48 protein-coding genes (1 of these 48 cut by a window edge) are annotated in these 57538 nt (G+C 59.9%); 21 read left to right on the forward strand and 27 right to left on the reverse strand.

Translation table 11 applies throughout. The annotated features are described in order from the left end of the window. The 3 genes from CORTU0001_RS11745 to CORTU0001_RS09280 all read right to left on the reverse strand — a co-directional run. The coding region (locus CORTU0001_RS11745; protein WP_005329310.1) for a VaFE repeat-containing surface-anchored protein at window positions 1–4530 on the reverse strand (4530 nt) is incomplete at its 3' end. 771 nt (window positions 4531–5301) lie between these two features. Next, entirely contained in the window at window positions 5302–5625 is a 324-nt protein-coding gene (locus CORTU0001_RS09275) for a hypothetical protein (protein WP_005329313.1), read from the reverse strand. Between the two features lie 374 nt (window positions 5626–5999). Next, window positions 6000–7292, reverse strand: coding sequence for an adenylosuccinate synthase (locus tag CORTU0001_RS09280; RefSeq protein ID WP_005325555.1), 1293 nt, complete (start codon window positions 7290–7292; stop codon window positions 6000–6002). A gap of 87 nt (window positions 7293–7379) precedes the next feature. Between CORTU0001_RS09280 and CORTU0001_RS09285 the strand changes: the two genes are divergently transcribed. Beyond that, entirely contained in the window at window positions 7380–8213 is an 834-nt protein-coding gene (locus CORTU0001_RS09285) for a hypothetical protein (protein WP_034668645.1), read from the forward strand. Between the two features lie 34 nt (window positions 8214–8247). On the opposite strand, the gene CORTU0001_RS09290 is transcribed toward CORTU0001_RS09285, so the two are convergent. After that, on the reverse strand, window positions 8248–9447 hold the full coding sequence (locus CORTU0001_RS09290) for an FUSC family protein (protein ID WP_005329316.1): 1200 nt from the start codon (window positions 9445–9447) through the stop codon (window positions 8248–8250). Window positions 9448–9612: 165 nt separating this feature from the next. Between CORTU0001_RS09290 and CORTU0001_RS09295 the strand changes: the two genes are divergently transcribed. Further along, window positions 9613–10698 (forward strand): HNH endonuclease signature motif containing protein, encoded by a 1086-nt coding sequence (locus tag CORTU0001_RS09295; RefSeq protein WP_005329319.1) that lies wholly within the window; start codon window positions 9613–9615, stop codon window positions 10696–10698. A gap of 157 nt (window positions 10699–10855) precedes the next feature. On the opposite strand, the gene fbaA is transcribed toward CORTU0001_RS09295, so the two are convergent. The 9 genes from fbaA to CORTU0001_RS09340 all read right to left on the reverse strand — a co-directional run bounded on the left by fbaA (window position 10856) and on the right by CORTU0001_RS09340 (window position 22801). Further along, on the reverse strand, window positions 10856–11890 hold the full coding sequence (fbaA, locus tag CORTU0001_RS09300) for a class II fructose-bisphosphate aldolase (RefSeq protein ID WP_005329326.1): 1035 nt from the start codon (window positions 11888–11890) through the stop codon (window positions 10856–10858). Between the two features lie 145 nt (window positions 11891–12035). Continuing rightward, the gene (locus CORTU0001_RS09305; protein ID WP_005329327.1) at window positions 12036–13226 is read right to left on the reverse strand and encodes a glycoside hydrolase family 76 protein; all 1191 of its coding nucleotides are present in this window, start codon (window positions 13224–13226) and stop codon (window positions 12036–12038) included. Window positions 13227–13280: 54 nt separating this feature from the next. Then, a complete protein-coding gene (locus CORTU0001_RS09310; RefSeq protein WP_005329328.1) occupies window positions 13281–13979 on the reverse strand; it encodes a TrmH family RNA methyltransferase in 699 nt (232 codons plus the stop codon). After that, window positions 13966–14556, reverse strand: coding sequence for an orotate phosphoribosyltransferase (gene pyrE, locus CORTU0001_RS09315; protein ID WP_050776604.1), 591 nt, complete (start codon window positions 14554–14556; stop codon window positions 13966–13968). Before pyrE ends, CORTU0001_RS09310 begins: the two co-directional genes overlap by 14 nt. Before the next feature lie 55 nt (window positions 14557–14611). Continuing rightward, the gene (locus CORTU0001_RS12020) at window positions 14612–16063 is read right to left on the reverse strand and encodes a type III secretion system chaperone family protein (protein WP_279625307.1); all 1452 of its coding nucleotides are present in this window, start codon (window positions 16061–16063) and stop codon (window positions 14612–14614) included. 95 nt (window positions 16064–16158) lie between these two features. Next, window positions 16159–17016, reverse strand: a complete 858-nt coding sequence (locus CORTU0001_RS09325; RefSeq protein ID WP_005329334.1) for a sulfurtransferase — start codon at window positions 17014–17016, stop codon at window positions 16159–16161. 56 nt (window positions 17017–17072) lie between these two features. After that, entirely contained in the window at window positions 17073–19628 is a 2556-nt protein-coding gene (gene clpB, locus CORTU0001_RS09330) for an ATP-dependent chaperone ClpB (RefSeq protein ID WP_005329335.1), read from the reverse strand. A gap of 132 nt (window positions 19629–19760) precedes the next feature. Further along, a complete protein-coding gene (locus CORTU0001_RS09335; RefSeq protein ID WP_005329336.1) occupies window positions 19761–21173 on the reverse strand; it encodes a TetR/AcrR family transcriptional regulator in 1413 nt (470 codons plus the stop codon). A 254-nt stretch (window positions 21174–21427) separates the two neighbouring features. After that, window positions 21428–22801 (reverse strand): sodium/glutamate symporter, encoded by a 1374-nt coding sequence (locus CORTU0001_RS09340; RefSeq protein WP_005329337.1) that lies wholly within the window; start codon window positions 22799–22801, stop codon window positions 21428–21430. Window positions 22802–22980: 179 nt separating this feature from the next. On the opposite strand from CORTU0001_RS09340, the gene CORTU0001_RS09345 reads away from it, so the two are divergent. Then, window positions 22981–24153 carry a flavohemoprotein gene (locus CORTU0001_RS09345; RefSeq protein ID WP_005329338.1) on the forward strand — a complete coding sequence of 391 codons (1173 nt, stop codon included), beginning with the start codon at window positions 22981–22983 and terminating at the stop codon, window positions 24151–24153. Here CORTU0001_RS09345 and CORTU0001_RS09350 read toward each other — a convergent pair. Beyond that, complete coding sequence (locus CORTU0001_RS09350) at window positions 24150–24965, reverse strand: carbon-nitrogen hydrolase family protein (protein ID WP_005329339.1); 816 nt, start codon at window positions 24963–24965, stop codon at window positions 24150–24152. The two genes, CORTU0001_RS09345 and CORTU0001_RS09350, sit on opposite strands and share 4 nt — an antisense overlap. A gap of 91 nt (window positions 24966–25056) precedes the next feature. Between CORTU0001_RS09350 and CORTU0001_RS09355 the strand changes: the two genes are divergently transcribed. Together CORTU0001_RS09355 and CORTU0001_RS09360 are read left to right on the forward strand one after the other, a co-directional pair. Continuing rightward, window positions 25057–25320 (forward strand): hypothetical protein, encoded by a 264-nt coding sequence (locus CORTU0001_RS09355; protein ID WP_005325530.1) that lies wholly within the window; start codon window positions 25057–25059, stop codon window positions 25318–25320. Continuing rightward, a complete protein-coding gene (locus tag CORTU0001_RS09360) occupies window positions 25317–26483 on the forward strand; it encodes an alpha/beta hydrolase (protein WP_005329340.1) in 1167 nt (388 codons plus the stop codon). The genes CORTU0001_RS09355 and CORTU0001_RS09360 overlap by 4 nt, the downstream gene beginning before the upstream one ends. A 17-nt stretch (window positions 26484–26500) precedes the next feature. Here the strand turns inward: CORTU0001_RS09360 and exaC are convergent, their stop codons facing one another. From exaC to dnaK, 5 genes are all read right to left on the reverse strand, one after another. Beyond that, window positions 26501–28021: an acetaldehyde dehydrogenase ExaC gene (gene exaC / locus CORTU0001_RS09365; protein WP_005329341.1), complete on the reverse strand. Its 1521-nt coding sequence runs from the start codon at window positions 28019–28021 to the stop codon at window positions 26501–26503. A gap of 244 nt (window positions 28022–28265) precedes the next feature. Further along, window positions 28266–28715 (reverse strand): heat shock protein transcriptional repressor HspR, encoded by a 450-nt coding sequence (locus tag CORTU0001_RS09370; RefSeq protein ID WP_005329342.1) that lies wholly within the window; start codon window positions 28713–28715, stop codon window positions 28266–28268. 20 nt (window positions 28716–28735) lie between these two features. Beyond that, on the reverse strand, window positions 28736–29941 hold the full coding sequence (gene dnaJ, locus CORTU0001_RS09375; protein WP_005329343.1) for a molecular chaperone DnaJ: 1206 nt from the start codon (window positions 29939–29941) through the stop codon (window positions 28736–28738). Between the two features lie 97 nt (window positions 29942–30038). After that, window positions 30039–30746 carry a nucleotide exchange factor GrpE gene (gene grpE / locus CORTU0001_RS09380; protein WP_005329345.1) on the reverse strand — a complete coding sequence of 236 codons (708 nt, stop codon included), beginning with the start codon at window positions 30744–30746 and terminating at the stop codon, window positions 30039–30041. Then, complete coding sequence (gene dnaK, locus CORTU0001_RS09385) at window positions 30746–32596, reverse strand: molecular chaperone DnaK (RefSeq protein WP_005325523.1); 1851 nt, start codon at window positions 32594–32596, stop codon at window positions 30746–30748. The genes grpE and dnaK overlap by 1 nt, the downstream gene beginning before the upstream one ends. A 454-nt stretch (window positions 32597–33050) precedes the next feature. Here dnaK and CORTU0001_RS11825 point away from each other — a divergent pair, with 454 nt between their 5' ends. The 6 genes from CORTU0001_RS11825 (at window position 33051) to CORTU0001_RS09410 (ending at window position 41776) form a co-directional block, all read left to right on the forward strand. Then, on the forward strand, window positions 33051–33227 hold the full coding sequence (locus CORTU0001_RS11825) for a hypothetical protein (protein ID WP_005329347.1): 177 nt from the start codon (window positions 33051–33053) through the stop codon (window positions 33225–33227). A gap of 183 nt (window positions 33228–33410) precedes the next feature. Continuing rightward, complete coding sequence (locus CORTU0001_RS09390; protein ID WP_005329348.1) at window positions 33411–34601, forward strand: histidine kinase; 1191 nt, start codon at window positions 33411–33413, stop codon at window positions 34599–34601. 254 nt (window positions 34602–34855) lie between these two features. Then, on the forward strand, window positions 34856–35515 hold the full coding sequence (locus CORTU0001_RS09395) for a response regulator transcription factor (RefSeq protein ID WP_244262111.1): 660 nt from the start codon (window positions 34856–34858) through the stop codon (window positions 35513–35515). A 579-nt stretch (window positions 35516–36094) separates the two neighbouring features. Continuing rightward, window positions 36095–39538, forward strand: coding sequence for a bifunctional proline dehydrogenase/L-glutamate gamma-semialdehyde dehydrogenase (locus CORTU0001_RS09400; protein ID WP_005329353.1), 3444 nt, complete (start codon window positions 36095–36097; stop codon window positions 39536–39538). 131 nt (window positions 39539–39669) lie between these two features. Next, entirely contained in the window at window positions 39670–41043 is a 1374-nt protein-coding gene (locus CORTU0001_RS09405; protein ID WP_005329355.1) for an AI-2E family transporter, read from the forward strand. Window positions 41044–41248: 205 nt separating this feature from the next. Further along, complete coding sequence (locus CORTU0001_RS09410) at window positions 41249–41776, forward strand: hypothetical protein (RefSeq protein WP_005329357.1); 528 nt, start codon at window positions 41249–41251, stop codon at window positions 41774–41776. On the opposite strand, the gene CORTU0001_RS09415 is transcribed toward CORTU0001_RS09410, so the two are convergent. Next, complete coding sequence (locus CORTU0001_RS09415) at window positions 41773–42363, reverse strand: nucleosidase (RefSeq protein WP_005329359.1); 591 nt, start codon at window positions 42361–42363, stop codon at window positions 41773–41775. The genes CORTU0001_RS09410 and CORTU0001_RS09415 overlap by 4 nt on opposite strands. Before the next feature lie 23 nt (window positions 42364–42386). Then, window positions 42387–43370, reverse strand: coding sequence for a hypothetical protein (locus tag CORTU0001_RS09420; RefSeq protein ID WP_005329360.1), 984 nt, complete (start codon window positions 43368–43370; stop codon window positions 42387–42389). A 372-nt stretch (window positions 43371–43742) separates the two neighbouring features. Here CORTU0001_RS09420 and CORTU0001_RS09425 point away from each other — a divergent pair, with 372 nt between their 5' ends. The 7 genes from CORTU0001_RS09425 to CORTU0001_RS09455 all read left to right on the forward strand — a co-directional run bounded on the left by CORTU0001_RS09425 (window position 43743) and on the right by CORTU0001_RS09455 (window position 48800). Next, entirely contained in the window at window positions 43743–44729 is a 987-nt protein-coding gene (locus CORTU0001_RS09425) for a flagellar basal body-associated FliL family protein (RefSeq protein ID WP_157749125.1), read from the forward strand. 267 nt (window positions 44730–44996) lie between these two features. Further along, window positions 44997–45542: an LppP/LprE family lipoprotein gene (locus tag CORTU0001_RS09430; protein WP_005329363.1), complete on the forward strand. Its 546-nt coding sequence runs from the start codon at window positions 44997–44999 to the stop codon at window positions 45540–45542. Between the two features lie 102 nt (window positions 45543–45644). Further along, the gene (locus CORTU0001_RS09435) at window positions 45645–46346 is read left to right on the forward strand and encodes an LppP/LprE family lipoprotein (RefSeq protein WP_005329364.1); all 702 of its coding nucleotides are present in this window, start codon (window positions 45645–45647) and stop codon (window positions 46344–46346) included. 107 nt (window positions 46347–46453) lie between these two features. After that, entirely contained in the window at window positions 46454–47608 is a 1155-nt protein-coding gene (locus CORTU0001_RS09440) for a TRAFAC clade GTPase domain-containing protein (RefSeq protein WP_005329366.1), read from the forward strand. After that, complete coding sequence (locus tag CORTU0001_RS09445) at window positions 47599–47925, forward strand: hypothetical protein (RefSeq protein WP_005329368.1); 327 nt, start codon at window positions 47599–47601, stop codon at window positions 47923–47925. Before CORTU0001_RS09440 ends, CORTU0001_RS09445 begins: the two co-directional genes overlap by 10 nt. Before the next feature lie 68 nt (window positions 47926–47993). Then, entirely contained in the window at window positions 47994–48398 is a 405-nt protein-coding gene (locus CORTU0001_RS09450; protein WP_005329370.1) for a hypothetical protein, read from the forward strand. Window positions 48399–48611: 213 nt separating this feature from the next. Next, entirely contained in the window at window positions 48612–48800 is a 189-nt protein-coding gene (locus CORTU0001_RS09455) for a hypothetical protein (RefSeq protein WP_005329372.1), read from the forward strand. Here CORTU0001_RS09455 and CORTU0001_RS09460 read toward each other — a convergent pair. From CORTU0001_RS09460 to CORTU0001_RS09470, 3 genes are read right to left on the reverse strand one after another with little or no spacing between them, the layout of a single operon-like run. Continuing rightward, window positions 48797–50080 carry a sulfate adenylyltransferase subunit 1 gene (locus tag CORTU0001_RS09460; RefSeq protein WP_005329374.1) on the reverse strand — a complete coding sequence of 428 codons (1284 nt, stop codon included), beginning with the start codon at window positions 50078–50080 and terminating at the stop codon, window positions 48797–48799. The two genes, CORTU0001_RS09455 and CORTU0001_RS09460, sit on opposite strands and share 4 nt — an antisense overlap. Further along, the gene (gene cysD, locus CORTU0001_RS09465; RefSeq protein WP_005329380.1) at window positions 50080–50979 is read right to left on the reverse strand and encodes a sulfate adenylyltransferase subunit CysD; all 900 of its coding nucleotides are present in this window, start codon (window positions 50977–50979) and stop codon (window positions 50080–50082) included. Before cysD ends, CORTU0001_RS09460 begins: the two co-directional genes overlap by 1 nt. Further along, window positions 50979–51764, reverse strand: coding sequence for a phosphoadenylyl-sulfate reductase (locus CORTU0001_RS09470; protein ID WP_034668651.1), 786 nt, complete (start codon window positions 51762–51764; stop codon window positions 50979–50981). Before CORTU0001_RS09470 ends, cysD begins: the two co-directional genes overlap by 1 nt. A 172-nt stretch (window positions 51765–51936) precedes the next feature. Here CORTU0001_RS09470 and CORTU0001_RS09475 point away from each other — a divergent pair, with 172 nt between their 5' ends. Next, window positions 51937–52356, forward strand: a complete 420-nt coding sequence (locus CORTU0001_RS09475; RefSeq protein ID WP_005329382.1) for a hypothetical protein — start codon at window positions 51937–51939, stop codon at window positions 52354–52356. Window positions 52357–52561: 205 nt separating this feature from the next. On the opposite strand, the gene CORTU0001_RS09480 is transcribed toward CORTU0001_RS09475, so the two are convergent. Genes CORTU0001_RS09480 through CORTU0001_RS09490 form a run of 3 tightly spaced genes read right to left on the reverse strand, consistent with a single transcriptional unit; the run spans window position 52562 to window position 54187 of the window. After that, entirely contained in the window at window positions 52562–53155 is a 594-nt protein-coding gene (locus tag CORTU0001_RS09480) for a hypothetical protein (protein ID WP_005329384.1), read from the reverse strand. Beyond that, entirely contained in the window at window positions 53155–53619 is a 465-nt protein-coding gene (locus tag CORTU0001_RS09485; protein WP_005329386.1) for a DUF6114 domain-containing protein, read from the reverse strand. Before CORTU0001_RS09485 ends, CORTU0001_RS09480 begins: the two co-directional genes overlap by 1 nt. Further along, window positions 53609–54187 carry a DUF6230 family protein gene (locus tag CORTU0001_RS09490; protein ID WP_005329387.1) on the reverse strand — a complete coding sequence of 193 codons (579 nt, stop codon included), beginning with the start codon at window positions 54185–54187 and terminating at the stop codon, window positions 53609–53611. Before CORTU0001_RS09490 ends, CORTU0001_RS09485 begins: the two co-directional genes overlap by 11 nt. A gap of 244 nt (window positions 54188–54431) precedes the next feature. Here CORTU0001_RS09490 and CORTU0001_RS09495 point away from each other — a divergent pair, with 244 nt between their 5' ends. Both CORTU0001_RS09495 and CORTU0001_RS09500 read left to right on the forward strand, forming a co-directional pair. Then, entirely contained in the window at window positions 54432–57095 is a 2664-nt protein-coding gene (locus CORTU0001_RS09495; protein WP_005329389.1) for a (Fe-S)-binding protein, read from the forward strand. Window positions 57096–57129: 34 nt separating this feature from the next. Continuing rightward, window positions 57130–57538 carry the start of a cation:proton antiporter gene (locus CORTU0001_RS09500; RefSeq protein WP_005329391.1) on the forward strand. It continues 869 nt past the right edge of the window, so 409 of the gene's 1278 nt are visible here — the first part of the coding sequence; it begins with the start codon at window positions 57130–57132; the stop codon falls past the right edge of the window.

Consider the following 57538-nt stretch of genomic DNA (forward strand, 5'->3'; position numbering starts at 1 on the left):
GTTGGTGGAAACCTTCGGGGTGTCCTTCTCGTCGTTACCACCAGGGGTGCCCGGCGTACCCGGCTCATTAGGCTCAGTCGACTCAGAAGGCTCGGTCGGCTTATCCGGAGTGGTCGAACCACAATCCGAAGGCTCATCAGACTCAGAAGTCTCGGAAGCCTCAGAAGACTCGGTCTCTACAGACTCAGACTCAGAAGGCTCACTGGACTCAGACTCAGACGGTTCCTCAGACTCGGAAGGCTGCTCGCTCTCAGAGTCACCCGGCTCCTCAGACTCACAAGTCTTGTCGCCATCATCAGGCGTACCCGGAACGTCGTCCTTCGGAGTGGTGGTGGTCTCCGGAGTAGAGGTCTCCGGCTCATCCTCGGAGGTTACGGTCTGATCCTCGTCTTCGATGTCCTTGTGCTCACCGATGTCGTTCGGCTTGTCATTGTCAGGGGTGTCCTCACCCTTGTCATTGACAACCTTGGAAGTCAGAGTCTCGAAGGCAACCGCAGCCTCAACCGGCTCAGTAACCTTATCGCTCACGGTGATGGTGACAGCCTCAGTACCGTCAGCCGCTTCCGGCTTGAAGGTATGACCCTTAGTCTCACCCAGAACGGTCTTGCCGTCATCCTTGGAAATCAGCTGGGCATCCAGGGAGTATTCCTTCCCCGGAACCAGACCCTCGTAGGAAACCTGGTCCACAATCTCGGCACCAGCAACAACCTCACGCAGATCGCCCTCGAAGTCCGCGTTGGTAGAAACAATCGCGTTCTTGTGGGAGGTTACGGTCTGGTTCTCGTCGTTGATGTCCTTGTGCTCAGCGATGTCATTCGGGTTCTCCGAGGTGGTATCCGGAGTGTCCTCACCCTTGTCATTGACGTCGGTAGAGGACAGTTCCTCAAACGCAACCGCAGCCTCAACCGGCTCCTTCACGTCGTCAGAAACAGTGATCTCAACCTTGGCCTGACCATTAGCGGACTCAGGCTTAACAGTAGCCTCGCCCTTGCCCAGAACGGTCTCGCCGTCCTTCTTGGAAATCAGCTCAGCATTGAGCTTGTATTCCTTACCCGGAATCAGGTTGAAGTAATCGACGGTGTCGATGACCGTAGCACCAGCAACAACTTCCTTGGAGCCGTCTGCAAAGTCCGCATTGGTGGAAATGCGCGGCTTGGAGGTTACGGTCTGGTCATCGTCGTTGATCTCCTTGTGATCAGCGATGTGGTTCGGCTTCTCTGGAGTGGTATCCGGAGTGTCCTCACCCTTGTCGTTGACCTCAGTGGAAGTGAGCTCCTCGAAGGCAACCGCAGCCTGGACAGGCTCCTTCACATCATCATTAACGGTGATCTCAACAACTACCTCGCCGTCAGCAGTCTCCGGAGTGAAAGTCTTTTCACCAGAGCCCAAGACGGACTTGCCATCCACCTTGGAGATGAGCTCAGCGTTCAGGGTGTATTCCTTACCCGGAACCAGGTTGTGGAACTCAACGGTGTCGTTGACCTTAGCGCCAGCGATTACCTCGTTGGAACCATTCTCAAAGTCAGCGTTGGTGGAGATCTTCGGAGTGTCCTTCTCGTCGTCGCCACCAGGGGTACCCGGCTCGTTAGGCTCAGTCGACTCAGAAGGCTCGCCCGGCTTCTCCGGAGTGGTCGAACCGCAATCCGAAGGCTCGTCAGACTCAGAGGTCTCGGAAGCCTCAGAAGACGTGGTCTCTACAGACTCGGACTCAGAAGGCTCGCTGGACTCAGACTCAGACGGTTCCTCAGACTCGGAAGGCTGCTCACTCTCAGAGTCACCCGGCTCCTCAGACTCGCAGGTCTCGCTAGTCTTCGGGGTAGAAGAGTCCTCAGAGGAAGAAGGCGTAGAGGTTTCACCCTCGCCACCGTCATCGGGCTTACCCGGCACGACGTCAGTCGTAGTCGTAGACGGAGTGGTGGTCTCGGAAGGCTTGTCAGACTTTACAGTCTGCTCCTTGTCCTCGATATTGGTGTGCTCGGCGATGTCATTCTTCTCACCAGTGGTGGAATCCTCGCCGTCCTTGTTAACAGCAGTGGAGGTCAGGTACTCGAAAGCAACTGCCTCGTCAACAGCCTCGGTAACACCCTCATCAACGGTGATCTCAACCTTTACCTCGCCCTTAGAAGCAGAAGGTACGAAGGTCTTCTTACCGTGGCCGATTACCGGGTAATCACCAGTGGTCTCGTCCTTGACCTTGGAACGCAGCTCTGCATTCAGAGTGTATTCCTTGCCAGCAACCAGGTCGTTGTACTCGACAGTATCGGTAATGACGGTGCCAGCCTTGATCTCATCGCCCTTAGCCTTCTCAGCCTTGGTGCCGATGGTTGGCTCCATCTTGGAGGTTACGGTCTGCTTCTCATCGTCGATGTCACGGTGATCGGTAATCTTCTTCTCTTCATCAGAGTTCGGAGTTTCCTTACCGTTCTCATCAACCTGCTTGGAGTAGAGGTCCTCGAATGCGACGGCAGCCTTGATGACGCCCTCAACATCGTCGTTGACCTTGATGTCAACAACCTGCTCACCAGCAGACTTCTTCGGAGTGAAGGTTACATCGCCCTTGCCGACGACCTCGTGCTCACCCTTGTCATTCTCAGCCTTGTTACGCAGCTCAGCCTTCAGGGTGTATTCCTTACCCGGAACCAAGTCGGTGTAGGTAACGGTGTCCTTGACGGTGACGCCAGCCTTTACCTGGGTAGCCTTGTCAAAGTCAGCGTTGGTCTTGATAGACGGGTTCCACTTGGTGTTAACGGTCTGCTTCTCATCGTTGATGTCTTCGTGAGTAGCAATCTCGTTCTCATCGGTGGAGCCAGAGGTCTCGTTGCCCTCCTTGTCTACCTCGGTAGATACAAGCTTCTCGAAGGCAACCGCAGCGTCAACAGCAGGATCTGCCTTCTCGTTGACGGTGATCTCAACCTGCTGTTCACCGGCGGACTCCTTCGGAGTCAGTTCCGCAGAGCCTTCACCCAGTTCGGTCTTGCCATCTGCCTTGGAGATCAGCTTTGCCTTCAGGGTGTACTTCTTACCCGGAACAAGGTCCTTATACGTCACAGTGTCAATAACCGTGGCGCCCTTCTCTACACGGTTGCCATCCTTGATCTTGGCCTGCGTGTGGATCTCAGGGTTCCACTTGGTATTGACGGTCTGCGCCTCATCATCAATGTCCTCGTGGGTCTTGATGAGGTTTCCGTCCTCAGAATCGTTCGGGGCATCCTTGCCGTTCTCGTCCACCTCGTGGGAGTACAGCTTCTCATAAGCAACGGCAGCAGCAACTGGCTTCTCCAGCTGCTTATCGACGTCAATCATTACCTCAACGTCGCCAGTCTCACCCGTAGCTTCAAAGTCCTTAGAACCGGTGCCAAGAATTGCGTGGTCGCCGTTTGCGTCAGCAGCCTTGTTACGCAGCTGAGCCTTCAGGGTGTACTTCTTACCCGGTACAAGATCCTCGTAGTGAACCTTGTCCTTAACAGTGGCGCCAGCAACAACCTGCTGCTTGTCGCCATCAAAGGAAGCTTCAGTCTTAATCTCCGGCTTAAGGTCCTTCTCCTGCTCCTCCGTAGTCGGAGTCGGATCAGGATTAGGAACTACAGGAGTGCTCTCGCTCGGGACCGTCTCTTCGGTGTCCTCCGTGGTGGTTTCCTCAGAGTCAGTTGGCTCAGAATCGGTAGTCGTCTCGCTAGAAGAAGTCTCACCTTCCGGATTCTCAGAGGTGGTCTCTTCGGTCGTATTCTCCTCAGTATCTGGATTCTCCGGAGAAGTAGTCGGCCCTTCAGAGCCACCTCCATTGTCCGGAGTATCCGGCAGACCAGGCTGATTAGGCGGAATAACACGTTGCGCGCCCTTAGCAGCCCCCTTAGCCGGAATCACCACGGTAATAAAGTACTCATCAGGCTGCTTTGGAACTTCAGCAACCTTCTTGAAGTGTGGACCTGCACCAGTTGCGTTCGTTCCTGGGTTTTCGGCGCTAACCAGCTCAAAGCCGGTAATCTCCGTAAACTCCTCCAACGAGCCTTCGAATTGAGGAAAGTTGCGCTTTCCATCTGGATTATTATAGGCAGGCTGTTCACCGTTAATGGTATAGGCAGCCGTAGTTCTATCGATAGGATCCCTACCAACGATGGCCGCCATATAAATCACATATGTAGCAGCCTTAGCTTTCTCTTCATTTTTGATAGCCTCTTGCCACTTCAGCCCCAGACGAATAACCGCATCTCGGTACTCCGGATCGATATCGAGCTTTTCAGCATTATCGGTCGAATACAAGGTACCGGTGGTCGTGACTGGGTAGTGCTTCATCGGGTCAATACACCAAGCCCAGCCCACGTTATTATCAGGGTTAGCTTTAACGCCTGAAATATTTGGACCCGCCCAGGTGAGCGTTCCCCACTGCTTAGCCTGGGTGGTATTCGGAGCTCCACCTATTTCAAAATCGGGTTTGAAGTCGGTAGGCTCAGCAGCCTCCGCCTTGCCTCCCGGAACGGTGACCATGGCCGCAATTACCGCAATTGCAGCAAGCACTGCGGTAAAGACCATCCACCCCTCTCGGGATATGTTTCTTAATTTACTCATTCTTTCCTCTTCGAGCGGTACAAATACTTACATTCGTTTTCCTGCACGGCGAGTGTTTTCGCTGAACAGAACCTGAAATTGAGACTTGAACACACTGCGGTTAATCAGGGTTTTGAACCCAAATCTGGATTAACTCTTATTGTGCTCTCAGGATAATATCACGGGAAAATCTAAGGCGCCAGTCAGGAAGATTTAAAAACCGCACGTTATGCAGCATTTCTAATTTCACACCCACAGGTAGATGCGCTTATTTCCACGGCCAACCTAGTATTAAATACATATGTTCGATGTTCTCTAGGCCTTTCTTAAGGTCGGGATACCACACCAATGACTTATTCAATACTAAGATTAGTGTTAACAAAAGCCGTGTAAACAACCCCATGCGCTGCGTTTTGTCTAATTTCGTGCAAATTCAAGGGTTCGATTTGCGTGCAATTTCTTCGCGTTACTCCGGGGCCGTCCATAGAAAGTTGGTGTTGCAGGAGTGACTGGAGAGCACTCAATAGGAGTGGGCACACGTTCGATACCCTGGAGGTGTAGTAACCCTTAACCCTATTGCCATCCATCTCCAAGAAGGGAAGTGTGAGCGAAAACTCTGTACAGAGTAGTCACAATCACACTTAGGGCCCTCGAATAGGGAGTGCGGGAGAATTGGGCAAAGAAAAAATCCGCACGAGCGCCGGCAAGCGGATGCTTTACCGAGGCCGCAGTGCGGATCCTGGAATGAATTAGGCCTTAAAGAACGGCAGTGACCTGGTAGCCCTTCTCCTGCAGGAGCTGGGAAACTGCCTCAAAAGTATCGCCGTCCTTGTCTGGGTTGTAGGTCTCCGGATTCAGGGCAATATTGGCAGTGTCGCCCTCGTAGCGGACGCTGATGAACTCGTAGCCGGCTTCGGCATGAGCGGCGTCGATAAGAGCCTGCACGTCGTCGGTGTTGCCCTGCTCAGCAACAGCAACCTGCTCCTGCTCAGGTGTCGGCGCAGCCTCCTGTGCCGGGGTGCCTAGGCCGAAGAATCCCATAATGGTGGCAAGCAGGCCGCTCAAAAGCTTGATGATCATTGAAGTAACTCCCTGTGTTGAAATACGCGGGAATTGGGCCCGCGAAAGCTGAAAAACTCTCTGTACTTAAAACGAACTTAACTTTAGATGAGTTTTTGGTTATGTTCAACAGGGAAGGACCTATGCTGGCATGTCACGGTCTTGCGGGCAGCTTAAAGGGCACTGAAATGCCACAGCGCCCGTGCTCCGACTCAATGACGGGACACGGGCGCTTTCGCTCAATTAGGGCTAAATCCCTTAGAGGGACCAAGAGCTAGGTGGGGATAGGAACCTTTGTTGTCTGCTAGGAGCAGCTAGAAAAACATCGTGCAGAGAGCCAGTTCAGCTGTGCTAGAGGGTGGGGCTCTCACACCACCTCGGTGAGGACTACGGCCTTACTGGTCTTCCATCACATCATGACGAATGATGGTCTGGTCGCGGCCCGGACCAACGCCGATATAGGAGATTCGGCAGCCAGACAGCTCTTCCAAGCGCAGGACGTAATCCTGCGCCTTCTGCGGCAGCTCCTCAAAAGTGGAGCACTCCGTGATGTCCTCATCCCAGGCCGGCATGGTCTCGAAGATGGGTTCGGCGTGGTGGAATTCGGACTGGGTAAGCGGCAGCTCGTCGTAGCGCTTGCCGTCGACGTCGTAAGCCACGCAGATCGGGATCTCGCCGATGCCGGTAAGAACGTCCAGCTTGGTCAGGAAGTAATCGGTAAAGCCGTTGACGCGGGTGGCATAGCGCGCAACAACGGAGTCATACCAACCACAACGGCGCTTGCGGCCGGTGTTCACACCAATCTCGCCGCCGGTGGTCTGCAGGTACTCGCCCCACTTATCAAAGAGCTCGGTGGGGAACGGGCCGGCACCCACGCGGGTGGTATAAGCCTTGATAATGCCCAGCGAGGTCTTGATGCGCGTTGGACCAATGCCGGAGCCCACGGAAGCACCACCGGCCGTCGGGTTAGACGAGGTCACAAACGGGTAGGTGCCGTGGTCCACGTCGAGCATGGTGGCCTGGCCGCCCTCCATGAGCACGTGCTTGCCAGCTTCGAGGGCTTGGTTGAGCTCCAGCTCGGCGTCGATAACCATCGGGCGCAGGCGGTCGCGGTAGCTTAGGAAGTACTCCACAATCTGGTCGGCCTCGATGGCCTTGCGGTTGTACATCTTCACCAGCATCTGGTTCTTGATATCCAGCGCGGATTCCACCTTCTGGCGCAGGATGGATTCATCAAAGATGTCCTGCACGCGGATGCCAATGCGCGCCACCTTATCGGCGTAGGTCGGGCCAATGCCGCGGCCGGTAGTACCAATCGCGCGCTTGCCCAGGAAGCGTTCCTGCACGCGGTCTAGGGTCTGGTGGTACGGCGCCACTAGGTGCGCATTGGCAGAAATCTTCAGGCGCGAGGCATTCGCGCCGCGGGCCTCAAGGCCATCAATCTCATCAAAGAGTGCCTCAAGGTTGATCACTACGCCATTGCCCAGCACCGGGGTGGCGTTCTCAGACAAAATGCCGGCCGGCAGGAGCTTCAGCTCGTATTTTTCGCCGCCTACCACGACGGTATGGCCGGCGTTATTACCGCCGTTCGGCTTGACCACGTAGTCAACCTTGCCGCCGAGGATGTCGGTCGCTTTGCCCTTGCCTTCGTCGCCCCACTGGGCGCCGACAATGACGATCGCTGCCATTGTTTAGTCACTTCCTCATTATTGAAGCCAAAATACTCTCCAACCTTACACTTTCCCGGCACAAAAAGCCCGCGTAGCATTGTCCGCATGCGTTTTTTGTTCCTCCGCTGCGGCGCCCCGGGCGTGGCCATGCCTGCCGACGCCCACGATCTCTCCCCCATCCCTACCCGCAAAGAGCTCTCGCTTATCGACGCCTTCCTCAACCCCCTCCTTCCCACAGACCCCACTCCCTCCCTCGATGACATCGCCGCGCAACCCGACGTCCGCCACCTCGGCGCCCCCGCACCCGCCCCACAGGCCCCATACTTAGCTAAGCCCGCCCGAATCGTCGTCGCCGGCTCCGACGCCGCCCTCTCGGCCGTACTCACCCGCCTCATGCGCTCCGACCGCCTCTGGGCCGAGGTCGCTTTCATCCCTGTCCCCTCGTCCGCAGCCTCCACCACGTCCGCGGCCGCGCAGAACTGGGGAATTCCCACCTCCCCGGCCGAGGCCCTCGACTTCGCCCGCACCGCCCCGGTCCGCCCCGCGCCACTCATCCGCAATGATTCCGGCCTCGCCGTCGCCGGCTCCGCCACCATCTCAGACGCCACAAACGGCTCTTTCACCGGTGAAGTCATCATCGACGACCACACCCTAGCCGCCACTTCCCCCAAAACCTTCGGCGCACGCCTCGTCCCGATGACCGACGCCCCCGGCATCCTCGCCGCCCGCGCCACCTCCCCCGTCGAGTCACAGGGCCGCCTGCGCTCGCTGCTGCGCAAGCCCGGCCAGCTCGACCCCGAATCCGTCAGCACCGGCCGCGCCGTCCAGGCCGGCGGCCCACAGCTGCGCGTCATCGTCGATTCCGTCCCCCACAAGCGCCCGGTAACCCGTGTGACGTTCTACCGCCACCTGCGCGACCTCCAGATCGTCCGCCCTTAACTCCGCGCGAGGTCCTTGCCTCCGCGCGAGGACGCTAGTCCTCGCGCCCCCACACCTCCGGCGGGTAGGCCGGGTGCTGCGAGGTCGGCACCAGGTGCGCCACGGCCGACTCGCGCGAGAGCCCGCAGACCATCAGCATGTCCACCACGATGGAGCGCGTCTGACCCAGAATCATATAGGCCGACAGCGTGCCTTCCCTATCAATGATGTCCAGCCCGGCGCGCCCGCCCACGATGCGCAGGCGCTGCACAAGGTCCGGAATTTCAATCGCCTCGTCGTGCCCATGCTTCTTGCCCTGGCCGTAGAGCTCACTAATCGCGAGCATGATTTCAGAAAGCTCATCGAGCAACTCCACCTGCTCGTCCGAAACCTTATCGCGGTCCTCCGTCAGGCCCAGCGCCTGGCGGGAGAGCACGCGCACGCCGCGGACCGCGTTATCCACCGGCAACAAGATGCGTTCCAGCGAGCGAATGCTGCGCCGCGACGCCCACAACAGCGGTGAAACCTCCGAGGCCTCCCTACCCGATTGCGCCGCGCTTAGCAGGGTATTGACGCTGTTTTGCGTACCGCGCACCGCCTCGCGCGCGTCGCGGATGACGCCGGGGTCTTGGTGGCGGATGCCATAAGTGACGTCGGCAAGAATGCTCGAGGCAACCTTAAGCACCTTCGACACCTCGCGCCTCGCTTCCACCAACGGGGAATTGGGAATCAACGCAATGGTTATCAGGCCAATGCCCGAGCCAATCATCGCGTCAATCGCGCGGTGCAGGCCGCCCGGGCCCTCCGTGGGTGGGAAAATCGTGGCAATCAAAATCGCGCCAAAGACAATCTGGTTGGTCACAAGCGGCGACTTGGTCAAAAACGAGCCCACCACCAGGCCCGCGCCCACAATGAAGAAAATCTGGAACGGCCCCTGCCCCACTATCTGGAAGAGCAGGTCGCCCACGGCCACGCCAATGATGCCGCCAATCGACATCTCCAGCGCCTTTTTCATCCTGTCCCCACCGGACATCCCCAGAATGATGACCGCAGAAATCGGCGCAAAGAACGGCTGCGGGTGCCCCACCACATCGCCGGCCACCCAGTACGCAAGCGCCGCGCCAATGGTCGCCTGGATGATGTAGACAAACCGCGAGCGGATGCGGTTGACCCGCGAGACCACCGAGCGGTCAATCACCCGCAGCTTTTGCCGCGTTGAGACTCTTTCCTTCGCTTCCGACATGCCTTCCAGCATAGAAGACCGCCCTTACCATCGCCGCCGGCCCCGCGCATCTCGGCCGTCGGCTGGCTTGTGGATAGCTCTTGCCGACGCCCCCTTTTCCCCCACCTATCCACAATTTCGACCTTCCCGGCCGCGCACCGCTTGTTGGGCCCTCGAGCCCCCTTTAGCTTCGGCCGTGTGAACACCGAATTTCTCTTGCTATGCCGCCGCGGCGTCGATCTCGTCGCCGAATTTCAGGGCTGCTCCGAAGACTCGCTTCTCGAGGCCGGAGCCAGCCCCCTTCTGGCTGCCCAGCTCGCCCGCCTGCAACACGTCTACTTCAGCCGCACGTCCAATAGCCGCAAGCAGCGCCTCGCGCGCGACGCCGCCCGAACCCGCGCTCACGACCTCGCCACACTCGATAGCATCGAGTCCTATACCCGCCGCGTGCGCGATACCAACCGCGCCTGGAACCTGCGCCTAGAACTGTGTCGCACCGAGGCCCGCCTCATCCCTTCTGTGGCCAAGAAGCTCCTTAAGCAGCTCAATCCGCCCCGTCGCCCCGAGCCCGGCGTGCGCTATACCCGCCGCCCCGACGGTCCCCACACCATCTCAATTACGGCCGATCCCGCCGATATCGCCGATATCAAGGGCGTGCTCTCCTCGGTCAACAAGGACGATCCCCTCGCCGCCGCCAAGCAGGTCCTCCTCGAGGGCAATCCCGGCGCGTTGCCGGCCGTACATACCAACGTCATCCTCACGCTGGACCAGCTCGACCGCATCGTCGCCGCGCCTGCCGACGACGCCGATATCACCCTCCAGCTCACCAACGGCGCCCGCATGACCGGCGCGCAGCTCGTCGCTCGCGCCTTAGCCCAGCGCGGCTATGTCAGCCTGGTCCACCCGGAGCACGGTCCGGTGAACCTGTACCGCACCGAGCGCATGGCCACGTGGAAACAGCGCATGCTCGCCGCGGCCGAGCATCCCGTGTGCGCCTGGCCGGGCTGCAATACGCCTGCCGACGACGCCCAAGTCCACCACCTCATCGCCTGGTCCGCCGGCGGGCCCACCAACCAAGAAAATCTGGTCACCTTGTGCGCGCACCACAATGCCGTCAACCAAGATGACCCCGCTCGGCCCACGGAACGCGGCCGCATGGTGCGCATCGATGGCCGCGTCGCCTGGATACCACCGTGGAGCAACACCCCACGCTTCGTCCCCAGCCCCGCTAGGCCGCCAAACCCCAACCACAACCCCAGCCCTAGCCCCACACACAACCCCTAACTGCGCCGGCCGATCGCCGCCTCCCCGCCCGGAGTCGCCCGTAACCGCCCAGGCCGAAGTACGAAAAAGCCGCCTCCCACGCGGGGAAGCGGCTCATTCGGCATGCCTATATACGAGGCTGCCTCAACTCAAAGCAGTGTGGAGCAGCTAAGGGCAATTACTTGGAGATGGACTTGCCCACGGAGTGCAGGTCCTGGCAGGACTCGATGACGCGCTCGGACATGCTCTGCTCTGCCTTCTTCAGGTAGGAGCGTGGGTCGTAGGCCTTCTTGTTGCCAACCTCGCCGTCAATCTTGAAGACGCCATCGTAATTCGTCATCATGTGGCGAGCGATCGGGTTGGTGAAGGCGTACTGAGTATCGGTATCTACGTTCATCTTGATGACGCCGTAGCCCAGCGCCTCTTCGATCTTTTCCTTCTCGGAGCCGGAGCCACCGTGGAAGACGAAGTCGAAGGCGTACTCGTCCTCACCCAGGCCGAGCTTCTTCTGTGCCACCTTCTGGCCCTCGAGCAGGACCTCTGGGCGCAGCTTCACATTGCCTGGCTTGTAGACGCCGTGAACGTTGCCGAAGGTTGCGGCCAGCAGGTAGCGGCCCTTCTCGCCGGTGCCCAGGGCATCGATGGTCTTTTCAAAGTCCTCTGGGGAGGTGTAAAGGTTAGCGCCCGCCTTGGCCTGGACGCCGTCCTCTTCGCCGCCGACGACGCCGATCTCGGCCTCGAGGATGACGTGCGCGTTCTTAGCCTTTTCCAGCAGCTCCTGGGCGATGACCAGGTTCTCGTCGATGGGGATAGCGGAGCCGTCCCACATGTGGGACTGGAACAGTGGGTTCTCGCCGCGGTCGACGCGCTCCTGGGAGATGGCCAGCAGCGGGCGGACGAACTCATCGAGTACTTCCTTCTGGCAGTGGTCGGTGTGCAGCGCGATATTCACGCCGTAGTGCTTGGCGGCCTCATGAGCGAATGCGGCCAGTGCCTGAGCACCCTTGACCTTGTCCTTCAGTGCCAGGCCAGAGCCGAAGGCGGCACCGCCGGTAGAGAACTGGATGATGCCGTCGGACTCGGCCTCAGCAAAGCCCTTCAGAGCTGCGTTAATGGTCTCAGATGAGGTGCAGTTGATTGCTGGGAACGCGAAGCCGTTCTTCTTCGCGGTGTCCAGCATCTCGTTATAGACCTCAGGGGTTGCAATTGGCATGAGTTTCCATCCTTAAAAAGTGGGTTTGTGGTCAAACACGTTCCAACAGCCAAGTATGCCCGTTTCACGGAATTTCTGCCGCAAAAACCATGTGACATTTTCAACCCAGTCATTTCCGGGACCAATCCACTCCGACAAGCGTGGGTTATTTAGCCAAATATCGCACCACGCGGGCGCAGGCCTCCATCAGCATCCAGCCGGAAAGCTGCACGGACAAATCGCGCTCATCTACGCGAATGATGCCGACCTTCTCACTCATGGTGCGCCGGCCGAAGCCGTAGTTATGCGGCAGGCGCGCGTCAGACAACCAGTCGGATCCGAAAATCGGCAGGCCGTCGACCTCGAGGCGGTGCTCCCACACCGACTCGGCCGAGGCCACCACCATGCGCGCGGCCAGCTTCTTCGTCGCACGGTTGGCGGGGGAATCGCCGGGCAGGCGCACGGCGACGTCGGCAAGATAGCGCATCAAAATACCTTTAAACAGGCCACCGTCACCATCGCCGGTCTCCCAGTCCACCACGCCCGAAGGCGTAGCCATGCCCGAAGCCACGGTCTGCACCAAGCCCCGGATGCGGATGATGTAATCCATCATCTCGGAAGCCATCTCGGCCTCGTACACGCTGTCGATCTGTTCCAAATCGCCCACGCCAGCCTTTTCCCGCAGCGCCAGCACGATTTCCAGGCACGCGCCGAGCACCACGCCCTGGCAGTAGGGGTGGATGTTTTTTACCACCTCAGGGCCGTCCATGCGCATGCGGACGCCGTCCATGATGTAGCCGTCGTCGTCAAGCAGGTGGTCATAAATCCAGTCAACGATGTGGCGCGCTTCCTCAATGCGCCCCATGCGCGCGAGCATGATGGCGCCCGGGCCGTTGGAGGGCACGTTCATGAAATTCTCGCCCAGTCGCCACGGCAGCACGCCCAGCGTTTCATCGAGGCCTTCGTGGATATTGCGCTGCAGGGCCGCCAGCCGCTTCGGCGTCTTTGCCTTCTTCAGTCCTTCCACGCGGCCGAAGGCCAACGCGAGCCAGGCCTTGTCGTCGTAGTACTTATTCTTGGTCAGCTGCGCGAGGTTGCGGATGCGAATGCCGCGCAAGGTGTCATAGATGCGGTGGCGGCGCACCTTGGTGTTATTGCGCAGCGCCGCATCAACGAGGCAGTCCAGGTAGTGGGCCTGCCACCAGTAGTGCCAGTGGACAAAGAGCTTTTCCTTCGTGGTGGGCGGCCAGCTGACCACGGCAAGATTGGTGCGCGGCAGGCCCCATACGGAGTGCGCGTGGCGCTCGTTGATGGCGGCCTCTGCGAGTTCGGCGCGGTGGGCCCACTTTTCTTCCACGGTTCCTCAATCACTCCAGTCGCACGGGTAGATATAGCTAGTGTAACGATCTTCCTACCAGGAGTTGGCCAGATCGGCGTGCTGGCGGATCCAGGCGTGCATGGCAATGCCGGCCGCAACACCCGCGTTAATGGAGCGGGTGGAGCCAAATTGGGCGATGGAGCAGGTCATCACCGCGGCATCCTGGGCCGCTTGCGTCACGCCGGGGCCTTCCTGGCCGAAGAGCAGCAGGCTGCGCTCCGGTAGCTCGGCCGTTTCCAGGGGCACGCAACCGGGGGTGTTGTCGATGGCAACGACGGTAAGCCCTTCCTCGGCCGCCCACGCAATAAGCTTCTCGACGCTCTCGTGGTGCATCAAGTGCTGGTACCTATCCGTGACCATTGCCCCGCGGCGATTCCACCGCCGCCGGCCGACGATGTGCACGGTATCGACGGCGAAGGCGTTGGCGGTGCGCACGACGGTGCCGATATTGGCGTCGTTTTCGAAGTTCTCGATGGCAATGTGCAGGCTATGCCGGCGCTTATCGATGTCCTCTTTGATCGCTTCCCTGCTCCAGTAGCGGTAGGCGTCGACGACGTTGCGACGGTCGCCTTCGGCAAGCAGCTCCGGGTCGTATTTCGCGGCCTCCGGCCCTTGCGGCAGCGGACCTTCCCAGGGGCCTACGCCATGGCGGCCCTCGTTCCACTCGGTCGGCCCCTTGGCCTCGTCCGGCTTGGTCTGGTCGGCCGCGCTGTCTGGTTTAGGCGAGGTCAAGGTCGTCCAGGCCCAGCAGGGAGCGGTACTCGAGGCCTTCTGCGGCGATGACGTCGCCGGCACCGGTCTCGCGGTCCACGACGGTCGCCACGCCCACGACCTCGGCGCCGGCCTCGCGTAGCGCGGCCACGGCGGTCAGCGGGGAGTTACCGGTAGTGGTGGTGTCTTCTACGACGAGGACCTTCTTGCCTTCTACGTCGGCGCCCTCGATGCGGCGCTGCATGCCGTGCTTCTTGGCTTCCTTGCGCACGACGAAGGCGTCGATATCGCGGCCCTCGGCATGCATGATCGATGTAGCAACCGGGTCGGCGCCGAGAGTCAGGCCACCGACGGCCGCGAAATCCCAATCTGCGGTCAGCTCGCGCAGCAGGGCGCCGATGAGGCGGGAGGCCTCGTGGTGCAAGGTAGCGCGGCGGAGATCCACGTAGTAGTCAGCTTCTTTGCCCGAAGACAGTGTCACCTTGCCGTGGACGACGGCCAGTTCCTTGACCAGTTCAGCGAGGCGGGCCTTCTTCTCGGCGTCCAGGTTTTGGGCATGCGCGTTCTGGGCGTTGGTGGTGTGAGAATCCACAGTCATCTGCTCCTTGTCGTGGTTCGTGGGCGGCGACCGGCCGCCAGTATCGGACTCTAGGCTACTCTCCCCGGCGCGGGTCCGATTCCTCGGCCGCGGACTCGCTGGCCGGGTTGGGGTCGACTGGGTTGGGGTCGGCCGCGCGGGGGCCGTCGGTGGTGGAGTCGGCGGAGGGGCTGTCGAAGATGGAGGCGGGGCGGAACTGCTGGCGCGGCAGGCGGGCGGTATGGGAATCGGGGGTGGGGCGCTCGCGGCCGTCGGCAATGGCGTCTACCTCATCGCCGCCGAGGGCGCTGTGCTCAACTGGGCCGCGGGTTTCAGAGTAGGCCCGAGACGGCATCTGCAACGGCTCTTCCGGGCGCTGGATGACGGGACGCTCGAATTCGGGCGCGCCTGCGGCCGGCGTGCCGCCGACGGCCTCGACGATGGGCTGGGCGGGAATCTCGCGCGCTGGGTCCAATTCCTCAAGGCGCACCACGTGGGTGGCCGAGGAACGCGGTGGGAGGACGCGGGCGGCGTCGGCAAGCAGGGCGAGAGGCGGCAGCATCGCGTCCCATTCCGCGGAGCGCGCCTGCTTCGTGGTCTGCGCCAAGACCCACTCCGTTTCCATCCACAGTGCGGTAACGGTTTCGGGCATTTGCTGCAGGGCGACGTGGACGCGCTCATCCACCATGCGCTCGGTCACGGCGCTATCCGAGGAATACACATCGAAACCCTCGATGGTCATCGCCAACAGCAGGTCCTCGGAAGCCTTAGCGTCGTCGCGGTCGAAGCGGCGGAAGTCCACCACCATGTCGGAAGCCGCTCCGGTGCGCATGGCCATGACGTTGACGCCATCGATATCCATCAACAGCATCTCGTGGCCATACACGTTGCCGGCGACAATGTCTTTGGGCGCCGCGCCCGTGGAGGCCACTCCCCTAGTCCATTCGTCTACGAGGTAAGGGTCGGCTTTCATGAATTCAAAACCTTTGGCTTCCGCCCAATTGCGGCGCTCGCGGCGCATGGTTCCTGGCAGGATCGGCCGGTGGCGTGCGTGTGGCTTGGAAAGCACGGGGTGCTCGCTCGCGGACTCGTGGCTCGGCCGGTGCTCCGGTTCGGGGGTCGGTTCGTGCTCGGGGGCCGGCTCGGGTTCGTCGGTTGGCTCAGGTTCTTGCTGGGCCGGGGTCTCGGTCGCGGGCTCGGGAGCGGGTTCCGGCGCGGGAGCTGGCGCAGCTGCTTCGGTGGCTGGGGTGGCCGAATCGGCAGGCTCGGCCGCGGCGACGCTTTCGGGCGCGGCGTCGGTGGATGCGGAGTCCGTCGGAGTGGGATCTGCGGGGGCGGCGTCCGCGCGCTCGGCGTCCGCGCGCTCGGTGTCCGCGGGAGTGGGATCCGCGGGGGTGGGAGCCGCGGTGCTGGGGTCCGCGTCGGTGGCGGGTGTAGGGGTGGAGGTGCGCTGTTTGCCGTCGTAAAGCAGCAGGGCACCGCCAGCAATGCCGAGAAGAACCGCGAGAGCAAGGATTAGAAAAGCCATCACCCCACGATAGTAGTAGGAACGAGCAAGCCCCCAGCGCTCGGCGCGCGGACGCGCGAGGCTGAGGGCGAAGGCGAGGGGGCGGGCTGGGGCAGTTAGCCGTTGACGGTGAGGCGGTCGCCGCGCTCCACCGGGTTGTGGGGGTTGGCGGACCACTGGGACCAGCCGCCGACATAGTGGCGCAGGCCGGTGAAGCCGGCGTCTTCCATGGCGGCGAGGGCGAGGGCGGAGTGGTTGCCGGAACCGGAGTAGATGATGGCGCCTTGGACGTTGTCGGGGGTGAGGCCGGCGTCGAAAAGCACTTCGCGGATTTCGCCCGCAGACTTCCAGGTGCGCAGGCCATCGTTGTGGAACAGGCGCTCCGGCACATTGACGGCGCCAGGGATGTGGCCGGCCTTGAGGTCGAGGTTCTCGCGGCGGCCGGCGAAGCGGTTGCGGGTGCGGGTATCGATGAGCAGGCCATCGTGATTGCGCACGTCATCGATGGTAGCCACGGGCATCTGGCCTGGGTTGACCTCGGCGGTGGCACCGACGGCGAAGTTGCCAGGGCCGGTCAGCGTGGTATAGCCCAGGTGGCGCCAATTGGCCAAGCCGCCGTCGAGGATGCGGACGTTGTCCAAGCCAGCCCAGCGCAAGGTCCACCAGGCGCGGCCGGCGAAGAGGCCACGGCCTTCGTCATAGACCACGACGGGGCGGTCCTCGCGGATTCCCCACTGGCGGAAGTGTTCCTGCAGCTTATCCGGATCCGGCAGCGGGTTGCGGCCTACCTGGGAGCCGGGCAGGCCGGCGAAGGAATTGGCGGTATCGCTAAACAACGCCGTCGGGATGTGCAGGGAGGTAAATTCGTTGTAGCTCTGGCGCAGCTGGGGCTGCCAGTGGGTGGCCAAGAGGGTGAAACGCTCGCCGTGATAAATGGATTCGCGGAGTTCTTGCGGGGAGACCAAAATGCTCATGCCCCCGAGTCTAGGGGCATGAGCAGGATTTGGCGCGGCGGGCGCTGCGCGGCCAACTAGCGGGCGGCGATGTCTAGCTCGGCGCCGCCATCGGCGACGTCCACATGGACGGTGTCGCCGTCGACAATATCGCCGGCCAGTAGCTTCTTGGCGAGCTTGTCACCAATGGCCTGCTGGATGGTGCGGCGCAACGGGCGGGCGCCATAGGCCGGGTCGTAGCCGCGCTCGGCCAGCCAGGACTTGGCGGAATCCGAGACCTGCAGGGTCAGGCGGCGGGCGTCGAGGCGCTCAGACAGGCCGCGCAGTTGGATGTCGACGATGCCGCGCAGGAGATCCTCCGACAGGGGCTCGAACATAACCACATCATCGAGGCGGTTGATGAATTCGGGCTTGAAGGCCTTCTTCACCGCATCCATGGTCTCTTCGCGGGTGCCGCCGGCGCCCAGGTTGGAGGTCAGGATGATGACGGTATTGCGGAAATCGACGGTGCGTCCTTGGCCGTCGGTAAGCCGGCCTTCATCCAAGACCTGCAGGAGGACATCGAAGACGTCGGGGTGGGCCTTTTCTACCTCGTCGAAAAGCACGAGCGTGTAAGGGCGGCGGCGCACGGCCTCGGTGAGCTGGCCGCCGGCCTCGTGGCCGACGTATCCCGGAGGGGCACCGACGAGGCGGGAAACGGAGTGCTTCTCGCCGTACTCGGACATATCGATGCGCACCATGGCGGATTCATCGTCGAAGAGGAAGTCTGCCAATGCCTTCGCGAGCTCGGTCTTGCCCACACCGGTGGGGCCGAGGAAGAGGAAGGAACCAGTCGGGCGGTTGGGGTCGGCCACGCCCGCACGGGAGCGGCGCACGGCGTCCGAAACCGCGGTGACAGCTTCCTTCTGGCCGACCACGCGGTTGCCCAGCACGGATTCCATGTTCAGCAGCTTCTCGGTCTCGCCCTGCAACATCTTGCCGGCCGGGATGCCGGTCCAGGCGGAAACGACCTCCGCGATGGTGTCCGGGCTTACCTCCTCATCGAGCATCGTATTGCGCTGCTCGGCGGCCTTGACCTCCGCGGCCGCGAGATCCTTTTCCAGCGGTGGAATCTTGCCGTAGTTGATCTCAGAGGCCAGTGCGAGGTCGCCGTCACGCTCGGCAATTTCGGCTTGGCGGCGCAGGTCATCGAGTTCTTCCTTGATGTTTTGGACATCGTCGATGGCCTTCTTCTCGTTGGCCCAGCGGGCCTTGAGCTCGCCAAGCTTCTCGCGCTGGTCCGCGAGCTCGCCTTGCAGGGTGGCCAGGCGATCCTGGGAGGCCGCGTCAGATTCCTTCTTCAACGCCAGCTCTTCGATCTCCATGCGGCGAACGATGCGCTCGAGTTCGTCGATCTCCTGCGGCGAGGAGTCGATCTCCATGCGCAGGCGGGAGCCTGCTTCATCGACGAGGTCGATGGCCTTATCCGGCAGGAAGCGGTTGGTGATGTAGCGGTTGGATAGCTCGGCGGCCGAGACCAGCGCGGAGTCCATGATGCGCACGCCGTGGTGGACCTCGTAGCGCTCCTTCAGGCCACGCAGGATGCCAATGGTGTCTTCCACGGAAGGCTCGGCAGCGTAGACCTGCTGGAAGCGGCGCTCGAGGGCGGCGTCCTTTTCGATGTACTTGCGGTACTCGTCCAAGGTGGTAGCGCCAACCAAGCGCAGCTCGCCGCGGGCCAGCATGGGCTTAATCATGTTGCCGGCGTCCATGGAGCCGTCGCCAGTTGCGCCGGCGCCGACGATGGTGTGCAGCTCATCGATGAAGGTGATGATCTCGCCCTCGGAGGACTTAATCTCATCGAGCACGGCCTTGAGGCGTTCCTCGAATTCGCCGCGGTACTTCGCGCCGGCGACCATGGAGCCCAAATCCAGGCTGATGAGGGTCTTTCCCTTGAGGGACTCGGGGACGTCGCCAGCCACGATGCGGCGGGCCAGGCCCTCCACGATGGCGGTTTTGCCCACGCCGGGTTCGCCAATGAGCACTGGGTTATTCTTCGTGCGGCGGCTAAGCACCTGGACCACGCGGCGGATTTCTTGATCACGGCCGATGACCGGGTCGATCTTGCCCTCGCGGGCGCGCGCGGTGAGGTCCGTGGCGTACTTTTCTAGGGCCTGGAACTGGTCCTCTGGGTTCTCGGAGGTCACCTTGGCAGCGCCGCGCACGGAGGGGAAGGCACCCTTGATGGCGTCATAAGTAGCACCACGGCCGGTAAGTAGCTCGGCGGCGTCGGTCTTAGAGCCGGCAATCGCGGCGAGGAGGACCTCGGTGGAGACGAATTCATCGCCCAGCTCCCCGGCCAACTCCTGCGATTTAGTCAGGACGTTGAGGCCATCGCGGTTAAATTGCGGGTTGGCCATATTGGCACCCTCGGCCTTGGGATAAGAATCAACGAGCTCGCGGGCTTCCTTGAGCACGGTATCCGGGTCTACGCCGGTGGCCTTAAGAACTGGGGCGGCAATGCCACCTTCTTGGCTAAGAATGGCCGCCAGCAGATGGGCCGGGCGGATATCCGGGTTGCCATTAGAGGAGGCGGTTTGCAGGGCGTCCTGCAAGGCCTCTTGAGTTTTAGTGGTGGGGTTAAATGAGTTCATGTGTGCGTTGCTCCTTCTAAGATTTATTCACCCACTGTAGGGCTTCACTTAGCACAACGCACCCAGAGTTGAGCCTATTCCACTCAACCTAAACATTTTTGAGCGTAGGCCGCTCAACTTTGCACAGGGTTCTTAAACCTGCTTGGACTCCTCATCTTCGTGCCCCAGAATCTGCAGACTATGGGCGATGGCGAAGAAGGACACGGTCACTACCTGGACAAAAAGCGCCCACTTGAGATCTTCATTGAAGCTCTTGAAATCGCCAATGCTGCACAGGTGTGCAATGCCGTTGGCACCGGCCCACACGGCCAGCGTGCTGATATAGACCAGCTGGTCGGTGGGGGTAATGCCCATTTCGATGACGAACTTGCGCAACAGGTCCATCATGATGGCGAAGTTTTTAGTCATGCCCTCGTGCGAGCTGCCATCACCATTGTGCGGAACGATGGAACCGCTGGCCAGCGCGATAATGGAGCTGAAACGCTCTGGGTACATCATCGCGTAATTAAAATAGGCAGCCGCAACAATCTGCAGTTGGTCTACAGTGGGGGTGTCCTCCGGAAGCGCGGCGAGACAATCCTCGAAGACCTGAGCCATCTCCATGGTCGTAAGGGTTTCGGCCGCCTCGCGCAACGCGAAGTCATTGTCCACGATGGTGGCCAGGAAATCCTTGGAAGTTCCGAGCCTGTCGGCCACGTGATCAAAGAAGCGGCGGTCAACACCGCGGCGGCCGGCGACGCGCAAGGAAGCCTCGATGACGACCCGCTTGGCCTCCTCCGGATCCATCTGCTCGAGGTTTTCCGGAGCTACGAAAGGCTTTTCGCGCTCGCTGCCCATGACCCCTTCTACGATGGCACGGGCATCGTTCATGATGGGGCGACGCTGTGGGATCTGCTTATTCTTAAACCAATATTGCAGGGCATCGACTACGAGCCGATCGACCTGCTTGAGGTTGGCCGCGCGAATAACGGCATGTTGCAGGCGCAGGATACCTACCACGCTCAAGTGGCCCATGCCATGGATGACCGACCAACACGCCAAGGTAATGCGGCCGATTTGCAGGGGAGAGATGTCTCCGTCGTGGGCCACGACGGCACCTTGCTCTTCGGCAAAGCGCTTGACGACGTCCAGCGCCATGTCCGCACCCGGAGTCCCCGACTTTTCCCCCTTGGCGAATTGGCAAACGTGCTCCTCATCGAGGGCATCGTATTGCTCAAAAAGATAGTGGTAGATGGCGGGTTCGTCTTGCGCGTAGGCAAAATAGGCCTCTGCCAGCTGCATGAGAACATCGCCGCCGGAATTATCCTCCGGCAGGTGGCGCGCCGCTTCCACCATGTATTCAGACATGCGACGATCCAAGAAGGCGGGGATTTCCGCGAGCATGTCGGCACCGGTGGCGAATTCCTCAGCCACCGCCTGTGGCGAGAGACCAGCCTGGTCCGCCACAGATTCCACGGCAACGGCCCGCTCGCCTTCGCAGGCCGCTACATAAACAGCGGCTTCCAGGATGATCACCCGCCTGGAAGCCCCATCCAACTGGTACATTTAGTTCCTCATCAAGACAGAGATTGATACCCGCTGATTCTAACAAAATTTAAGGTACAGGGATAGTCCCAATCGAATGCTCTTTTCGAGAAAGCCATTTCTCACCGATGTTAACGGTGGTAGTGCGACCGATAGGCCAAGGTCACGGCCGCGAGTATTCTCATCACGCCCCACCGGCGAATTATTTTCTTAACTTTAGTGCGGCCAATCTCATAGTTTTTTAAGGTTGACCGAGGGGGCGTCGGCAAGCGCGGCTATGCCTGCTTCTGTCCTACATGGCCGATGCCCTCTTGGAAGATAGTGCCGCGCGGTGGCATAAGGCGCATGGACTTGAAGGCAATGTAGACGCCGATGGAAATCGCCAAGGAAATGGCGCCGAAGGCGCCGGTAAATCCGTACATGACGGCCATGGGCGCGATGATGGTCCACGAGATTTCGAACGGGCCGAAACCGATATAGGCCATGCCGTATTCGGACAGCGTGCCGGACTTGAGCTTGGGATCCACAATCTTGAGGATGGCGATGCCGGTCGCCACGGTGGCGGTGGCCCAGCCCCAGCCAAAGATGCCGCGCTCAATCCAGCGCTCACCAAAGAACTCGGCCGGGAACCACAGCAAGAAGAATACGCAGAAGATGGTGCCCAGGACGAAGAGCAGGAGGAGTGCCTGCCAGTAGGAGGCAATGGCGGCCGGGACGATGGCGGCCACACCGAAGGCAATGAGGTAGTCCGTGGCCGCGCCGGAGATGGAGGAAATGGAGTCCTTATCCAGGTAGTCCTCAGCGCCGACGAAGTTCATAAGTGCGCGGAAGATTAGGCCCACCACCATGGACATGGCAAAAAGCGGCACGGAGACATTCTCCCAGATGCTGCTCAAACCCTGGTTGATGCCGTAGGCGGTCATCACGGTCAGGATGATGAAGCCGAAGTGCAACGCGAGCGGCTCAATGGAGGAGGGGTTGGTGGTAGCGCGGCCGAGCGACGGGCGCTCATCGATGTTTTTGATGTAGCCGCGGCGCAGCTCTTCTGGTAGTTCCTTGGGCACGTGGGAGACCTTGCCCTTGCGGATGCCCCAGTTGCCGGCGATCACGCCGCCGATGATTGCGGCCAGCGTGCCGACGGTCGCGGAGGTAAAGCCCAGCGAGGAGGCGGCATCGGCGCCCACGCCCTCGAGCGCACCACCCACGGCCGCGGCGGTACCGAAGCCGCCGGTGAAGCCGACGGGCAGCATCATGCCGAACCAATTCGGGGTATCGAAAAGCGGCGCAAAGAGGAAAAGGCCCAACACGATGAACAGGCCCCACTGGCCGGTAAACATCATGGTGGAATAGCCCCACATATTGCGCGCGCCCTTGCCCATGTTGCCGCCCACTTCCATGGAGTAGGCCATAGACGCAAAGACCACCGCGATGAGGATGGAGGTGTAGTCACCCAAATTATCGGAGAAGTTGATCCAGCCCAGCACGTTTGGGCCTACCAGCAGGCCGATGAGGCCGGCGGTAATCGGGGCAGGCAGCAGCAGGTCCTGGAAGATAAACTTCACCTGGTGACGCAGGACATTGCCGATGACCATGAGCAAAGAAATCCAGCCCACATCCAGCATGAGCGTATAAGCGGAAAAATCTTCCATGGGGACCCTTTCTAGCTGTGCAATTATGGCGGCTTGCCCCCGTTAGAGGGCAGACGGATAGAAAATACAATACCTGCCACCAAGTGAGCCACAACATAGGATCCCATTTTCACCCCCGCTACAGCTTTCAGTAGGTAGCTCGACCCCCGGTTGGGCGCTGACTATTAGGATGGTCAAACATGTGGGAATTGGGCGAGCATTTTCGAAATTACGCAGACGAGTACCGCGATGCGGTGCACGAGCATTTCTTTAACGCGGTGCCTGAATCCCGCCAGATTTTTGCCCTGTCGATGCGCGATACCCATACCTCGATGGTGCCTGCGCTGGCGTGGGTGATTGAGCATACGGAGCCTAGGGAGCCCCTGCTTGCCGACGTCTCCGCAAAACTCACCCAGCTCGCCCGCGATCACCGCCGGCATGGGTTTCCGGCCGAAATCTATTCCCGCTTCGACGATGCCCTCGTAGCGGGCCTGCGGGTTTTGGCGCTGACGCAGTATCAATACAACTTTGCCTGCGACGTCATCCACCAAATATGCGCCACGATGGCTGACGCCGCACGGGAGTCCGACGCCGCCGGCGAAGCACCGGCGCATTCGGCGCAAGTGGTGGCGGTGGATCACCCCACCCGCGAGACGTCCATCATCCGCGTGGAGGCTGGCCTGGCTGTGCCCTATCAACCAGGGCAGCACTTTCCGGTGACCACGCAGTACTTGCCCGGGCAATGGCGGATGCTCACTCCTGCGCAGCCTAGCGACGGAACCGGCCAGGTGGTCTTTCACGTCTCCACCGCGGGCGAGGCGTCCCGGTCCCTCGCGCACGCGCAGCCCGGAGACTGGTGGACCCTGGGCCAGCCCGCCGGCGGCATTAGCCTCCAGAACGCGGACGCAGGAGAACTGGTCATCATCGCCTACGGCACCGGCTGGGCCACGGCTCGCTGCGCGGTGCTCGCCGCGCTTGACGATAAAGACCGCAGCCGAGTACCGCGCCTCTTTGCCGTGGCGGGCAGCCCCGGCGCCCACTATGACACCTACTTCCAGCAGAACCTGGCAGCCCTCGGCGTCCCAGTGCGCCGCATCGTGCGGGAAGAAAAAGACCCGTGGTTGCTCAATGCCCGCGAATTAGCCGCCGGCGCTGACTACGTAGTCTCCGGGGAACCGACCGATGTAGTAGTCAACGAGGTGGAGTTATCCACAGGCACTCCCCCGCGCTTCCTACTCGTCGGGCCGGCTGAAGAGGTTATGGAAGGCGCGGAAAGGTTGGTTCAAAGGGGCGTCGGCAAGCAGCAGATCGACGTCCTTAGCTGGGGCCGCGACGGGCGCTGGCAGCCGGAAGACTACGCGGCGCTGACCTAGTCCGCAGTGGCCACAACCGGCAGGGCGCGGCGGGTTTTCGCTACCTCATTCGGATCGATGTCGGCATAGAGGATGTCATCTTCGTAGTCGGCCTCGGCCATGCGCACGCCATTCGGATCAACGATGGTGGAATGGCCAATGCCCGTTGGTCCGGAAGGATTGCCCGCCTCAGCGTCACCACCCGGGCGCGATTGGCCGGCCGCGAGGATATAGCTGGTGGAATCCAAGGCACGCGCGGCCGTGAGCAGGCGCCACTGCTCCAGCTTTCCGGGGCCATCCGCCCAGCTCGTGGGCACAACAATGAGCTGCGCGCCCTGGCTGGCCAGCTCCTTAAACTGCTCCGGGAAACGAATGTCATAGCAGGTGGCTACGCCCACAATAAGGTCATCCACGTCGAAGGCCACCAGCGATTCACCGGCCAAGACCGTATCCGATTCGCGGTAGTCAAAGGCATCATAGGTATGAATCTTGTCGTAGCCACCCAGTACGCCAGGACCTGCAATGAGCGCCGTATTGGTCACGCGATTAATGGTCTTGCCCTCGCGCTCCACGGTATCGGCTGGGCAGAACATGCCGGCCACGACGGTGACCTCGAGCTCCTCTGCGAGCGCTTGGATAGCCGTGGCGAACGGGCCTTCGAGCGTCTGTGCCTGCTCATCAAGGCGCCCGGAGCGGAAATTCTGCGCCGTGGCCTCCGGAAGCACGATTAACCGCGCCCCGTTTCCGGCCGCCTCACGGATCTTGGCAAGCGCCAGTTCCTGGTTTTCGGTGATATTTCCGGTGGATGTTAACTGCACTGCTGCTACCTTCATACCTCCCAAAATAATGAAGCAGGGCGGAGTTATCCACAGGCTGCGCCTTTACCCCTAGCGCGGCGTTGTGTAGTCCATCAGGCTTAGGGGCATGAGTTATGTAGAAATTCCCACGCACCTGCCCGATTACGTCCGCTCCCTCATGGCGCGTCCTCCGCTGCCACCGCCGACGGCCGCGCTCGATACCGCCTGCCGCACCGCGGCCGCACTAGAGCGAGCCCGTGCCACTTGGTCCAGCGCCGTGGCCGCAACGGAAGACGCCACGGCCGAGCAACTGCGCTCCATTGCGGCCTTCCTAGGAACTGCCGCCGGAGTGGATTCCCGCCTGGGCCAGGCATTGGGAGATGCACGATGACCCTATCCGTGACCTTAAGAAATGGCGCCAGTACGTTGCACAGCGAACGCGCTGAACTGCGCTTTCGATTTTTAGATGCACACCAGGATTGGCGTAGCCTATCACTGGGAGGCCCCGCTGGTGACGCCGCCCGCACCAGTTTGGCAGGCTACACCGACTGGCTGGCCCAGCCGCTGCACCAGATGGAGCAGGTTGCCACCACCCTTGAACTCCACGCCAGCCTGCAGGCCCGCCGCGAGGAACTCGAGGACCGCATCATCGCATTCCTCGGCCAGGTGGATGAGCGCAGCGGGGTAGCTGCCAGCACGGCTGGGCTGTTGTTGAATCAGGTGCGGGCGCTGGGCGATTCCCTCGATTGGTTGTGCGCCCAAGAAATCGATGCCCTATGTACGCCTGCCGGGGTGGCTCCACCCGTTCGCTTGGAAGACTTCTCCGATCTTCCAGTAGATACCGTCCACGAGATAAATCTTGCCCACGCCAGCGAACACGTATCTCAGCTAGCCGCGCAGAACCCAGATATGCGAGTCCTAGAAACTAGCGACGGACGGCTCGTAGCCATGGTGGACCCCGGCGGCTTCCGGACTACGCCGGCATCGCTTACCACCTTTGTGGAAGGTGTTCACTCTTCCGATCCAGAAACCTGGCAGCGCGCGGTGGACCGCGGCCGCAATCTAGCCAAGGCCAGCGGCGGGCCGGCGGTGGTGTGGTTAGGCTACCAGGCGCCATCCTCCCTGCCCCGTGCGGTTCACGCCACTCCCGCGCGCACTGCCAGTCAAGAACTCGCCCGGTTTCAGCGCTCGCTCGGTAGACGCTATCCGCAGGCCAAGCGCACCGTAGTGGGATATTCCTATGGTTCTGTCGTCACCGGGCACGCCGCAAAGCAAGAAAGGATTGCTGAGGACGTAGTGCTCGTCGGCAGTCCCGGCACGGGCGCTGGCCACGCCTCAGAACTGCATGGCCGCATCTGGGCGGCCACAAACGCCAACGACCCCATCGCTATTACGACGGGGCCTAACGGCGGCATCCATGGCCCCGATCCCACCATTGATGCCTTTGGCGCCACTCCCCTTCCCGGCGCGGATGGCCTCCCTGGCGATCATGGCTCCTATTGGGAGGACCCACGGTTCTTGCGCGGCCTAGGCCAAGTGGCACGCGCGAACTAGTCCGAAGGGAACGGCCTTTAGAAGAGACCAGCCGGCTGATCCGAATAGGAGACCAACATATTCTTAGTCTCCTGGTAGTGGCCCAGCATCATCAAGTGGTTCTCACGGCCAAGGCCAGATTCCTTGTAGCCGCCAAAGGCGCTGTGCGCTGGGTAGTCGTGGTAGTGATTGACCCACACGCGGCCGGCCTGGATATCGCGGCCTGCGCGGTAGCAGATGTTTTGGCTGCGCGACCACACGCCGGCCCCAAGGCCGAAGTTGGTGGCGTTAGCGATTTCGATCGCCTCGTCATAGTCCTTGAACGTAGCTACGGAGAGCACCGGGCCAAAAATCTCTTCCTGGAAGATGCGCATGTCGTTATTTCCCTTAAACACGGTGGGCTCGATGTAGTAGCCCTTTTCTAGGCCTTCCACCTTGTTCACGTGGCCGCCAACAAGAGTCTCCGCACCTTCTTGTGGACCAATCTCCAGGTACTGCTTAATCTTGTCCATCTGCTCCTGGGAGGCCTGCGCGCCCATCATGGTCTCCGTATCGAGCGGGTGACCAATCTTAATCTTCTTGACGCGCTCAACGGCCAGTTCCAAGAACTTATCTGCAATCTCTTCGTGCACCAGTGCGCGAGATGGGCACGTGCAGACCTCGCCTTGGTTAAGGGCAAACATGACAAAGCCCTCCACGCACTTTTCCAAGTAGGAATCGTCTTCATCCATGATGTCTTTGAAGAAGATGGACGGGGATTTACCACCCAGCTCCAAGGTGACGGGGATGACCTTGTCAGCGGCAGCCTTGTTGATGATCTTGCCCACCGGGGTAGAGCCGGTGAAGGCGATTTTGGCAATGCGGTCAGAACCGGATAGTGCCGCACCGGCTTCATCACCTAGGCCATTGACGATATTGAGCACGCCGGCAGGAAGAAGATCACCGATGATATCGATGAGCAACAGGATGGATGCTGGGGTTTGCTCAGCCGGCTTCATGACAATGCAGTTTCCAGCAGCCAGTGCTGGCGCAATCTTCCAGGCGGCCATGAGCAACGGGAAATTCCACGGGATAATCTGGCCTACGACGCCGAGCGGCTCATGGTAGTGATAGGCCACGGTGTCCTGGTTGAGCTGGGACAGACGGCCCTCCTGGGCGCGGATGGCGCCAGCAAAGTAGCGGAAGTGATCCACGGCCAGCGGAATATCAGCGGCCAGAGTTTCACGTACGGCCTTGCCGTTCTCCCAAGTTTCCGCGACCGCAATCTTTTCCAGGTTTTCCTCGATGCGGTCCGCAATGCGGTGCAGGAGCAACGCACGCTCGGCCGGGGTGGTTTTACCGAAGGTTTCGAAGGCCTTTTCCGCGGCATCAATAGCCAAGTTGATATCGGCTTCTTTGCCGCGAGCTACCTGGCAAAATACCTCGCCGTTTACCGGACTGATGTTGTCCATGTATTCACCATCGACGGGCGCCACCCATTGGCCGCCGATGTAGTTGTCATAGCGTTCGCGGTAGTCAACGATGGAGCCTTCGGTTCCGGGGGCTGCATACAGGGTCATGGTGCGTGTCCTTTCCTAGAGAAAATTACAGGTGAAGGTGTTGTACCACACTATTTCCTATGTATGTGTTGTGCGTCACCTGCTTGCTAGTCATCCTAACTCTAAACTTTGCAATGCGCACTGATTACGGTTACCCCCTTTGCAAAAATTCACATGGCGCCGCGAGTACGCGAGTAGAAGAAAACCCCGCAGCCAGCGGGGAAGCTGGTTGCGGGGTTGGGTGTACTCGTCTGCAGAGCGAGAGTTAGTCTTGGCCGTATCCACGGCCGCGGGCGCGCTTGCGCTCACGCGCGGTGCGCGGGCTCCACATCACCACGGAGGTGGACCGTGGTACATGGACAAGCTCACCGCTGCGCCGCGGGCGGCGTCCTGCGGCCTGCTCGCGCAGGGCCCGGACCTCTTCAGCTAAAGCGTCGCGCTCCGCCTCGAGTCGATCGCGTTCTTCGGTCAACTCGATGATGGACTTGATGCCGGCAAGGTTGACGCCATCGTCTTGGGACAGCGCCTGAATCTTGCGCAGCAGCTCGATGTCCCGGTCGGAGTAGCGGCGGCCACCGCCACGAGTGCGGGCCGGGGAGACCAAGCCCATGCGGTCATAGGTGCGCAGGGTTTGGGCGTGCATTCCGGATAGTTCTGCAGCTACGGAGATGACGTAAACCGCGGTGCCGGAATCTTCTGCCTTTCCAGTGCTCATTTCTTAACACACCTCCTGCCTTAAGCATTCTCGGCGCCGGCCCAACCCGCACGCGGGTTGAAACCGGAGTCCTTTTCCGCCTGAGCATAGGTGCGCAGGGCGCTAGAGGCAGCGGCATCGAGCTTGGTGGGCACGGTAACCTGCACGGTAACCAGCAGATCACCGGAGTTGCCACCGCGCTTGGCGATGCCCCTTCCGCGCACCCGCAGCGTGCGTCCATCCGGCGTTCCAGCGGGGATCTTCACACGCACCGGGTTATCCAAAGTAGGAACCGCGATGGTATCGCCCAAGGCCAGCTCCGTGAAGGAAACCGGAACGGTGACATGGAGGTCATCACCCTCGCGAGTAAAGACCTTGTCCGGCTTTACAGTCACCGCTACGAAGAGGTCACCGGCGGGAGTGCCGTTGGGACCTGCTTCGCCCTGACCGGCGAGGCGGACCTTTTGCCCATCGATGACGCCGGCGGGGATGCGCACGGTGATATTGCGGGTGCGGTGAACCGTGCCGGTGCCGTGGCAATCCTTGCACGGATCCGTGATGCGGCGGCCGGTACCATCGCAGTCCTGACACGGGGCAGAGAAACCGAAAGCGCCGCGGTTCTCCGAGGTAAAACCGGTACCACTGCAGGTGCCACAAGTAGAGGTCTTGCCGGAAGCGGAACCCGAGCCGTGGCACGTGGTGCACGGCGCATTGCCGCTGAGTGCCAGGGGAATGGTGGTTCCCTTAGCGGCCTCGCGGAAGTCGAGGGTTATTTCCGTTTCGACGTCGGCCCCCCGCGACGGTTTAGCTGAGTGGCCAGCACTACCGCCGCGGTTGAAAACGCTACCGAAGATATCCCCAACACCGCCGCCTTGAGCCGATCCTCCAGCGGATCCTCCGAAGAGGTCCGAGAGGTCGAATTCTTGCGCACCTTGTCCACCCATGCGCGTGGATCGAAACCCGCCGGGAAATCCGGCGCCTCCCATCCGTCCAAAGCCGCCTCCATTGCGGAGCATGGCCTTGAACTGGTCGTATTCCTTGCGCTCGGTGGCGTCGGAAAGCACGTCGTAGGCTTCCGCAACCTTCTTGAACCGTTCCGCTGCCGCGGGGTCGTCCGGGTGGGTATCGGGGTGATTTTCGCGCGCTAGCTTGCGGTAAGCACGCTTAATCTCGTTCTGGTCTGCGGACGAGGAGACCCCCAGATCCGCATAGTAATCTTTGTCTGCCCATTCGGGTTTAGCGCTCACTGGGCATCTCCTCCTTTCAAAGAGAATCGATACAAGTTAAGTAAAAGGGCGCCGCGGGAAGGTCACTTATCAATTCCCAGGGCGCCCTTTATGTTATTTACTCGGAATCTTCCGAGCTGCCGGACTCATCGCTGGGGTCCGCGATGATGACCATGGCATTGCGCACGAGCCTGTCGCCTACGCGGTAGCCCTTCCGCAGCACGGTACCAAGCACCTGCTCATCGCCGGAGGACAAGTCCTGCACGGCTTCGTGGACCTCAGGGTCGAAGGCATCGCCTTCCTCACCAAAGGCAGCGAGGTCGTGCTTTTCCAGCGTGCTGTAGAACTTATCCGCAAATGCCTTGAGCGGGCCTTCCAAGTCGCCGTGTTCACGAGCCAGTTCCAGGTCATCAAGGACAGGCAGCATATCTGCGATGACCTTGGCCTTGGCGGTCTCGATTACGGCCTGGCGGTCGCGCTCGGTGCGGCGGCGGTAGTTGGTGTATTCCGCATTCAGACGCTGCAGGTCTTCCGTGCGTTCTGCCAACTGTGCTTCCACATCGCTGGCGCCGGTGCCTGCGGGCTCCTCACCCGCTGCTTCGGCTTCTACCTCATCAGCGTTGACATCTGCCAGCGCTTCTTCGAGGTCAGCATCGAGGGTGGGATCCAGCTCGGCTTCTTCGGTGGCGTCAGCCTGCGCTTCCTGCGCAGCCTGGGCCTCCTCGGCCTGCTCGGCAGCAGCCTCAGCGCGGTCAGCCGAGGTAGCCTCCGGATCCGTGTTTTCCGGGTCGCCTGGGTTGTGCGGCATTCCGCTGTCCTGAGTCATTACTTGTTGCCATCCTTGTTCTCGTCCTCGTCAACGACCTCAGCGTCGACGACGTTCGGGTCACCCTGCGCAGCGCCTGCATCGGCAGCGCCCTCAGCGCCTGCCTCAGCAGCCTGTGCCTCGTAGATCTGCTTGCCCATCTCCTGGGATTCGGTGGACAGCTTCTCCACTGCGGACTTGATGGCCTCGAGGTCATCGCCCTTTAGAGCCTCATCAACGGCGTCAGCAGCCTCGGTGACCTTGGTCTTAACATCCTCGGATACCTTGTCAGCGTTGTCATCCAAGAACTTGCGGGTCTGGTAGGAGGTGGACTCTGCGTTATTGCGCAGCTCCTGCTCCTCGCGGCGCTTCTTATCCTCTTCGGCGTGCTGCTCAGCATCCTTGACCATGCGGTCGATTTCTTCCTGGGACAGGCCGGAACCATCCTGAATCTTGATGGTGTTTTCCTTGCCGGTGCCCTTGTCCTTTGCGGTCACGTGGACGATGCCGTTGGCATCGATATCGAAGGTGACCTCAATCTGCGGAACACCGCGCGGTGCCGGAGCAATACCGCCGAGCTCGAAGGAGCCGAGCAGCTTGTTGGCGGTAGCCATCTCGCGCTCGCCCTGGAAGACCTGAATCTGTACGGAAGGCTGGTTGTCTTCCGCGGTGGTGAAGGTCTCGGACTTCTTGGTCGGGATGGTGGTGTTGCGCTCGATGAGCTTGGTCATCACGCCACCCTTGGTCTCAATGCCGAGGGACAGCGGGGTGACGTCGAGAAGCAGCACGTCCTTAACCTCGCCGCGCAGCACGCCTGCCTGCAGGGCAGCGCCGACTGCAACAACCTCGTCCGGGTTAACGCCCTTGTTGGCATCCTTGCCGGTCAGTTCCTTAACCAGGTCAGATACGGCTGGCATACGGGTGGAACCGCCAACGAGAACAACGTGGTCGATATCGCCGACGGAAAGGTCAGCGTCCTTGATGACCTGGTTGAACGGAGCCTTGGTGCGGTCCAGCAGATCCTGGGTGATCTTCTGGAACTCAGTGCGGGTCAGGGTCTCATCCAAGAACAGCGGGTTCTTGTCGGAGTCAACGGTGATGTACGGCAGGTTAATGTTGGCCTGCTGGGAGGAGGACAGCTCAATCTTGGCCTTCTCTGCAGCCTCGCGCAGACGCTGCACGGCGCGCTTATCCTTGGTCAGGTCAACGCCCTGGGAGGTCTTAAAGCGGTCTACCAGCCAGTCGACGATGCGCTGATCCCAGTCATCGCCACCCAGCTCGTTATCGCCGGCGGTGGCCATAACCTCAACGACGCCATCGCCGATTTCCAGCAAGGAGACGTCGAAGGTGCCGCCACCCAGGTCGAATACCAGGATGGTCTGCTCCTGCTCGCCCTTTTCCAGGCCATAAGCCAAAGCAGCTGCGGTTGGCTCGTTAACGATACGGAGCACGTTCAGGCCTGCAATCTGGCCAGCTTCCTTGGTGGCCTGGCGCTGTGCGTCCTCGAAGTATGCAGGAACGGTAATAACGGCGTCAGTAACATCCTCACCGAGGTAAGCCTCTGCGTCGCGCTTCAGCTTCATCAGCGTGCGAGCGGAAATCTCCTGGGAGGTGTAATCCTTATCATCAATGTTGATCTTCCAGTCGGTGCCGATGTGGCGCTTGACGGAGCGAATGGTGCGGTCAACATTGGTTACCGCCTGGTTCTTAGCGGACTGACCGACCAGGATTTCGCCGTTCTTTGCAAAAGCAACGACGGAAGGCGTGGTGCGGGAACCCTCAGAGTTAGCGATAACAGTGGACTCGCCACCCTCCAGTACGGAAACGACAGAGTTCGTCGTACCCAGGTCAATACCTACTGCGCGTCCCATGATTTCTTCTCCTTTTATCTTGGGGTAATTAATAAAGTTGACTGTCAGTGACTCAACTTCTCGTTGCGCCCGAGCGCTACTGTAACAGAACTTCTACGTCCGGTCACACAACCTTGAGTCCGTGTCACTCAATCTCTACAACAGGTAGCCTACAAAAGTTATTCCCCGCGACTCAACTTTTCTTCTAAACTTTCCTTTTGTGCAGCTCAGCGCAGCTCTTGCCGACGCCCACCCCCTCACCCTCCACACAATTATCCCCTTCGCTCAACACAGCCCCATACCCAAACGGAGCTCCTTACATAACCTTAAGAGGATCCAAAAGTCACCTCAGAAAGGATCCAAAAGAGGATTGGCAGCCCGCCCCCGCTACCGCATACTAGGAATCACAGCAGTTAAGAGCTGCTACCCCAGAGAGAGATTGTAGTTTTACTCCGCCGATCCGAAAGGAATGTATATGTTCGATTCCCTCGCAGACCTCAGCTCCGCCATCGACTTCGAGGCACTCATCAAGGGCATCAAGGGCCTCATCGAGGCTTCCTCCGAGTCCAACACCGACTCCGAGGGCCTGTCCTCCGTATTCGAGGGCCTGTCCTCCAAGGATGACGCAGAGGCTGCTGCAGAAGCTAAGTAATTAGCCTTCTGTACTCCTTCATGAAGACCAGCTAAACCCCTTCACCTTCTTCCTCCGCTCGGAACCCACCACAAGGAACCGCGCACGAAGGTGCGGGGGTTTCGCTGTTTTCAATCGCTGTTTCACGTTCGCTGTACCTACACTAGGGAGATAAAACCCATTGAGCCTTAGCATCCAGGAAGCGTGGACCGCACCGTGTCGAAACCTTCACAGCCGCCCCTTCACCAACGCATCCGCGCAGCCATGACCCTGCAGCGAACAGCCGCTTTAACTGCGGTGATTTGCGTGGCGCTGACATTACTTGGCGCATTCTTCACGCCCACTGAACGCCAGCTATCTGCCGCCATCTTTGGCGTAATACTGACTGTCATTACGACATTGGCATTCCGTCACCCGCTCGTGATGTCTGTGCTTTTTGTGACGGTGTGGATGAGCTCTACATTCGCTGCAGGCACTCCTTACCTCTGCTACATCTTCTTAACTCCAATCTTCATCGCCGTCATCGCTTACCACGGGAAAAATTGGCAGACTTTTGCAGTAGGCGCCGTCTTTTGGGCTGCTGGTCTTATCGATCCCAGCAGTGCGAGGATCAGCGTTAATCCTGCGGCCGCTTTTGCTTGGGCAATGTTCATTAGCGTCGGTGCAGTTATTGGAGCCACTTTCGCCCATTCTGCACAGCGATACAAAACAGCCATGGTCGAGTGGAACGCCGACGTCCAACGAAGACAGTCAGACCTCGCCGAAACTCTGCACAACTCCGTGGTTTCGAGCCTTACTGTCAACACAATGCAGCTGGAGGCTTTAAGCCTCGAATATTCCAAAGATCCGGAGCTCACTAAACGCTTAGATGAGCTTAGCGATTCCATGCGCTCTTCCATGTCGGAAGTGCGTGCGCTAACTAAGGTTCTACGGAACAATATCGAGGGCATTAACGACGGAATGAGCTTTGGCTCCACCACGAAGCCTGATAGTTTTGCCCAGCTTCTTTCTCAGGAAGAATCTCGACTCTCCAAACTCAATCGGAAGCCAATTATGGACGTAGGCGCCGAAGATTTCGCGCCGCATTTCCCTCCGGAGACGCTGGATTCCATCGCTGCCATCACTACCGAAGCCTGCCTGAATGCAGTGAAGTATTCCCCACCAGGAGCAGAAATTATGATTTCGGTGCGGCCTCACCTCGGATGGACCGTTATAACGATTAGCAATCCAGTATCGAAGCCCACGAGCACCAATGCTGACATGTCTTCGGGTATCGGCATGGCCTCGATGTCACGAATTGCTGCAACAATTGACGCACGCGTCGATACGAAGCTTGAGCGCAATCAGTGGGAACTTACCCTGTCGCTCCCGCCCTCCGCCCAAAAGGCTAGTTAGTTTCGACACGTCGCCTAGCAAACCTAAAGGGCGTGCACTAAGCTATCGCTTGTTTCTGACTAAAACAGACTTTATTAAAGGATCCCGCATATGCAGGCCGCACTTGCTAGCTTTCTCGCTCCATTTTTGTTGTCCTCCTCCCTTCTGGGAGGACTAGCCCCAGGCGATCTCTCACCGACTACTGAGTATCAGTCGCCAGTCGATCTGGTCTTCGGTTGCCCATCTCCATGGTGCCCGAAATAAAAATATCCCTCTTGGTCGTCGATGACGACCCACTTGTTCTTGAAGCCCTGGGGCGCTACTTCGCCTCGGCTGAGGACATGGAGGTGCGCGCCACCGCAGAAAATGGCAAGGTCGCCCTCGAGCTATTGCAAGAGCAGGACTTTGACGTCATTGTCGCGGACATCCATATGCCCGAGATGGATGGCACTACCCTCTTGCGTGAGGTCAACAAGCTGGAAGATCCACCGGTCTTTGTTGCGATGACCGCGATGGACAATGACGAGACCCTCAAAGAGGTCATGTCCAACAAGGCCGCGGCCTATATTTTGAAAAGCTCCAAGCCGGTCTACATTTTGGATACCGTACGCGAGGCCGTGCGCGGTGGCACGGTAGTCACCCCGCAGTCGCTTACCCGTTTGTTTGAGCAGCTTCCTGATTGGAACGCCGAGGGAGCAGGCGCCAATGCGGCTGCCGCAACCGCGAAGATCAAGGACAATCACCACATCTCCCCTGCGCTAGAGCAGGTCCTGGACTTGGTCTGCCAGGGCAAGTCCAACGAAGAGATTGCCAAGAGCACGCATTATGCACCGGGCACGGTGAAGAAGTATGTGTCCACCCTGCTCAGTGAATTCCATGCCAAGTCCCGCCTCGAGCTGGCAGTGAAGGCGCTTAAGGCCGGCTACGGTTCTTAAAACCTAATTGTTGGACAATTCGGGGGTAGATTACCCCCGGATGAGTCAATACCCCCTCTAAACCCCACATGCTGGGGTTTATTTTTTGTTTTTCTACCCCCGCTTACCGTTTTTGAAAGGAGACTAGCATCACGTTTACCGCTTTCCTATAATTGCGGCAACACAAAAGTTCATAGTATTTCCCAGGCAACAATTGGAACCTGAACCTGCAGGGTTGCCGCACGTCAGAGCGCTATAGCGCTCGCGTATTCCTCTAGCCCCACACAGTCACGTCATAGAAAGCAGGTGAGTGTTGAACACCAACCTGGCGCGCGTTCGTCGCAGCAGCGATAGGCCTCCCGTCCGCACTCGGCCCGCATACTGGCCCGCTGAACATCGCACTTCACCCCGAATCCCTGCGACCCTCACATTGCGTCGCGCGCACCCGCGTGTTCGCTCCTCACCCGGCTGCCCCTGCAGCAACCCATAGCTCACCGCTTACGTCCCAGCCGCCCGTATCGCCTGGCAGCCCACTGTCCGGCACGAATACTGCTAGCGGCTATGGGGATGTGACCCGTTTGAAGAAGAGGTAGAACCCATATGACTTCTCCTGCTAATACCCGCTTGCCCATCTCTGATGATGTGGAAGCAGTCCTGCCCGCAGCAATTAGCCGCGCACACGACTGGTTGAAGTCCACTGCGGACGAAGAAGATAAGGCCACCGAACAGCTCGCGGACCTGCTGCGCGACGAAGACGGCGTGAAGTTCACCATGGACTTCGTCGACCGCGTCATGCGCCCAGAAGATGACAAGGTTGCCGCGCACGCGCTGAAGGATATTTCTTCCCACTATGACCCGTCGTTCCTCGGCAGCATCAATGGTGCGCTGGTTGGCGCCGGTGGTTTCTTCGGCCCCATCCTGCCGAACCTGGTCATGCCGGTGGCCCGCCTGTACATGCGCAAGATGGTTGGCCACCTAGTTCTAGACGCCGAGTCTGATGCCCTCAACAAGATCTTGGACAAGGCCGCCGAATCCGGTGAGCAGCTTAACCTCAACCTGCTGGGTGAGGCTGTGCTCGGTGAGGAAGAGGCGAAGTCCCGCGCGGAGCGCACCCTCAAGCTCATCAAAAACCCCCGCGTGACCTACGTATCGGTTAAGGCTTCTTCCATGGTGGCCCAGCTCAACCACTGGGATATCGATGGCTCGGTAGAGCGCCTCAAGGAGCGCTTGCGCCCGCTGTACCAGGCTGCGGCCGACCGTACCGACAAGGTCTTTATCAACATGGACATGGAGGAGTACCACGACCTCCACCTAACCATCCGCCTGTTCAAGGAGCTGCTCAGCGAGCCGGAATTCCTCACCCTGGACGCCGGCATCGTGCTCCAGGCTTACCTGCCGGATACCTTTGATGCGCTCAAGGATGTCGCCGATTTTGCCAAGGAGCGCGTGGCTAAGGGCGGCGGCAAGGTCAAGGTACGCATCGTGAAGGGCGCAAACCTGTCCATGGAAAACGTGCAGGGCGAGGTCCACGATTGGCCGCTGGCTACCTACACCAACAAGCTCGACGTGGACGCTAACTACTACCGCCTATTGGATTTCATCCTGCGCGAGGAGTACGCCGGCAGTATCCGCATCGGTGTAGCAACCCACAACCTATACACCGCGGCCATGGCCTACGAGCTGGGCAAGAAGCGCGGCGTGCTGCACATGCTGGATTCGGAGATGCTGCAGGGTATGTCCCCTGCCCAGCAGGCAGCGGTGCGCAAGGTCTTTGACGGCCGGCAAATCCTCTATACCCCGGTTGTCCACGCAGATGACTTCGACGTCGCCGTGTCCTACCTGGTGCGCCGCCTAGAGGAGAACTCCGCGCCGCAGAACTTCCTCTACGCTCTCTTCGCCCCGGGGGAGGAGCCGTTGGCGGACCAGGAAGAGACGTTCCGTCGGGCCGTCGCCAAGCGCTGGGAAACCTTCGCTGGTGCCCGTCGCACGCAGAACCGCCTTGAGGAAAACGGCCGCCAGGCACCGCGCACCGGCCGCTTTACCAACGAGGCAGATACTGACCCGGCGCTCGCGCCGAACCGCCAGTGGGCGCAGGAAGCACTCAAGCGCAATCCGGGCGAGCACGGCATCGCGGAGGTTACCGACCCTGCCGCGGTCGAAGGTCACATCGCTCGCGCTAAGGAGCTGGGCACCGAGTGGGGCAAGCGCCCAGCTGCCGAGCGCGCCGCCGCACTGGAGGCCGTGGCGGATCAGATTGCGTCCCAGCGTGGCAAGTTCATCTCCGTGGCTGCGTATGAGGCCAATAAGACTGTTACCCAGACCGACCCTGAGGTCTCTGAGGCGATTGACTTCTGCACCTACTACGGCCAGTCCGCACGCCTACTGGAAGAGTCCTACTCCGAGTTCACCCCGCACACCGTCACCGTGGTGACCCCGCCGTGGAACTTCCCCATTGCCATCCCCACCGGTGGCATTGCGGCATCCTTAGCAGCCGGCTCGGCGGTCATCGTCAAGCCTGCACCGCAGGTGGTTCACTGCGGCAAGCTCGTGGTGGAAGCGTTCCGCACCGCTCTGGAGGCGCAGGGCTTGGACCAGGATCTGGTGCAGCTCGTGCTTACTGATGAAGCCGAGGCCGGCAAGGCACTGCTCTCCCACGATGACGTGGACAATGTCATCCTCACCGGCGCCTCCGATACCGGCGCGCTCTTCCGTTCCTGGAAGCCGAAGATGAACATTATGGCGGAGACGTCCGGCAAGAACGCGCTCATCATCACCCCTGCGGCCGACCCAGACCTGGCCATCGATGACCTCTACAACTCTGCCTTTGGCCACTCCGGCCAGAAGTGCTCGGCGGCATCCCTGGTTATCTTCGTCGGTGCGGCTGGTAAGTCCGAGCGCCTACGCACCCAGCTGCTAGATGCCGTCAAGACCCTTAAGCCAGGCCCGGGCTTCGATATCACCACCACCATGAACGGCCTAGCGGAAGAGCCGAGCGAGAAGCTCCTGCGCGGTTTGACCCAGCTCGAGCCGGGTGAGAAGTGGCTGCTCAAGCCGGAAAAGCTCAACCAGGAAGGCACCCTGTGGTCCCCGGGCATCCGCGATAATGTGCAGCCAGGCTCCTGGTACCACAAGAACGAGTGCTTCGGCCCCATCCTTGGCATCATGTACGCCGATACCTTGGAGGAGGCTATTGCCTGGCAGAACGACACCGGCTATGGCCTGACTGGCGGCATTCACTCGCTTGACGACGCCGAGATTGAGTACTGGATCGACAACGTTGAGGTGGGCAATGCCTACGTCAACCGCGGCATCACCGGTGCGATTGTCCAGCGCCAGTCCTTCGGCGGTTGGAAGAAGTCCGTCATGGGACCGGGCGCCAAGGCTGGCGGTCCGAACTACGTGGCACAGATGGGTGAGTGGGCCGATGGCGAGCTCAAGCCGCGCAACGTGGATATCGCCCCAGCAAGCCTCGCCGCGCTGCACCGCCTGCGTGATAACCTCTCTGGCAAGCTCACCGAGGAGGACATCACCTGGCTGTGGCGCGCCGCTGAGCTGGACCAGGTGGCTTGGCAAGAGGAGTTCGGCCGCAACCACGACCGCACCGGCCTGGTCTCTGAGGCCAATATCTTCCGCTACCGCCCGCTTCTGACCAAGCTGCGCGTGCGCGTGGGCGAAGGCTACGAACTGCGCGAGGTTGCTCGTCAGGTGCTGGCCGCCGCAATTACCGGCACCGCCACGGAAATCTCCGCCACCCCGGAGGTTGCCACCCAGCTGCAGGACTTGGGCTTCGACGTCAAGGCCATCACCGACGAGGCTTTTGCTACCGACGTGGCAAATGACGCTTCTTCCCGCGTGCGCGCCTTGGGCACCGTGCCGGATTCCATCTACGAGGCCGCGGTGCGCTCCAACTCCGTGGTGCTGGACCAGCCCGTGCTTGCCGACGGCCGCCGTGAGCTCATGCCTTACCTCCTTGAGCAGGCAGTTTCGGTTACCATGCACCGCTTCGGCATTATCCGCAACGTAGGTAACCTGCGCGACGAGTAATTCCCAGCCGCGTCAGCGGACGCGTTAAAGGACGCGTTAAAGGTACTGAAGGGAGGTAGCGCCCCGCCCGTGGGCTGCTACCTCCTTTTTCGTATATGCGCTGCGAGTTTTATGTGGCATAGTGGTAGGCAATGTCTACGTCACATAATTCGTCTTCCCGCGACGAGGCCAAGCGCCCGTCTGCGCAGGAAAAGGGCAACGCAACACAAATCCAAAAGCCGGGCGAGGAAGATTCTCATACCCTCGTCGCTTATGATGACGCGCACCTTGGTGCAGAGGCTGCCAGCGAGCACCCTGCCGAGCGCGACGATAAATCCGCCGTACTGGCCAAGGACTTCCGCACCATGGCCAAGGTCTCGGTGGTCTTTATCCTTATCGTCGCCGGCCTAGCGCTGGCCGGCTACCTGCTCAAGTTCATTTGGGTAGGCCTGCTGCCGGTCTTGCTCGCCATTCTCGTCTCCACGGTGCTCTACCCCATCAGCGCGTGGCTGCGCAGTAAGGGATTCCCGCGCTCGCTCGCGGCGGTAAGCACCTTGCTCGGCCTCATCATCATCTTCTGCGGCGTCTTTGCCGCCATGGCCCCCGTAGTCACCAGCCAGAGCCAAACGCTCATTGACCAAGCCGAAGATGGCATTAACCAAATCACGGAGATGGTGGAAAAGTCCCCCATCGATATCCAAAGTGACCAGCTACAGTCCGTTCTGCAAGACGTGGTCAAGTTTGCCAAGGGCCAAGCCTCTACCATCGCCACCGGCGTTATCTCTGGTTTCTCGATGGCCAGCTCCATCGTCGTGGCCGCGCTGATCATGCTCTTTGTCACCTTCTTCATCATCAAAGACGGCGACAAGTTCTTGCCGTGGCTGCGCAAGTACACCGGCAATTCCACCGGCTGGCACGTCACTGAACTCGGTGCCCGCATCTGGAAGACCTTGTCCGGCTTTATCCAGGCGCAGGCCGCCGTGGCCATGGTGGACGCAGTCCTCATTGGCCTTGGCCTGTGGGTGCTGCAAGTTCCGCTCGCGCTCGTCATCGCCGTGGTGACGTTCTTCGCCAGCTTCATCCCGATCATCGGTGCGGTCACCGCCGGTGCCCTCGCCATCATCATCGCGCTGGTCTCCAATGGCCTGACCAACGCACTGCTGGCGCTTGCACTTATCATCATCGTCCAGCAGGTGGAAGGCAATGTCCTCCAGCCGATGCTGCAGTCCAAGGCCATGGGCCTGCACGCCGCCATCGTCCTGCTTTCCGTGACCGTCGGCTCCACCCTGGCCGGCATCGTGGGCGCCTTCCTCGCCGTCCCCGTGGCCGCAACCATCGCTGTTGTGGTGCGCTACCACGCCGAGATGGCCGCGCTGCGCTCCGGCGAAGTCGAGCCCTCCGATATAGACATCATCACCGGCTCCAAGGACGATCCTGAAGACTTCAGCGACGTCGCCTACGAACACGCCCAGACCCCACGCGACAAGGTAGAGCAGCTCTACCAGTCCATGAGCCCGCTGAGCTAAGACTCAGCCACCACTAGCAGCGCGCCGGCCCTCCCCCGGCGCGTTTTTATTTTCCCCGACACACTTACCCCTAAAAGAGTGCAATTGGGCTGCGCACAAGACATTTCCTCCGCTTGCAGTTGCGGCCGCCTCCCGTGAAATTAGCATTGTTAACGGGCCCAAGAAGACGCCCATTTCTCATTCTATTTCCTATCAAGGAGTATTCATGCGTAAGCAATTTGTAGGCGCTCTCGCCGCCACTCTCTTAGCATCGTCCATCGCTATCCCTGCCGCACAAGCAGCTACGTTTGAGCGGGCGGACGGCGGCTGCTGGGCAATTTCGGAGAACGATGAATTCGTAGTTCCCGAGGAGCTGGTCGGCCAGCCCACCGAGTGGGGCGAAGATCAGGAAAAGAATTTCCTCAGTGATGATTACATGCGCTGGAACATTAGCAAGCACGACGATCTCATCGGTTGGTCCAATAAGCAGATCGCTGCCTACCAGCGCAATGGCGTAACCCCTGACGAGCAGCGCCGCATCGACCGCATTAAGATTTTCCGCGGTCAGCTGCAGACTCAGCGCAATGATATGAACGCCTGCCTGCGCGCTGGCGCCAAGGATCCGATTTCTCAGCTGTCTTCGCAGTTCGGCCTGCCGACCATCGCTCAACTGCAGGCACAGTTTGAAGCGCAGATCCGCCAGGCTGAAGCACAGCTGCGTAAGATGGCTGCGCAGTTCGGTATCAAGTTCTAGCGCAGAAAGCCTAGGTCCGTAGCTGCCGAGGCGAGCTGGCGCGCACCGCGGTCAAGGACGTTGGCCCACGTGCCCTTGGATTCCTCATTGGCGGAATCGGACACCTGCTTAAGCAGGGTGCAGGGCACATCGAAGCGCTGGCATACTGCGGCGATGGAATAGCCTTCCATGTCGCACAGCTGCGATTTCTTGGCCAGCTCGGTGCGCAGGGCGGTATCGGAGACAAACATGTCGCCCGTGGCCAGTCCGCGCACCGGCAGGCGGCCGGAGGTCTCGAGCTCGATAGCCTCTGGCAGCAGGTAGCGGTTGATATCGGTAAGCACTTCTAGCTTGAAGTCATGCTTGGTGACCTTGTCCACTTCGAAGACGCCAGCCATGCCGTCGACAAGCGCGCCGGCCGTGCCAATGTTGACCACGCGATCGGGAAGGGCGCCGTTCGCGCGGGCGTCGGCAAGAGCTTCCGTCAGCGCAATGGCCGCCGGAACCGTACCGATTCCGGTGATGAGCAGGGGTTCGCCTTCCGGAATGTGGGCGGCTTCCGCGTCCACAGCGGCGACGAAAAGGGTGCGTCCGTTGAGATTCTCCATGCCTGCGAGAATACCTGCCCGCCCTAGTCAAAGTTCAATGTGCGGTTCTTCTGGCGCAGGCGAATCGTAATGTTTTTCTGTCCGGCGCCAAGGGCAATGATTTTCCCGCTGAGAACCCGGGCGACGGCCAGGTCTTCCTCCGTCGGGGCCTCGGCCGCGACCCGCGCCGTAGGCAGCCAAGCATCGTGCGGGTCTGGCGCGCCGAGGTGAATGAGCCGTTCGCGCTCCACGTCGATCCAATAGCCCTCCGTGGCCATGAAACGATCGTGGCTCCCCTCGAAGGAATCGCGGCGCCACCCACCCTCGGCCACGCGGAAGACAAAGGGGCAATAGCCAAAACGCGAAGGCACGATATAGCGCGTCTGGGGGCTGACGCGCCAATGGCCGCGCGCGGAGCTCCAGACTTGGCGGTAGGTATCGGCCAAGCTCATGCCCAGACGCAAGCGCTGCTGCCTGTCTTCGTCCAACCCAGCACCATCTACCTGGGTTTTTAGCTCCCCGAGCCGCGTGGCATCGGCCACGTACATGCCCAGCCACGCTTCCTCCGGAGTGGTGTACGGGCCGGTGATATCACGGTGGAAGGAATCCGGCACGGCTCTTTCCGCGTCCTGGGGCAGGCGCTGGCGGGCGGCAAAAGCCCATAGGCGCGGATGTCCCATGCGGTACAGCATCACCGTCGCCCGCGGCAGGCGGTCGTGCACCTGCTCGCGCGTCAGATAATCACCCGCGCTGATGCGCCGCAGCAGCTGCTTAGCGATGTCCCCCTCTACCTGCTGCTCCATTCCCGGCGCGACTTCCATCTCCGGCAACTGGCTAAGCAGCATCAAATCGATGATGTCTCCCAAATCAAAGACCTTGCTCAATTCTGTATGCGCCTCTGAGCCAAAAGCCTCAATTGCGTCATACCCCAGGGCACTGCCCAAGCGGCGGATGAGATCCGGGGACACGCTCACCCGGTTGCGGGTCGCGTGCAATTCCGCGGCGTTGAGATTGCGGTCCAGGCCCACGAGGGCTCCTTTCTCCCCCTCATCGGGGATTTAATTCTTGGTCATGCTTGGGATTAAGCCGGACATTGGTCTTACCCGGTGTCCTTCATTGGAGTCTTGTCGCGGAAAAGGGCATCAGATAGAAGCCCTTCTAGGAGATTTTGGGACTCCTCAACTTCGTCACTGTTGGTTCTCGGTCACGCAGCTGATGACGTGCTTAATCCCTACGAGTTACATCGAAGAAAAGTAGCGCGTTACAAATACCCCCTTTCATAGTCTCATTCGAGAGAATTCTTGCAACTCTTATGCCTATAGTATGACGCGGAATGATTCTTAATCATTCCCTTTCTTTCGCATTTCTCTTTCTGGACAGCGCACAAAGGAGCCTCCCCTTTGAACGACAAGAATTCTTGGGGTTCATCTGACTCAACCCCATATTCAGATTCGAACGGACCTGCATCCCCTATGCAGGACTCCGGTACTGAAACCAACGCAGAATCTTCGGGCAAAGGCACGCGCACCGCCATTATTGTCGTTGCCGCCCTCGCCATTATTGCGCTTATTGGCGGTGGTGCCTGGGCACTAACGGGAAACAAAGATTCTGATGAATCGAGCAGCGCTGAACCGAATTTTCATTCTCAAGAAAACAGCAGCGAGGAAACCACCGAAGAGGCAACTTCTGAGAAAGAATCCACGCCTGAGAAGAAAGCTAAGACTACACAAGCTAAGGGCGCTAGCACTGGCCCCTCTACAGAGGAGAAGTGCGGAACTCTAGCCAATAACAAAATGGACGCGCCTGGTGGCACGCTTCAGCTGTTTTGCGACGGCACCTGGCAGTACCTCGCGCAAAAGAATTCCTCGAATTACCGACTTTTCTATTGGACCGATAATGAGTGGAAGTTGTACCGGTCAGACAATACGACTGGAGACTCCGTCAATCAGTGCTACGACAAGGGCAAGTTGGACAAGGCAGGCGCTCCGAGGGAGCTGACCAACCAGCTCCAACTCTGCGACTCTCAAGCAACGCCAACCCCCAAGGTCCGCGACAAGCCTATTACCGCCGAGGAGGAATTTCCGCCCGAAGATTATTGGTATGGCGAATGCGATGGTAGCTACGTGCTCATCGTGGAATCGGTCATCATCCCGCCGGCAACTGATCCGATTTCTGAGCCCTACCGAGTGCACAAGAAGTACCCAGGCTCCAAGATCATCCGGGGCGGCGCATGTAGTTCCCTGCGCAGCCACACTGAAAGCGGCCCTATCTATGCCATCATCTACGAAGCCGGCCACAGCGTGGACAAAGTATGCGAGCTTAAGGCCAAGTACGGCGGCAATGCCCGTTCCCTCAATAACGACGCGGATTTCTCTGACCCCTGCTAACCCAGATTCCGCGCTCAATTCCCTGTCACTCCCCTTCTGCTGCGTTGACTCCCTACCCCGCTACAACGCAGCGTGCGCCCCTTTGACCTTTCATCTACCGCCTCAATGTGAAAGCAATATCTTATGCCTAAATCATCTGCCCACCTAGGACGAATAAGTCGTATAGGCATTGCAACAAGCCTCGCCCTCATTAGTTTCTCCTTGGCTTCCTGCGATGACGAAACGTCGGATACAACCGCACAGGAGTTTTCAGTGGAGTCGCCGACAATGTCCGCTACAGAAGAAAGCAGCGATGCCAAGCCGAAAGAATCGCCCACTGACTCAGCTGCGACGGAAGAAGAAACTACTCGGCCGGTGCCCCCGAACGTCGTGATGGATGACGAGCAGCCGAGCCCGGAAGCCGACACCACTTCGTCGTGTGGCGCAGCTGATGCCCAAACAGCATTTTCCGAGGGAATATCCCAAGTCGCTCCGTGGGGCACCATCGGATGGGAGCTTTTCGATTCCTCCGGCTATGACCCCTGCGCATCCCTATCGTGGGAAACCCTGATGATTGAGGGAGGAACTAGTTCTTCGCCTTTCCACATCATGCTGTTTAATCACGGCGAATACTTAGGCACCGCAACGGCAAAGCCCTATGGATTCGCCCCCACTATTGAGCGCGTGAGTGATTCCGAGATCGCGGTAACCTACCACTGGCCGCGCGAAGGTGAAGGCAATGCCAACCGCTCAGGCACAACCGACGCAGGCTTCCGGTGGGATGAAGGACAGCAAAAGGTCATCATGTCCGGCGACGTACCGCCAACGGGATAAGAAGTCTAGGATCGTCATTTCGGCTTGTCTTGGCCAGCGCTGTTGCTATTGTCGGGTTTGACTCGGCTTCCTGCTAATAGTCCCGCGAAAGGAAACTCGACCATGTTGAACAGCCTCGACCGTTTCTTGCTTCAACTGCGTCCCGCAGCAGCAGTGGCTAGCGCCGGTGTTCTCTGCCTTTCCTTAGCAGCCTGTGGAAGTGATTCTGCGGATCCAGAAGATTCGCCTTCTTTCTCTGCTGCAAAGGAAAGCGCTCCAGAAGCGAATCAAGCTCCCTCTTCCGCCGACGGAAATACTGAAGAAAAGCCCGCGCAAAAGACCACTACCGTAGTCGAAACTCCTCCAGAGAAGAAGCAGGACGAGAGTGCACCTAGCCGGGGTCAAGGCAATGGTGGCTCTTCTGAGTGCAGCTCCGACAACGACGAGAGTGCCTATGAAAAGGCAATCGCTCAGGTCGAACCATATCCAGGACTTGATAGGCCGTGGAGGCCTTTTGACTCCAATTTTGACCCGTGCGCAGATCTTTCGTGGATAACCGTCACGCTTGAAGGAGCGACCGCTTCCTCGCCATATCACATCCTGCTTTTCCACAATGGCGAATACCTAGGAACGGCCACCGCCAAGGCATACGGGTTTTCGCCAAAGGTCAGCCGAGTGGATGATTCCGAGATTGCAGTTACCTACCGCTGGCCAAAGGAAGGTGAGGGCAACGCTGAAGCATCGGGGACAACACAAGCCGGCTTCCGCTGGGATGAAGGTGCCCAAAAGGTAGTCATGTCTGGGGACGTTCCACCGACGTATTAAGGTAGCTTGCAGCGTGGTCAATCCGTTGCTTTTACCCGGCCCTTGCCTTACTAAGAATTTCTTGCACGCATTGGGCGCGAATTTTTCCGCTGATGTATTTTCGCACTATGAGCAAACAACAAATTCACCAGCACATCGCAGTTTTTGGTCAGGCTGGAAGCGGAAAGACAGTCCTTCTTTCCTCACTCTTTGGCCGCCTCAACGAGCCATCGACTATCCAAAAGAACGGGTACAGATTCCTTGCGGAAGACTCCGCACGGGGAAACAAACTGCTCCAAAAATACTTGGGAATGAAGAAGCAAGCCCAAGCTCCGATGCAGGATAAGTTTGTTTCCTCTCCGTTCGATTTTAAATTCGACCCCGAGTCCCAGCCTCTGGACGCGAAAAGGAAGACTTCACACATTGGCATTACTTGGCATGACTATCCAGGCGAATGGTTTGAGTCCGAAGTCAACTCTGAAAGCGAAAGAAATAATCGGGCGCATACTTTCCGCCAACTGATCCAATCAGATGTCGCACTAGTTTTAGTTGACGCACAAAAGCTGCTCGACCACCAAGGCGACGAAGAGCGCTACCTCAAGTCTCTATTCGGCACCTTCCGGAACACATTGCTGGGCATTAAATCCGACATCATTGCTGACAATGAACGGCTGGAGCAGTTTCCCCGCATCTGGGTTATCGCGCTTTCTAAAGCCGACCTCATGCCGGAGTTGGATGCACACAGGCTCCATGAACTCGTGGTACTTCATGCCGCAGATGAACTGAACGCGCTGCGCAAAGTTCTGGCTGATTTCGTCAACGGCGACGAGGCTCTATCCGTCGGAGAAGACTACATCGTCATTTCTTCAGCTGAGTTCAAGAACGGCACTATTGATCTAGAAAAGCATAAAGGCGTCGACGCCTTGCTTCCGCTATCTACGATTTTGCCTATCCAGCGCTACCAGCGGTGGAATGTATTGCGCCTTCTCCCGGCTGGTCTAGCGGACGAAAAGATCGTGAAGAGGGGGCTTGGCATAGCCCAAACGGCTCTTGCGATGCTTGGCAAGGTGAACAAGATGCCTTTCAATTTCCTAGCGAAGGCTCAAGGTATCGCTGGCCTTGTTGACCCACTCATGTCTGCGGCCATTCCGGTGATTGCTGAAGCCCGAAAGAATGCGGTGGAAAAGCATGCATTTAAGGAATTGTTGCTTACAGATTTCGTCATGAAATTGCGCGAGAGCATCGACAACGACATTCTCGAAAGGTCGCCGCGATGGAAATAATCTGGGCTACGCGAGGCAAACACTGGGGCCATAAGTTCTTACTCGATGGCGGCTATAAGGACCCATTGCCACCATATCTTGAGGCATTTTCGGGCTTTGAAAACTCCCGCCGCGTGTTTGAACGCTGCAATGGACACTTAGCTTTAAGATTTCCAGATCCAGAGGAGCGCCACGATGAGTCAGGCCGCTTGATTTACCACGACCTAGTTATCAGCGGCCATGCCATTACCGATGCCCGCTCTTACGACGAAGCATGCTCTTTTATGTGGCCTTTGATTGCGGACGAATATAACAAGCTCTGGGATGCAGAAAAATAGAAAAGAATCTGGGCGCTTTAAACAGTTAATCGCGGCCGTGAATACCAAATCCTTATCCCAGAAGATTGATGAAGATGACTGATGGCTGGAATTCAACAGAATTCGCAGAGAAGATGAACCGCCTGCTAAAGCGATACTACGCAGGAGACAATGGGCTTTCTCCGGCTGCAGTAGAACTTCGGGCGGTGTGGAGAACAGCGGGACTCGCCTACGCCATTTTCACGGTCTCGGCTCCGAAAGGGATTGCGTATGTGGGATTGGAAGTGCCGGTCATTCCTGGATCAGGTTCCGCAACGTCGGAAGAAGAAACCGCTATAGAAGGCTGGTTGGACCAATTAGCTGGAGATACGCTGGCCAGCACATTGGATTACAACCAAGGTGACAAAATCCAATGGAAGGAAAAGGTCACTGAGGACACTCCAGAATTTTTCTCAGAGCTGGGCACCGCTGTTGGAGAAGTGTTCTTCCCATAGGTACCTAGCCAAAGAGAAACAAACAAGCACGTTTCGCTAAATTTTCACCGATTTGGCAGCGAAACGTGCTTGTTTTGCTCGAAGGGCGGTCACCGTGTGGCGGTGCGGGGCTTCCAAGGGCGTGCGGAAGCCAAGAAATGGCCGCGTTCTAGGCTTTCGTGGGGAGCCAGGGGCGGTTATCGTGGCCGTAACATAGCCGAAGGAGAGATAGGAATGAGCGAGAAGACGTTTCAGCAGAAGTTCGGGGCTTTCGCGCTGGTGGCGGCGGTTGTCCTGCTGATCGTGAACTTGACCGTAGTAGGGCCTACGGTGTTCGGTATCTCCACGCCGCTGCTGCTCGGCATCACGGGCATCCTAATGATGCGCGGTGAAAAGAGCAGCAGCAGCGCAAAGAGTGACTAGCGCAGGCGGTGGCCTACGAAGCCGGCGGCAAGGGTGTTGCCGGAGGATTGATCGATGAGCAGGAAGTTGCCCACCGCGCCGCGGGCGGCATAGTCCTCGACGGGGAGCTCGGCCTGGGTCTGGATGCTGATGTGGGCGATGTCGTTCATGGCGACGGACTCGGGGTCCTCGACATCGGAAACGCCATCAAGATCCAGGGTGCGGGCGACGGCGGCGACGCGGGCTTTGACCAAGGAAGAGCCGTAGCGCAGCTTGAGCATCTGACCGGGCTTAATGTCCTTTTCGGTCAGGCCCACAACGGTGGCGTCGAATTCGCGGGTGGCCGCGGGGCGTTGGGGTCCGGCGAGGAGATCGCCGCGGGCGAGATCGACGTCGTCGGCAAGCAGGAGCGTCACGGAGTCGCCGGTGGCGGCGGAGTCGGCGGGGCCGTCAGCAGTGTCTATCTGGGTAATGGTGCTGGTGCGGCCTTCAGGGAGGCGAACCTCGTCGCCCACGGAGATGGAGCCCGCCTTCACGCGGCCGGCGTAGCCGCGGTAATCGGAGGCGTGCTCGCGGATGACGTACTGGATGGGGAATCGGAAGTCCAGCTCATCGGCGCGGCCGGTGGCCACGGGGACGGTCTCGAGAACCTCGAGGACGGTCGGGCCGGTGTACCACGGCATAGTGGTGGAGCGCTCGACCACGTTATCGCCCTTGAGCGCGGAAATCGGTACCACGGTGGTATCGGTGATACCCAGGCGGGTGGCGATTTGGTTGAACTCGGACTCGATATCGCGGAAGACCTGCTCGTCGTAGTCCACCAGGTCAATCTTGTTCACCGCGAGGACCACGTGGCGCACGCCGAGGAGGGCGGCCACGTTGAGGTGGCGGCGGGTTTGTTCGACAACGCCATGGCGGGCGTCGATAAGAAGCACCACCACCTGGGAGGTGGACATGCCGGTGACCGTATTGCGGGTGTACTGCACGTGGCCGGGGGTATCGGCGAGGATGAAGGTGCGCTTATCCGTAGCGAAGTAGCGGTAGGCCACGTCGATGGTAATGCCCTGCTCGCGCTCGGCACGCAGGCCGTCGACAAGCAAGGAAAGGTCCATGCCGTCGAAGCCGCGGTCCGTGGAGGTGCGCTCCATGGACTCGACCTGGTCCGCGAGCACGGACTTGGTGTCATAGAGCAGGCGGCCGACGAAGGTGGACTTGCCGTCATCAACGGAGCCGGCGGTGCACAGGCGCAGGGTATCGCGCTGCTTGAGGGCGCCGACATTCGGCGTGAGGGTCGTAGTCATCAGAAGTAGCCTTCCTTCTTGCGGTCCTCCATGGCGGACTCGGAAAGTTTGTCATCGGCGCGGGTGGCGCCGCGCTCGGAAAGGGTGGAAATGGAGATCTCCGCGAGCACCTCGTCCGGGGTCGACGCGGTAGATTCCACGGCGCCGGTGCAGGACATATCGCCCACGGTGCGGTAGCGCACGGTGCGGGTTTCCAGCTCCTCGCCCTCGGCCGGGCCGCCCCATTCGCCAGGTGCTAGCCACATGCCATTGCGCTTGAATACCTCGCGCTCGTGGGAGTAGTAGATGGAGGGCAACTCCAGTTTGCGGGCGCCGATGTATTCCCAGATATCGGACTCGGTCCAGTTGGAGATGGGGAAGACGCGGACGTTTTCGCCGGCCATCTTGCCGCCGTTGTACAGGTCCCACAGCTCGGGGCGCTGGCGGCGGGGATCCCATCCGCCGAAGGAATCGCGGATGGAGAAGATGCGCTCCTTGGCGCGGGCGCGCTCCTCATCGCGGCGGGCGCCACCGCATACGGCGTCATACTCGCGCTCGGCGATGGTCTCTACCAGCGGCACGGACTGCAGCGGGTTGCGGGTGCCATCGGGGCGCTCCTGCAGGTCGCCGCGGTCGATCCAGTCCTGGACGCGGGCGACATGGAGGCGAGCGCCGGATTCTTCCACGAGGCGGTCGCGGAAATCGATGACCTCGGGGAAGTTGTGGCCGGTATCGACGTGGAGCAGCTCAAACGGCACCGTGGCCGGGGCGAAGGCGCGGCGGGCTAGCTCGAAGACAACGACGGAGTCCTTGCCGCCGGAAAAGAGGATGCCTACCTTGTCGAACTGCCCGGCCACCTCGCGCAGGATGTGGATGGACTCGTTTTCTAGGTCTTTTAAGTGTGGAGAAAGTGTGCTCATTATTCGTGTAACCCGCATTCTGTCTTGCCGTCTGCAAATACGCGCCCGGACCGGGCATCTTCGCCTTCACCGACCGGGAAGGTCAGCGGGGCGCAGCCGATGGAGCGGTATCCCTGCAGGGTGAGTGGGTGGATGATGAGGTCGTTGTCCTCGATATAGCGGTCCGTATCGTCTAGATCCCAGGTAATGATGGGCGAGATCTTCAGCTGACCGGTGCGGTCGAGACTCAGCGCCGGGGCGGTGGCGCGGTGCTCGGAATCGGCGCGGCGCAGGCCGGTAACCCAACCGGCATAAGGGTCCATAGCCATGTTCAGCGGCTCGACCTTGCGCATGCGGTTATAGGCCGCGGTATCGCGGGCGTAGAGGCGCGGGCCGTATACCTCGTCTTGTTCTTCTGGGCTGAGCAAAGGCAGCACGCGAACAAGTGGGAGGTCCGGGTAGCGCTTTTCTACCTCGTCGGCTACCTGCAGGGTTTCCTGAAAGTGCCAGCCGGTATCGATGAAAAGCAGGTCTGCATCGAGCCCAGCACGGTGGGCGAGTTCGGCCAAGACCGTATTCTCCATGGACATGGTCACGGCCAAGCGGCCGGGTGCGTGCTCGGCGGCCCATTCGGTAATGGTTTCCGCTGAGGCGTCATAAAGCTTATCCGCCCACTGGTCCACCAATTGCTGGTTGCGCGCGGCTACCTCGGCGTCCAGCGGCGCGGTATCGCGCGTGCCTTCCGGGGAGATGCTGGGGTCGCGGTAGTTCTTGCCACCGTCCAGCAGGTTCGTCGTTGGGTTCATGCCGTCACACATTAGGCAAAACCCCGAGGCGGCGCAGCGGATTTTGGGCGAAAAGCCGCTGAGCTTGGCGGGAGGTGCGAATAAAAAGTTTCCAATCCGTACCAAGCGGACTAGATTTACAGACAAGACAGTCTATTGCGGGTGTGCGCGCCCTGCACAAGGAGGCACTTTCATGCAGCGTATAGCCATCATCGGGGAGGGCCCGGCAGCCCTATCCACCGCCGAGAAGCTTATCAGCGCTGGCATGTGTGTGGACCTCATTACCCAGTGCACCGCACCATTCGGTCTACTCCGCCGCTTTGCGGGCTTGGCAGGCATGCTGGGCGACGCCGTCTCAGGATCCCACTGTGGCCCCGGCACCACTCCCCGACTCCGCCTGATAGGAAACGTGCATGTAGGCGCCGATGGCGATATCACCCATAACGAGATCCACCGCCTAGCTTCTTCTGGCGACCGCGAGCTGCTCTTGCTCGAGCTCAAGGCCCGGGGCGTGGCCGTTACCACTTGGGAAGGGCTGTGCGCTCCCCTCGAAGACTTTGAGGATTGGCACAGCGTCATCACCCGCGCGCAGCTGGCTCACGTGGGGATTTAGCAGCATCCACCGACCAGCTCCCCAACCAAAGCATGTCAGAGGGCGCAGGTCCATGGATCTGGTTCACATTCTTATTACCCGGTTTGGAGCTGCCTGCGCGTGCACTCGATAAGGCTCGCACCACAAGCGCCTTGCGGCTCAGGGAGCGTACTGGTGCCTGTATCAGTCCCAGTTCGCTCAAGGGTAGGTCTTCGCTGGCGGTGAGCTATTCCAGCCCTACCGTCACGGTCGGCGCGTTGAAGCGAGCACCCTTGAGGTTCACCAGCTCAAGGGTGACATCGCGCAGCTCAATGTGGTCCATGATTACGTCGGGCACCTCCGCATCGGGGACGGGGTGCGACTCTGGAACACCGAGCTTGTCCAACACGGCATTGATATCGTCGCGGCTTAAATCGATTTCCGCCCGGGGTGCAGAAACCTTACCCACCGCCGGGGTGGCCTTAAGCTCGGTAGCCATAATGGTCACCGGTCCGCCGCGTACCTCGGTGGTATCCCCGCCCGTGGTCAACATGCCATCGCCATAGCGGCCAGGCAGCGTAATGGCGAGGTTGTCGATGTCGAGGTTTTCGCCCTTCAGCTCCAGGACCCGCACATCACCGCTGGCGGTGGGGAAAGTACCCAAAGATACGGTGACATTCTTCGTCAGCGTCACCTTATCCGCAAAGACGGTACTGAAATACGGAACCGCCGGGGCATTTTGCGCATTAACCCGTTCGGAACCGCTCGCGCCGTACACCACCAATGCGCAGGCCAATACGGCCAAGCAGCTACGCGCCGCCCGCGGCATCGCCCTCGTCATTATTCCGCCGCTTCCTTGGTGCGGCGCTTTTTCTCCCCCGGCTGCCACGCAAAGGTAAAGGCCCCGCCAATGATGCCGAGCAGGGAGCCGATGATGAAGCCGCCCAAATTGGACGTCGGCAAGGCGATAATGGCCACGATAATGCCCAGCACACCGACATAATTCGAGGTTGCCGGCTGGAACCACGCGCCAAGGCCGAACATGGCTAGCAAGACGCCGATAAGCAGCGTAGAGACGCCAGAGATGGTGGAAATCATGACCAAAAGGTCAGAGATCCGAATGGTGATATAGGCCGGCGCGGCAATGATGATGCCGGACAAAATGAGCAAAAGCCCGGGAAAGAAGGGCCGACCACTGCGCCAGCGGCGGAAGCGCTGCCAGACGCTGGGTTTAGATTCCTCCTCGTCCGCTGCCTCCGCCACCGGGAGGGTCTGCGTGTCTTCCGCGGTCGACTCAGCAGCCATTATCCGAACCCCTCCGCACCGTTACTCCGACGTTCTTGGCAGAAAGGCTCTGTGCACCCACGGAGGTGGCCTTGACATCATCCGCTTTGAGGGAAACTTGCTTGGAATAGAGGCCCCACGCGCCGGGATCGGCGGTATCGCTGAGCTGATTCGCATCGATGCCCACGTTGACATCCTGCATCACCAAGGAACCATCCACGTCGGTCGCGCCGACCAGCAGGCTATCGGATTCCACGCTGCCCTCGCCTTCGGCCTTCAAAGCTAGGGTGGCTTCTCCACCAACGCCGGGCACCTTGGGAACCGTCACGGAAAGGCAGAGATCAGAGACCTTCGCATGCTCCAGTTTGATACGCGCGACGGGAAGGTGCTCTTCGGCCTTTTGATCATCATCAACAAAAAGCGAAAAGCCCTCTCCATCCAAGTGCCCCATGGTGATTTTAAAGAAGCTACCGGAAAGGGCCAGGTTCGCGGTCAAGCCGCCCTGCGCCACGGCGAATCCAGTAACCCCAAAGGCAGCAAGGCCTGCGGTCAAGGCCACCGCGGCCTTGGTGATATTGGTTTTGCCCATGGCGGTTTACCCTTTCTGCGGCAGTCTCGGTCTTCTTCTTGCCCGGCCACATTACGGACGCCGACACTGTATTATTCCGCCGCCGTGCACAGCACGTTTAGCAGAATATGGCGGCCGAGTTTCTCATCTTGACAGTGTACAGCCCACCCCGCCGTGATACCGCACTGAATGCAGACTCTCTGATTTCCACCCCTAGGCTTTAAGGTAGATAACAACGTGGAGCATCAGTATTAAAGGAGCACGCATGACCACCGTGTTCGGTTGGATCGCTATAGCCGCATCGATTCCGGTGTGGCTGTACTTTTTCACCCGCGTATGGGCCCTCTTTAAGTTCATCCGCTCCGGCGGACCCACCCAGCTCAAGCGCACCGATAGCCTAGGCAAGCGTTTATGGCGCGTTATTGCGGAAGTCTTTGGTCATTCCCACTTCAAGGGCAAACCTCTGGTCAATGCCGCCCACTGGCTGGTGATGGTGGGATTCCTTTTCGGCATCCTGGTGTGGTTCGAGGCCTATATCCAAACCTTCGCGCCGAATAAGGGCTGGCCGTGGCTCAGCCACTGGCCGGTCTACCACTTCGTTGAGGAAGTCTTGGGCATCGCGACGGTCCTAGGCATCGGCTTCCTCATCGGCGTGCGTCTCAAGCTTGGCGATACCGATCGCGGCAGCCGCTTCTTCAACTCCCAGACCGCCTCGGCGCGCTGGGTAGAGTTCATTGTCTTTTCTGAGGGACTCGGCATGATCCTGGTGAAATCCACCAAGATCGCCACCTACGGCGGCGGCTCCGCCTGGGCGGATTTCTTGAGCATCCACTTGGCCAAGCTCTTCCCCGAATCCCCGGCGTTGGTGAGCTTTTTCGCCCTGTTCAAGCTGCTATCCGGCATGCTGTTTATCGTCTTCATCTCCCGCAATTTCCAGTGGGGCGTGATGTGGCACCGCTTCACCAGCTTTTTCAATATTTTCTTCCAGCGCAACGCCACCGGTGAAAAGGCATTGCAAGAACTGCCCACCCCGGACTTAGAAGAAGACATCACCCCGGGTAGTTGGAAGATGCTGCTGGATTCCACCTCCTGTACCGAGTGCGGCCGCTGCCAAGAACTATGCCCGGCGTGGAATACCGAAAAGCCGCTGAGCCCCAAAAAGGTCATGATGGACCTGCGCCAGGGCGCACTGGATAACTACAACCCGCACGAAGGCCTAGATGTGCTGTCCATGGCCGGCGTTATCGATGATGACGTGCTGTGGTCATGTACCAACTGCGGTGCGTGCGTGGATCAGTGTCCTACCGATATCGAGCACATCGATCACATCGCGGACCTGCGCCGCTTCAAGGTGCTTGCGGAATCGGACTTCCCTTCCGAGCTCACCGGCCTGTTTAAGAATATGGAAAACAAGGGCAATCCGTGGGGCCGGAATAACTCTGAGCGCCGCGCCTGGATCGATGAGGCACGGGCCGATGGCATCGACGTCCCCATCATCGGTGAAGACGAGGCCGATTTCTCCGATATGGAATACCTGCTCTGGGTGGGCTGTGCTGGCGCTTATGATGACGATGGCCGCCGCACCACTCGTGCCGTAGTAGACCTGCTGCATACCGCAGGCGTGAAGTTTGGCGTGCTCTCCACGGGTGAGACCTGTACGGGTGACCCTGCCCGCCGCGCCGGCAACGAGTTCCTTTTCCAGATGATGGCGCAGCAAAACGTAGAGACCCTCAACAACGCCTTCGACGGTGTGCCAGAGGGCCAGCGCAAGATCATCACCACCTGCCCACACTGCTTTAACACCATCCGCAACGAGTACCCGGATTTTGACGGGCATTTCGACGTCTTCCACCACACCCAGCTGCTCAACCGCCTGGTTCGCGAGGGCTTGCTCAAGCCGGTGCCGCGCACGCCGGAGAATCGCAAGCCCATTACCTACCACGATCCGTGCTTCCTCGGCCGCCACAATAAGGTCTTCGATCCTCCGCGCGAGCTGCTCGAGGCCACCGGCGTGGAGCTGCGCGAGATGGACAAGAGCCGCGATGAAGCCTTCTGCTGTGGCGCCGGCGGCGCCCGCATGTTCATGGAGGAAAAGCTCGGCACCCGCATCAATGACTTCCGCACCGAGCAGGCTCTAGAGACCGGCGCGGAAGAAATCGCCACCGGCTGCCCCTTCTGCAATGTCATGATGACCGGCGGCGTGAAGTCCTTGGCGCAGGATTCCACCCCCACCACCAAGGTCAATGACGTGGCGGTTATGCTGCGCAATTCCATCGCGCTCGACGAGTCCGGCACCCTGCCGGAGCCCCACCCCAAGGCGTTCCTGGCCACCCCTGTGCGCCACCAAAAGTCCGAGGGCACCACTGACGCCCCGCTTGCCGACGCCCCTACTTCCGCCACCCCAAACACCACCCACACCCCGGCCGCATCGGCACCAGCACCAACCCCCGCCGCTCCTGCAGCACCAGCCGCACCCGCAGCGCCGGCTGCACCGCAGACTCCCGCGGCACCAAGCGCACCCACCCCGCCAAGTGCTCCGGCAGCGCCAGCGCCCCAGGCACCAGCAGCTCCAACACCGCCAAGCGCACCCACAACGCCTGCGGCCCCGGCGGCACCAGCCGCGCCGACCCCGCCAAGTGCTCCAGCAGCTCCTGCACCAAAGGCACCAGCAGCTCCTGCTGCGCCGAGCGCACCAGCTGCACCACAAGCTCCGGCGGCTCCAACCGCTCCCGCGGCACCGAGCGCTCCTACCCCTCCAAGTGCTCCGGCAGCACCAACGCCGCCGGCAGCCCCGAAACCTCCACAGGCTCCTGCTGCGCCCATCCCGCCAAAGGCTGAGCCGCCAGCCGCACCGACCCCGCCAGCACCGCCGGCGGCTCCGGCACCACCGGCGTCGGAAAGCGTGCCCAAGCCACCTGAATCTGAGTAGGCACGCAGGGGCATTGGTGCGTACGCTGTAGTCCATGCATTTTAATGCGGGACTCCCCACCGATGCCCTGCTGCTGGCGGCAGGCGCAACCGAAAATACAAATTCCCTCGTCTCTTTCGCCTGGATTATGGCCGCGGCTCTACTCGCGCCGCTGGTCTCTTATATGTTGGGCTACCGCCTGCCGTCGGTGGCCCTCTTGCTGATTTTCGGCATGATAATTGGCCCCTCCGTACTCGACCTCGCAGCCGAGGATGAAGGCATCGAAATGCTCAAGGAGCTCGGCGTGGGCGCGCTGTTCCTCCTCGCGGGCTTTGAGATTCAAATCTCTACCCTCAAAACCAAAGAAGCCGGCACGGCACTATCTACCTGGATCATCTGTGCCCTCGCCTGTGGCGTGGGCGCCTACTTCTTGGTGGATAACGTCCCCGGTGCCATCGTCGTCG

Source organism: Corynebacterium tuberculostearicum SK141 (assembly GCF_000175635.1).
GTDB classification, from domain to species: domain Bacteria; phylum Actinomycetota; class Actinomycetes; order Mycobacteriales; family Mycobacteriaceae; genus Corynebacterium; species Corynebacterium tuberculostearicum_C.

Bases quoted from the DNA above. Each gene is read 5' to 3' on its own strand.
- CORTU0001_RS09275 (WP_005329313.1), bottom strand. From the start codon at position 5,625: ATGATCATCAAGCTTTTGAGCGGCCTGCTTGCCACCATTATGGGATTC.
- CORTU0001_RS09280 (WP_005325555.1), bottom strand. From the start codon at position 7,292: ATGGCAGCGATCGTCATTGTCGGCGCCCAGTGGGGCGACGAAGGCAAG.
- CORTU0001_RS09285 (WP_034668645.1), top strand. From the start codon at position 7,380: ATGCGTTTTTTGTTCCTCCGCTGCGGCGCCCCGGGCGTGGCCATGCCT.
- CORTU0001_RS09290 (WP_005329316.1), bottom strand. From the start codon at position 9,447: ATGCTGGAAGGCATGTCGGAAGCGAAGGAAAGAGTCTCAACGCGGCAA.
- fbaA (WP_005329326.1), bottom strand. From the start codon at position 11,890: ATGCCAATTGCAACCCCTGAGGTCTATAACGAGATGCTGGACACCGCG.
- pyrE (WP_050776604.1), bottom strand. From the start codon at position 14,556: ATGACTGTGGATTCTCACACCACCAACGCCCAGAACGCGCATGCCCAA.
- CORTU0001_RS12020 (WP_279625307.1), bottom strand. From the start codon at position 16,063: ATGGCTTTTCTAATCCTTGCTCTCGCGGTTCTTCTCGGCATTGCTGGC.
- CORTU0001_RS09325 (WP_005329334.1), bottom strand. From the start codon at position 17,016: ATGAGCATTTTGGTCTCCCCGCAAGAACTCCGCGAATCCATTTATCAC.
- clpB (WP_005329335.1), bottom strand. From the start codon at position 19,628: ATGAACTCATTTAACCCCACCACTAAAACTCAAGAGGCCTTGCAGGAC.
- CORTU0001_RS09335 (WP_005329336.1), bottom strand. From the start codon at position 21,173: ATGTACCAGTTGGATGGGGCTTCCAGGCGGGTGATCATCCTGGAAGCC.
- CORTU0001_RS09340 (WP_005329337.1), bottom strand. From the start codon at position 22,801: ATGGAAGATTTTTCCGCTTATACGCTCATGCTGGATGTGGGCTGGATT.
- CORTU0001_RS09345 (WP_005329338.1), top strand. From the start codon at position 22,981: ATGTGGGAATTGGGCGAGCATTTTCGAAATTACGCAGACGAGTACCGC.
- CORTU0001_RS09350 (WP_005329339.1), bottom strand. From the start codon at position 24,965: ATGAAGGTAGCAGCAGTGCAGTTAACATCCACCGGAAATATCACCGAA.
- CORTU0001_RS09355 (WP_005325530.1), top strand. From the start codon at position 25,057: ATGAGTTATGTAGAAATTCCCACGCACCTGCCCGATTACGTCCGCTCC.
- CORTU0001_RS09360 (WP_005329340.1), top strand. From the start codon at position 25,317: ATGACCCTATCCGTGACCTTAAGAAATGGCGCCAGTACGTTGCACAGC.
- exaC (WP_005329341.1), bottom strand. From the start codon at position 28,021: ATGACCCTGTATGCAGCCCCCGGAACCGAAGGCTCCATCGTTGACTAC.
- CORTU0001_RS09370 (WP_005329342.1), bottom strand. From the start codon at position 28,715: ATGAGCACTGGAAAGGCAGAAGATTCCGGCACCGCGGTTTACGTCATC.
- grpE (WP_005329345.1), bottom strand. From the start codon at position 30,746: ATGACTCAGGACAGCGGAATGCCGCACAACCCAGGCGACCCGGAAAAC.
- dnaK (WP_005325523.1), bottom strand. From the start codon at position 32,596: ATGGGACGCGCAGTAGGTATTGACCTGGGTACGACGAACTCTGTCGTT.
- CORTU0001_RS11825 (WP_005329347.1), top strand. From the start codon at position 33,051: ATGTTCGATTCCCTCGCAGACCTCAGCTCCGCCATCGACTTCGAGGCA.
- CORTU0001_RS09400 (WP_005329353.1), top strand. From the start codon at position 36,095: ATGACTTCTCCTGCTAATACCCGCTTGCCCATCTCTGATGATGTGGAA.
- CORTU0001_RS09405 (WP_005329355.1), top strand. From the start codon at position 39,670: ATGTCTACGTCACATAATTCGTCTTCCCGCGACGAGGCCAAGCGCCCG.
- CORTU0001_RS09410 (WP_005329357.1), top strand. From the start codon at position 41,249: ATGCGTAAGCAATTTGTAGGCGCTCTCGCCGCCACTCTCTTAGCATCG.
- CORTU0001_RS09415 (WP_005329359.1), bottom strand. From the start codon at position 42,363: ATGGAGAATCTCAACGGACGCACCCTTTTCGTCGCCGCTGTGGACGCG.
- CORTU0001_RS09430 (WP_005329363.1), top strand. From the start codon at position 44,997: ATGTCCGCTACAGAAGAAAGCAGCGATGCCAAGCCGAAAGAATCGCCC.
- CORTU0001_RS09435 (WP_005329364.1), top strand. From the start codon at position 45,645: ATGTTGAACAGCCTCGACCGTTTCTTGCTTCAACTGCGTCCCGCAGCA.
- CORTU0001_RS09440 (WP_005329366.1), top strand. From the start codon at position 46,454: ATGAGCAAACAACAAATTCACCAGCACATCGCAGTTTTTGGTCAGGCT.
- CORTU0001_RS09445 (WP_005329368.1), top strand. From the start codon at position 47,599: ATGGAAATAATCTGGGCTACGCGAGGCAAACACTGGGGCCATAAGTTC.
- CORTU0001_RS09450 (WP_005329370.1), top strand. From the start codon at position 47,994: ATGAAGATGACTGATGGCTGGAATTCAACAGAATTCGCAGAGAAGATG.
- CORTU0001_RS09455 (WP_005329372.1), top strand. From the start codon at position 48,612: ATGAGCGAGAAGACGTTTCAGCAGAAGTTCGGGGCTTTCGCGCTGGTG.
- CORTU0001_RS09460 (WP_005329374.1), bottom strand. From the start codon at position 50,080: ATGACTACGACCCTCACGCCGAATGTCGGCGCCCTCAAGCAGCGCGAT.
- cysD (WP_005329380.1), bottom strand. From the start codon at position 50,979: ATGAGCACACTTTCTCCACACTTAAAAGACCTAGAAAACGAGTCCATC.
- CORTU0001_RS09470 (WP_034668651.1), bottom strand. From the start codon at position 51,764: ATGAACCCAACGACGAACCTGCTGGACGGTGGCAAGAACTACCGCGAC.
- CORTU0001_RS09475 (WP_005329382.1), top strand. From the start codon at position 51,937: ATGCAGCGTATAGCCATCATCGGGGAGGGCCCGGCAGCCCTATCCACC.
- CORTU0001_RS09480 (WP_005329384.1), bottom strand. From the start codon at position 53,155: ATGACGAGGGCGATGCCGCGGGCGGCGCGTAGCTGCTTGGCCGTATTG.
- CORTU0001_RS09485 (WP_005329386.1), bottom strand. From the start codon at position 53,619: ATGGCTGCTGAGTCGACCGCGGAAGACACGCAGACCCTCCCGGTGGCG.
- CORTU0001_RS09490 (WP_005329387.1), bottom strand. From the start codon at position 54,187: ATGGGCAAAACCAATATCACCAAGGCCGCGGTGGCCTTGACCGCAGGC.
- CORTU0001_RS09495 (WP_005329389.1), top strand. From the start codon at position 54,432: ATGACCACCGTGTTCGGTTGGATCGCTATAGCCGCATCGATTCCGGTG.